Source organism: Serratia sp. Je.1.23.a, from assembly GCF_051129805.1.
In the GTDB taxonomy this organism is placed as follows: domain Bacteria; phylum Pseudomonadota; class Gammaproteobacteria; order Enterobacterales; family Enterobacteriaceae; genus Serratia; species Serratia liquefaciens.
In genome coordinates this window covers 1091536-1147769 of sequence record NZ_JBCPSR010000001.1, presented here as the reverse complement: position 1 = coordinate 1147769, position 56234 = coordinate 1091536, and the positions used below count along the sequence as shown (strand labels likewise).

At 55.0% G+C, this 56234-nt stretch carries 60 protein-coding genes and 2 tRNA genes (2 of these 62 only partly in view); 21 read left to right on the top strand and 41 right to left on the bottom strand.

The window, feature by feature from the left end:
• The 3 genes from copD to ftnA form a co-directional block, all read right to left on the bottom strand.
• Positions 1-206, bottom strand: partial view of a copper homeostasis membrane protein CopD gene (gene copD / locus AAZT04_RS05550; protein ID WP_129982538.1) — the beginning only. It extends 676 nt beyond the left edge of the window; 206 of the gene's 882 nt are visible here — the first part of the coding sequence; the start codon lies at positions 204-206; its stop codon lies off the left edge, out of view.
• Positions 207-209: 3 nt separating this feature from the next.
• Positions 210-593, bottom strand: coding sequence for a CopC domain-containing protein YobA (yobA, locus tag AAZT04_RS05545; RefSeq protein ID WP_116690738.1), 384 nt, complete (start codon positions 591-593; stop codon positions 210-212).
• Between the two features lie 315 nt (positions 594-908).
• Positions 909-1427 (bottom strand): non-heme ferritin, encoded by a 519-nt coding sequence (gene ftnA, locus AAZT04_RS05540; RefSeq protein WP_020826377.1) that lies wholly within the window; start codon positions 1425-1427, stop codon positions 909-911.
• A gap of 372 nt (positions 1428-1799) precedes the next feature.
• Here ftnA and AAZT04_RS05535 point away from each other — a divergent pair, with 372 nt between their 5' ends.
• Positions 1800-2030, top strand: a complete 231-nt coding sequence (locus AAZT04_RS05535) for a DNA polymerase III subunit theta (RefSeq protein ID WP_020826376.1) — start codon at positions 1800-1802, stop codon at positions 2028-2030.
• 30 nt (positions 2031-2060) lie between these two features.
• On the opposite strand, the gene pip is transcribed toward AAZT04_RS05535, so the two are convergent.
• Both pip and dksA read right to left on the bottom strand, forming a co-directional pair.
• The gene (gene pip / locus AAZT04_RS05530; protein ID WP_020826375.1) at positions 2061-3014 is read right to left on the bottom strand and encodes a prolyl aminopeptidase; all 954 of its coding nucleotides are present in this window, start codon (positions 3012-3014) and stop codon (positions 2061-2063) included.
• A gap of 172 nt (positions 3015-3186) precedes the next feature.
• Positions 3187-3612: an RNA polymerase-binding protein DksA gene (dksA, locus tag AAZT04_RS05525; protein WP_261107822.1), complete on the bottom strand. Its 426-nt coding sequence runs from the start codon at positions 3610-3612 to the stop codon at positions 3187-3189.
• A 438-nt stretch (positions 3613-4050) separates the two neighbouring features.
• Between dksA and exoX the strand changes: the two genes are divergently transcribed.
• On the top strand, positions 4051-4719 hold the full coding sequence (gene exoX, locus AAZT04_RS05520) for an exodeoxyribonuclease X (RefSeq protein WP_176983858.1): 669 nt from the start codon (positions 4051-4053) through the stop codon (positions 4717-4719).
• A 34-nt stretch (positions 4720-4753) separates the two neighbouring features.
• Here exoX and AAZT04_RS05515 read toward each other — a convergent pair whose 3' ends face one another.
• The 6 genes from AAZT04_RS05515 to AAZT04_RS05490 form a co-directional block, all read right to left on the bottom strand.
• Positions 4754-6787: a S9 family peptidase gene (locus AAZT04_RS05515; protein ID WP_115059095.1), complete on the bottom strand. Its 2034-nt coding sequence runs from the start codon at positions 6785-6787 to the stop codon at positions 4754-4756.
• Between the two features lie 68 nt (positions 6788-6855).
• Complete coding sequence (locus AAZT04_RS05510) at positions 6856-7509, bottom strand: tellurite resistance TerB family protein (protein ID WP_020826371.1); 654 nt, start codon at positions 7507-7509, stop codon at positions 6856-6858.
• Positions 7510-7692: 183 nt separating this feature from the next.
• Positions 7693-8280: a TorD/DmsD family molecular chaperone gene (locus tag AAZT04_RS05505; protein WP_020826370.1), complete on the bottom strand. Its 588-nt coding sequence runs from the start codon at positions 8278-8280 to the stop codon at positions 7693-7695.
• A gap of 42 nt (positions 8281-8322) precedes the next feature.
• The gene (locus AAZT04_RS05500) at positions 8323-9060 is read right to left on the bottom strand and encodes a phosphatase (protein ID WP_122078614.1); all 738 of its coding nucleotides are present in this window, start codon (positions 9058-9060) and stop codon (positions 8323-8325) included.
• Positions 9061-9147: 87 nt separating this feature from the next.
• Positions 9148-10089 carry a glyoxylate/hydroxypyruvate reductase GhrA gene (gene ghrA / locus AAZT04_RS05495; protein ID WP_334647759.1) on the bottom strand — a complete coding sequence of 314 codons (942 nt, stop codon included), beginning with the start codon at positions 10087-10089 and terminating at the stop codon, positions 9148-9150.
• Between the two features lie 127 nt (positions 10090-10216).
• Positions 10217-11701, bottom strand: a complete 1485-nt coding sequence (locus AAZT04_RS05490; protein ID WP_434679205.1) for a peptide MFS transporter — start codon at positions 11699-11701, stop codon at positions 10217-10219.
• 431 nt (positions 11702-12132) lie between these two features.
• Here AAZT04_RS05490 and AAZT04_RS05485 point away from each other — a divergent pair.
• Positions 12133-12222: transfer RNA gene (locus tag AAZT04_RS05485), tRNA-Ser, on the top strand.
• Positions 12223-12446: 224 nt separating this feature from the next.
• Positions 12447-12536: transfer RNA gene (locus tag AAZT04_RS05480), tRNA-Ser, on the top strand.
• Positions 12537-12695: 159 nt separating this feature from the next.
• Here the strand turns inward: AAZT04_RS05480 and AAZT04_RS05475 are convergent.
• Positions 12696-13052 (bottom strand): helix-turn-helix domain-containing protein, encoded by a 357-nt coding sequence (locus AAZT04_RS05475; protein ID WP_020826366.1) that lies wholly within the window; start codon positions 13050-13052, stop codon positions 12696-12698.
• Between the two features lie 296 nt (positions 13053-13348).
• On the opposite strand from AAZT04_RS05475, the gene AAZT04_RS05470 reads away from it, so the two are divergent.
• Together AAZT04_RS05470 and sdeB are read left to right on the top strand one after the other, a co-directional pair.
• Complete coding sequence (locus AAZT04_RS05470; protein ID WP_020826365.1) at positions 13349-14536, top strand: efflux RND transporter periplasmic adaptor subunit; 1188 nt, start codon at positions 13349-13351, stop codon at positions 14534-14536.
• Positions 14537-14558: 22 nt separating this feature from the next.
• Positions 14559-17702 (top strand): multidrug efflux RND transporter permease subunit SdeB, encoded by a 3144-nt coding sequence (sdeB, locus tag AAZT04_RS05465; RefSeq protein ID WP_116690743.1) that lies wholly within the window; start codon positions 14559-14561, stop codon positions 17700-17702.
• A gap of 76 nt (positions 17703-17778) precedes the next feature.
• On the opposite strand, the gene AAZT04_RS05460 is transcribed toward sdeB, so the two are convergent.
• From AAZT04_RS05460 to hinT, 9 genes are all read right to left on the bottom strand, one after another.
• Positions 17779-18264, bottom strand: coding sequence for an RrF2 family transcriptional regulator (locus AAZT04_RS05460; RefSeq protein ID WP_262032820.1), 486 nt, complete (start codon positions 18262-18264; stop codon positions 17779-17781).
• A 292-nt stretch (positions 18265-18556) separates the two neighbouring features.
• Positions 18557-19093: a glycine zipper 2TM domain-containing protein gene (locus AAZT04_RS05455; protein WP_169534192.1), complete on the bottom strand. Its 537-nt coding sequence runs from the start codon at positions 19091-19093 to the stop codon at positions 18557-18559.
• A 358-nt stretch (positions 19094-19451) separates the two neighbouring features.
• Positions 19452-20756: an NAD(P)/FAD-dependent oxidoreductase gene (locus AAZT04_RS05450; RefSeq protein ID WP_020826361.1), complete on the bottom strand. Its 1305-nt coding sequence runs from the start codon at positions 20754-20756 to the stop codon at positions 19452-19454.
• Between the two features lie 332 nt (positions 20757-21088).
• Positions 21089-21631, bottom strand: coding sequence for an alpha/beta hydrolase YcfP (ycfP, locus tag AAZT04_RS05445; protein WP_020826360.1), 543 nt, complete (start codon positions 21629-21631; stop codon positions 21089-21091).
• 72 nt (positions 21632-21703) lie between these two features.
• A complete protein-coding gene (gene nagZ, locus AAZT04_RS05440; protein ID WP_048762101.1) occupies positions 21704-22723 on the bottom strand; it encodes a beta-N-acetylhexosaminidase in 1020 nt (339 codons plus the stop codon).
• A 148-nt stretch (positions 22724-22871) separates the two neighbouring features.
• Complete coding sequence (thiK, locus tag AAZT04_RS05435) at positions 22872-23747, bottom strand: thiamine kinase (protein ID WP_261439710.1); 876 nt, start codon at positions 23745-23747, stop codon at positions 22872-22874.
• On the bottom strand, positions 23728-24312 hold the full coding sequence (gene lpoB / locus AAZT04_RS05430) for a penicillin-binding protein activator LpoB (RefSeq protein WP_020826357.1): 585 nt from the start codon (positions 24310-24312) through the stop codon (positions 23728-23730). Before lpoB ends, thiK begins: the two co-directional genes overlap by 20 nt.
• 27 nt (positions 24313-24339) lie before the next feature.
• On the bottom strand, positions 24340-24729 hold the full coding sequence (locus AAZT04_RS05425) for a YcfL family protein (RefSeq protein ID WP_434679200.1): 390 nt from the start codon (positions 24727-24729) through the stop codon (positions 24340-24342).
• Between the two features lie 12 nt (positions 24730-24741).
• Positions 24742-25092: a purine nucleoside phosphoramidase gene (hinT, locus tag AAZT04_RS05420; RefSeq protein WP_020826355.1), complete on the bottom strand. Its 351-nt coding sequence runs from the start codon at positions 25090-25092 to the stop codon at positions 24742-24744.
• Positions 25093-25334: 242 nt separating this feature from the next.
• Here hinT and AAZT04_RS05415 point away from each other — a divergent pair, with 242 nt between their 5' ends.
• A complete protein-coding gene (locus tag AAZT04_RS05415; RefSeq protein WP_020826354.1) occupies positions 25335-26240 on the top strand; it encodes an ABC transporter substrate-binding protein in 906 nt (301 codons plus the stop codon).
• Here the strand turns inward: AAZT04_RS05415 and AAZT04_RS05410 are convergent.
• On the bottom strand, positions 26237-26614 hold the full coding sequence (locus tag AAZT04_RS05410; protein WP_334647554.1) for a winged helix-turn-helix transcriptional regulator: 378 nt from the start codon (positions 26612-26614) through the stop codon (positions 26237-26239). The genes AAZT04_RS05415 and AAZT04_RS05410 overlap by 4 nt on opposite strands.
• Before the next feature lie 99 nt (positions 26615-26713).
• Between AAZT04_RS05410 and AAZT04_RS05405 the strand changes: the two genes are divergently transcribed.
• Positions 26714-27460 carry an SDR family oxidoreductase gene (locus AAZT04_RS05405; RefSeq protein WP_334647553.1) on the top strand — a complete coding sequence of 249 codons (747 nt, stop codon included), beginning with the start codon at positions 26714-26716 and terminating at the stop codon, positions 27458-27460.
• Between the two features lie 56 nt (positions 27461-27516).
• On the opposite strand, the gene AAZT04_RS05400 is transcribed toward AAZT04_RS05405, so the two are convergent.
• On the bottom strand, positions 27517-28035 hold the full coding sequence (locus tag AAZT04_RS05400; protein ID WP_020826351.1) for a YybH family protein: 519 nt from the start codon (positions 28033-28035) through the stop codon (positions 27517-27519).
• A 155-nt stretch (positions 28036-28190) separates the two neighbouring features.
• Here AAZT04_RS05400 and AAZT04_RS05395 point away from each other — a divergent pair, with 155 nt between their 5' ends.
• Together AAZT04_RS05395 and AAZT04_RS05390 are read left to right on the top strand one after the other, a co-directional pair.
• Positions 28191-29102, top strand: a complete 912-nt coding sequence (locus AAZT04_RS05395; protein ID WP_434679196.1) for a LysR family transcriptional regulator — start codon at positions 28191-28193, stop codon at positions 29100-29102.
• Positions 29103-29463: 361 nt separating this feature from the next.
• Positions 29464-29739 (top strand): hypothetical protein, encoded by a 276-nt coding sequence (locus AAZT04_RS05390; protein WP_116690748.1) that lies wholly within the window; start codon positions 29464-29466, stop codon positions 29737-29739.
• A gap of 49 nt (positions 29740-29788) precedes the next feature.
• Here the strand turns inward: AAZT04_RS05390 and AAZT04_RS05385 are convergent, their stop codons facing one another.
• The gene (locus AAZT04_RS05385; protein WP_020826348.1) at positions 29789-31093 is read right to left on the bottom strand and encodes an Nramp family divalent metal transporter; all 1305 of its coding nucleotides are present in this window, start codon (positions 31091-31093) and stop codon (positions 29789-29791) included.
• A gap of 229 nt (positions 31094-31322) precedes the next feature.
• On the opposite strand from AAZT04_RS05385, the gene mntR reads away from it, so the two are divergent.
• Positions 31323-31793: a manganese-binding transcriptional regulator MntR gene (mntR, locus tag AAZT04_RS05380; RefSeq protein ID WP_434679193.1), complete on the top strand. Its 471-nt coding sequence runs from the start codon at positions 31323-31325 to the stop codon at positions 31791-31793.
• Positions 31794-31940: 147 nt separating this feature from the next.
• Here mntR and AAZT04_RS05375 read toward each other — a convergent pair whose 3' ends face one another.
• The 15 genes from AAZT04_RS05375 to yceD all read right to left on the bottom strand — a co-directional run bounded on the left by AAZT04_RS05375 (position 31941) and on the right by yceD (position 44971).
• On the bottom strand, positions 31941-32450 hold the full coding sequence (locus AAZT04_RS05375; protein ID WP_020826346.1) for a hypothetical protein: 510 nt from the start codon (positions 32448-32450) through the stop codon (positions 31941-31943).
• Between the two features lie 199 nt (positions 32451-32649).
• A complete protein-coding gene (gene ptsG, locus AAZT04_RS05370) occupies positions 32650-34083 on the bottom strand; it encodes a PTS glucose transporter subunit IIBC (protein ID WP_020826345.1) in 1434 nt (477 codons plus the stop codon).
• Between the two features lie 338 nt (positions 34084-34421).
• Positions 34422-35198 (bottom strand): metal-dependent hydrolase, encoded by a 777-nt coding sequence (locus tag AAZT04_RS05365; RefSeq protein WP_128864214.1) that lies wholly within the window; start codon positions 35196-35198, stop codon positions 34422-34424.
• Positions 35199-35212: 14 nt separating this feature from the next.
• Positions 35213-36220: a DNA polymerase III subunit delta' gene (holB, locus tag AAZT04_RS05360; RefSeq protein ID WP_048762083.1), complete on the bottom strand. Its 1008-nt coding sequence runs from the start codon at positions 36218-36220 to the stop codon at positions 35213-35215.
• Complete coding sequence (tmk, locus tag AAZT04_RS05355; RefSeq protein WP_434679190.1) at positions 36220-36855, bottom strand: dTMP kinase; 636 nt, start codon at positions 36853-36855, stop codon at positions 36220-36222. The genes holB and tmk overlap by 1 nt, the downstream gene beginning before the upstream one ends.
• A complete protein-coding gene (gene mltG / locus AAZT04_RS05350) occupies positions 36845-37870 on the bottom strand; it encodes an endolytic transglycosylase MltG (RefSeq protein ID WP_258089876.1) in 1026 nt (341 codons plus the stop codon). Before mltG ends, tmk begins: the two co-directional genes overlap by 11 nt.
• A gap of 13 nt (positions 37871-37883) precedes the next feature.
• Positions 37884-38681, bottom strand: coding sequence for an aminodeoxychorismate lyase (gene pabC / locus AAZT04_RS05345; RefSeq protein WP_261286333.1), 798 nt, complete (start codon positions 38679-38681; stop codon positions 37884-37886).
• Positions 38682-38852: 171 nt separating this feature from the next.
• The gene (gene fabF / locus AAZT04_RS05340) at positions 38853-40094 is read right to left on the bottom strand and encodes a beta-ketoacyl-ACP synthase II (RefSeq protein ID WP_041414447.1); all 1242 of its coding nucleotides are present in this window, start codon (positions 40092-40094) and stop codon (positions 38853-38855) included.
• A gap of 82 nt (positions 40095-40176) precedes the next feature.
• Positions 40177-40413, bottom strand: a complete 237-nt coding sequence (gene acpP / locus AAZT04_RS05335) for an acyl carrier protein (RefSeq protein ID WP_004719003.1) — start codon at positions 40411-40413, stop codon at positions 40177-40179.
• A gap of 154 nt (positions 40414-40567) precedes the next feature.
• The gene (gene fabG / locus AAZT04_RS05330; protein WP_020826338.1) at positions 40568-41302 is read right to left on the bottom strand and encodes a 3-oxoacyl-ACP reductase FabG; all 735 of its coding nucleotides are present in this window, start codon (positions 41300-41302) and stop codon (positions 40568-40570) included.
• Positions 41303-41313: 11 nt separating this feature from the next.
• Positions 41314-42243, bottom strand: coding sequence for an ACP S-malonyltransferase (fabD, locus tag AAZT04_RS05325; protein WP_434679185.1), 930 nt, complete (start codon positions 42241-42243; stop codon positions 41314-41316).
• 16 nt (positions 42244-42259) lie between these two features.
• Positions 42260-43213 carry a beta-ketoacyl-ACP synthase III gene (locus tag AAZT04_RS05320; RefSeq protein WP_041414443.1) on the bottom strand — a complete coding sequence of 318 codons (954 nt, stop codon included), beginning with the start codon at positions 43211-43213 and terminating at the stop codon, positions 42260-42262.
• 6 nt (positions 43214-43219) lie between these two features.
• A complete protein-coding gene (gene plsX / locus AAZT04_RS05315) occupies positions 43220-44254 on the bottom strand; it encodes a phosphate acyltransferase PlsX (protein ID WP_071827011.1) in 1035 nt (344 codons plus the stop codon).
• An 11-nt stretch (positions 44255-44265) separates the two neighbouring features.
• On the bottom strand, positions 44266-44433 hold the full coding sequence (gene rpmF, locus AAZT04_RS05310; protein ID WP_004943042.1) for a 50S ribosomal protein L32: 168 nt from the start codon (positions 44431-44433) through the stop codon (positions 44266-44268).
• Positions 44434-44449: 16 nt separating this feature from the next.
• Positions 44450-44971 carry a 23S rRNA accumulation protein YceD gene (gene yceD, locus AAZT04_RS05305; protein ID WP_020826334.1) on the bottom strand — a complete coding sequence of 174 codons (522 nt, stop codon included), beginning with the start codon at positions 44969-44971 and terminating at the stop codon, positions 44450-44452.
• Positions 44972-45112: 141 nt separating this feature from the next.
• Here yceD and AAZT04_RS05300 point away from each other — a divergent pair, with 141 nt between their 5' ends.
• Complete coding sequence (locus AAZT04_RS05300; protein ID WP_234530585.1) at positions 45113-45694, top strand: Maf family protein; 582 nt, start codon at positions 45113-45115, stop codon at positions 45692-45694.
• An 11-nt stretch (positions 45695-45705) separates the two neighbouring features.
• Here AAZT04_RS05300 and rluC read toward each other — a convergent pair whose 3' ends face one another.
• Positions 45706-46668 carry a 23S rRNA pseudouridine(955/2504/2580) synthase RluC gene (rluC, locus tag AAZT04_RS05295; protein ID WP_020826332.1) on the bottom strand — a complete coding sequence of 321 codons (963 nt, stop codon included), beginning with the start codon at positions 46666-46668 and terminating at the stop codon, positions 45706-45708.
• Between the two features lie 552 nt (positions 46669-47220).
• Here rluC and rne point away from each other — a divergent pair.
• Positions 47221-50643 (top strand): ribonuclease E, encoded by a 3423-nt coding sequence (gene rne, locus AAZT04_RS05290; RefSeq protein WP_434679180.1) that lies wholly within the window; start codon positions 47221-47223, stop codon positions 50641-50643.
• Positions 50644-50703: 60 nt separating this feature from the next.
• On the opposite strand, the gene AAZT04_RS05285 is transcribed toward rne, so the two are convergent.
• The gene (locus AAZT04_RS05285) at positions 50704-50991 is read right to left on the bottom strand and encodes a putative quinol monooxygenase (protein ID WP_401659881.1); all 288 of its coding nucleotides are present in this window, start codon (positions 50989-50991) and stop codon (positions 50704-50706) included.
• 225 nt (positions 50992-51216) lie between these two features.
• Between AAZT04_RS05285 and pyrC the strand changes: the two genes are divergently transcribed.
• The 8 genes from pyrC to AAZT04_RS05245 form a co-directional block, all read left to right on the top strand.
• Positions 51217-52263, top strand: coding sequence for a dihydroorotase (pyrC, locus tag AAZT04_RS05280; protein ID WP_434679178.1), 1047 nt, complete (start codon positions 51217-51219; stop codon positions 52261-52263).
• An 80-nt stretch (positions 52264-52343) separates the two neighbouring features.
• On the top strand, positions 52344-52583 hold the full coding sequence (dinI, locus tag AAZT04_RS05275; RefSeq protein ID WP_020826328.1) for a DNA damage-inducible protein I: 240 nt from the start codon (positions 52344-52346) through the stop codon (positions 52581-52583).
• 137 nt (positions 52584-52720) lie between these two features.
• Entirely contained in the window at positions 52721-52999 is a 279-nt protein-coding gene (locus AAZT04_RS05270; RefSeq protein ID WP_020826327.1) for a hypothetical protein, read from the top strand.
• 199 nt (positions 53000-53198) lie between these two features.
• On the top strand, positions 53199-53453 hold the full coding sequence (gene bssS / locus AAZT04_RS05265) for a biofilm formation regulator BssS (RefSeq protein ID WP_020826326.1): 255 nt from the start codon (positions 53199-53201) through the stop codon (positions 53451-53453).
• A gap of 143 nt (positions 53454-53596) precedes the next feature.
• Positions 53597-54712, top strand: coding sequence for an N-methyl-L-tryptophan oxidase (gene solA, locus AAZT04_RS05260; protein WP_020826325.1), 1116 nt, complete (start codon positions 53597-53599; stop codon positions 54710-54712).
• A 225-nt stretch (positions 54713-54937) separates the two neighbouring features.
• Positions 54938-55564 carry a LuxR C-terminal-related transcriptional regulator gene (locus AAZT04_RS05255; RefSeq protein WP_020826324.1) on the top strand — a complete coding sequence of 209 codons (627 nt, stop codon included), beginning with the start codon at positions 54938-54940 and terminating at the stop codon, positions 55562-55564.
• A gap of 133 nt (positions 55565-55697) precedes the next feature.
• Entirely contained in the window at positions 55698-55814 is a 117-nt protein-coding gene (locus tag AAZT04_RS05250; RefSeq protein WP_012006315.1) for a DUF2770 family protein, read from the top strand.
• Positions 55815-56073: 259 nt separating this feature from the next.
• Positions 56074-56234, top strand: partial view of a zinc-binding dehydrogenase gene (locus AAZT04_RS05245; protein ID WP_261439719.1) — the 5' end (the start) only. 562 nt of this gene lie beyond the right edge of the window; 161 of the gene's 723 nt are visible here — the first part of the coding sequence; the start codon lies at positions 56074-56076; its stop codon lies off the right edge, out of view.

Sequence of the window (56234 nt, the reverse complement as noted above, 5' to 3'; positions counted from 1 at the left end):
AGCCCGGCCTGAATAGCCAGCAACGCAATAGCGGAAAGCCCGGCAAGCCAGGTGCAAGAGACCAACAAAGGACGCACATCACGGGTGAGATACGGAGAAAGGCGCTGCGGCGACAATAAGGCGGTGAATAAGCTGGAGCCAAATATCAGCATCACCGCCGCAAAGTGCACAAAGCGACACAGGACAAACAGGGTCGCCAGACTCATGGGTCAGTTTACGGTGAAGCTGTATTGGCCCTTGGTTTTATGACCGTCGACCGACACCACATGCCAGCTGACGTTATATTTGCCTGCCACCAGATCGCCTTCGATAGGCAGATTGACCTGGGTATTGTTGTTCGCATCGAGCTGCAGCTTGCCGGTTTTCACTTCGGCGTTGTCTGGGCCGGTGATTTTAATGCCGCTGAAGTTGGGCTCAATACCCTCGGAGAAATTGAGCGTCAGCACCTTGGGTGCCGGACTCACGCTGGCGTCTGCCGCCGGCGTTTCAACTTTTAAATGGGCATGCGCCAGTGCCTGCTGTGAGGACAGCCCGACAAACAGCACGAAAATGGTGGAAAGCAGGCGATAAGAAGTCCGAATTTTACCGATCACAGTGATATCCCTTAAAGCAATAATCGAGGGTGATAAGGAGCCAGGCTAACCGCCAGGGCGATGTATCAGCAGCCCAACCCACCGCAGATGATTGCGCCACGGGTAAACAGAATTACGGGAGTAACCCCCTGTTTTGACTCTCAACCTTCCCTGTAGCGTATCGCGTCAAATGATAACGAGTGTCATTATGCAAGTCGAGCAGAACGCTGGCATTTTGCGATCCAGTAGCACATATCGCTGTAAAACCGCGATAAATGCAGGGCATAAAAAAACCGCGCACCGGCCAACGCCGACACGCGGTTTTCTACAAAAGGATTAGGCCTGGCCGTTACCGTTTTCGCCGGCCGCACCCATTTTCTTCAGATCTTTATCAATGAAGAACAGGGCATTGCCGCTGTTGCCCACCAGCGCCAGTTTATCCAGTACGGACTTGAACAGCTTCTCTTCTTCGTGCTGCTCGGCAACATACCACTGCAGGAAGTTGAAGGTTGAATAGTCATGAGCGGTCATTGCCGCGTGCGCCAGTTCATTAATCTGGCGGGTGATCAGTTGCTCATGTTCGTACGTCTGTTGGAACACCTCTGCCAGGGAACCAAACTCAACCGGCGGCGCGGCGATGGTGCCCAGCAGCGGCAGTGCACCGGTATCACTGAGGTATTCGAACAGGCGCTGCATGTGCTGCATCTCTTCCTGAGAGTGTTCTTTAAGGAATGCCGCGGCACCTTCAAAGCCTTTATCGCTGCACCAGGCACTCATTTGCAGATACAGGTTGGCAGAGTAGAACTCCAGGTTCAGTTGCTCGTTCAGCTTTTTGGTCATTTCAGGCGTCAGCATAATCATTCCTTTATTTTGCAGGTATCAACTTAATTTTTCCGCATTATGCCCTGACGAAAACAAAATAAACACACCTGATTTACATCATCGATGATTTAATTTTAAATTAAAACAAAATCAAATGGTTATAAAAAACACCAATTATTCATTTAAATAATTATGATAACTATTTCCATCTGTAAATTTAATCAAAAAGCGAATCATTCTTATTTAAAATAATAAATGAATTGCATTGCTGAACGAATAATAAATAACCTTTTCCGTTACCGATTATTGGTGACCGTCCCCCCCTGCGCGCTTCAGGCTTGCCAAGCGCCGCCGGGTGGATTACCTTCTGCGCTGATCCAATGCGGTAACAGTAAGGAGAATACGGTGGGTTACAATTTGGCAGAGCTTTCCAAAGAAGAGATGGACAAAGTGAACGTTGATCTCGCAGCTTCCGGCGTGGCGTTCAAAGAGCGCTACAACATGCCGGTGATCCCCGAAATGGTTGAGCGTGAACAGCCCGAACACCTGCGTGATTATTTCCGCGAACGCGTGGCGCACTACCGTGCCGAATCGCACAAGTATTCGCGCCTGCCGTACGAACCGAAATCCAAATAATAAAAGCCCGCCGTAGTGGCGGGCTCGGTGTCATTTGCCGGCAAATTTGTCGGTCGCCAGCATTAACTGGTGCAGGATGCCGGGCTCATCGAATGAGTGTCCGGCCCCCTCAACAATATGCAGTTCCGCCTCCGGCCAAGCCTTCGCCAGATCCCAGGCGTTTTGTACCTGGCAAGCCATATCGTAACGGCCATGGATGATCACCGCCGGAATATGCCGGATCAGCGGAACGTTGCGCAGCAGTTGATCGTCGCTGTCCAGGAAGCCCAGATGAGTAAAGTAGTGGTTTTCGATACGGGCGAACGCCAGCGCGAAATCGTCCTCGCCAAAAGAAGCCGACTCGCTGCTGGGCAGCAAGGTCACCGTCTCCCCTTCCCACACGCTCCACAGTTTGGCCGCTTCCAGCTGCACCTGCGGATCCGTTGAGGTCAGGCGCTGGCGATAAGAAGCAATCACGTCCTTGCGTTCTTCCTCTGAAAGAATCGACAACACACGTTCCCACTTCTCCGGGAAGAAGCGCGAAGCGCCGTCCTGATAGTACCAATGCAGCTCCTGCTTGCGCAGGGTAAAGATGCCGCGCAGCACCATTTCACTGACGCGCTGCGGATGAGTCTGTGCGTAGGCCAACGCCAACGTTGAGCCCCAGGAGCCGCCAAACACCAGCCACTGATCGACACCGGCCATTTCGCGCAGCCGTTCGATGTCCTGCACCAGGTGCCAGGTGGTGTTGTTGTCCAGGCTGGCATGCGGCTTGGAACGGCCACAGCCACGCTGATCGAACAGCAATACCTTGTAGCGCTGCGGATCGAACAGTTGCCGGTGGTAAGGGGAAATGCCCCCCCCCGGCCCACCGTGAATAAAGACTGCCGGTTTACCGTTCGGGTTACCGCTCAGTTCCCAGTAGATCCGGTGGCCATCCCCGGTGTCCAGCCAACCGCTGTCATATGCTGCTAACGGCGGGTACAAACCTCGTAATTGTTCCATGGCGCTTCCGTCTCTCTGTGGGTCATACCCTCATCAAAGCCGAAGCCACTCATTTGGTCAACGGTAAATCCTGAAAACTCCTACGCTCCCCAACAAGTTAAGGTTCGTTTGCTTAAAATGAATACGACTTGCCGGCAAAATACCGGCTGGCCGTTGAGAGCCAGCCGTAGAATCAACCCCGCTTACGCAGATGCGGTTCGCGCATTTCCTGCGCGGTTTTGGCCTCAATGCTCAGTTCCGCCGTTGGCCGCAATAGCAAGCGCGCCAGGCCAATAGGCTCTCCGCTTTCACGGCAATAACCATAGTCGCCGTTATACAAACGCGTCAGCGCCGCGCTGATTTTCGGCAGCAAACGGCTTTCGCGATCCAACTGGCGAAACAGCAACCGCAAGTCTTCTTCGCGCGCGGCCTTGTCCGCTTCGTCACCTGAAACTTCACCGCTGTCGATATCCCGCTTCAACGCATCGATGTGCTGCAGCAGTTTTTGCTGCTCTTCCAGCAAGCGCTGGCGAAAAAAAGCCCGCTGCGTCGGGTTCATGTAGTCAGACTCCGGCATGGCCAGGAGCTGTTGCTGGTTTAACATGGAAACGACTGTCATGGCGCTCTCCGGTTAGGAATTAATTGTTATATTATAACATATCAAATATTTTCAGCAGCCTTTCCTGAAAAACAAAATTCAACCTATAAACAATCGATTAACTAAAACACCTGCTTTCATGCTTGCATCCGACAGGCGTAAGGGGGTTAATGGCTGAGCAACCCACCCAACCATAGGTAACTGAGAGGCCATCATGAGTAAGGGAATGGATAGCAAAAAAAATGCGAAGAAGAAGCCGTTGAAAACCCCTGCTGAAAAACGCGCAGGCAAACGCGCCAAAAAAGGGCAAACGTCCGGCGAGTAAGCGAACTTCTAACCGTAGAGTTAAACCCGCCAAGGCGGGTTTTTTGTTGCCTGAAATAACGTCCCCGCTTTCAACGGTTGGCATTGGCGTAACGGCCCGTTAAGCTAAACTTGTGCAGCCATCCTGAGGAAACCATGAATTTACGCGTAATAGATACTGAAACCTGCGGGCTGGAAGGCGGCGTAGTCGAAGTGGCCTCTGTCGATCTGATTGACGGGCAAATCACCAACCCCATGAGCGATTTGATCAGTCCTGACAGGCCAATTGGCATTGAAGCCATGGCCATTCACCACATTACAGAGCAGATGGTCGAAGGGAAACCGCGGATTGCGGTGGCGATCGGGCGTTATCTCGGCAGCCCCTACTATGTCGCTCACAATGCGGCTTTCGATCGCGGCGTACTGCCTGAAATGCACGGCGCCTGGATCTGCACCATGAAGCTGGCCCGTAACCTGTACCCGGACATCAAATACGGCAACCAATATCTGCGCTACGCGCTCAATCTGGATGTGCAATTGCCGCAGGACACGACGCTGTATCCGCACCGCGCATTGTATGACTGCTACGTGACCGCCGCGCTGCTGCAACGCATCATCAAGGATTCAGGCTGGACCCCGGAGCAAATGGCGCAAATCACCGAGCAGCCGGTGCTGTTGAAGAAGTTTAAGTTCGGAAAATACCGTGGGCAGGAAATTGATCGCATTGCGCAGGAAGATCCCGGCTATTTGCGCTGGATGCTGAAATCCATTGAAGATCTCAGCCCGGACATGAAACACACGCTGAAATACTATCTGATCGGCTGAAGAAAGCGGGCAGCGCCAGCCGCCCGCCAGAAGGTTACTCCGCCAGCGCCAAAATAAAGGCGTACTCCAGCGCGATATCCTCGTAGGCCTTGAAACGCCCGGACTTGCCGCCGTGGCCGGAATCCATATCGGTATACAGCAGCAGTTGGCGGTCGTCAGTTTTCAACTCACGCAATTTCGCTACCCACTTGGCCGGTTCCCAATACTGTACCTGCGAGTCGTGCAGGCCGGTGGTGACCAGCATATGCGGGTAATCCTGCGCCTTGACCTGATCGTACGGGCTGTACTGCAAAATGTAGTCGTAATAAGCTCGTTCGTTCGGGTTGCCCCACTCGTCATACTCACCGGTGGTCAGTGGAATAGACTCGTCAAGCATGGTGGTGACCACGTCGACAAACGGCACTTGCGCCACGATGCCGTTGAACAGCTGTGGTGCCTGGTTAATCACCGCGCCCATCAGCAAGCCGCCGGCGCTGCCACCCATGGCGAATACCCGTTTGGCATCGCCGTAGCCTTGAGCAATCAAGGTTTCCGTCACGTCGATAAAGTCGTTGAAGGTATTTTGCTTGTTGAACAGCTTGCCGTCTTCGTACCACAGCTGCCCCAATTCGCCGCCGCCGCGAATGTGCGCCAGCGCAAAGACAAAACCGCGATCCAGCAGGCTCAAGCGGCTGGCGCTAAAGGCCGGATCCATGCTGCTGCCGTAAGAGCCGTAGCCATACACCATCAGCGGGTTGCTGCCGTGCACGAAGCTATCCGGGCGATAAACCAGCGAAACCGGCACCTCGACACCGTCGCGCGCCTTCACCCAGACTCGCTCGCTGCGGTAATTTTCCGGGGTAAAGTTTTTCACTTCCTGCTGTTTGAGCATCACACGTTCGCCGCTGTCGAGATTCAACTCATACAGCGTAGTGGGCGTGGTCATCGAGGAGTAACCATAGCGCAGCAGCTCGGTTTCCGGCTCCGGATTGTATGCCAGCCAGGTGGTGTAGGTCGGATCGTCGAAGGCAATGCGCTTCACTTCACCGCTCTGCCAGTGAATTTGTCGCAGTTGGGTCAACCCCTCGCTGCGTTCCTCTACCACCAGCCAGTCGCGGAACAGGCTAAAGCCTTCCAGCATCACTTCCACGCGGGGAGCAATCAACGTCTGCCACTGCGCTTCGTCCGCCTGCTCGCTCTGGTACAGGCCGAAATTTTTGCCGTCCTTGTTGGAACGAATGTAGAAATGCTGATGATAGTGATCGATACCGTATTCATGATCCTTGCGGCGCGGCACAAACATCTGCGGCGTGCTGTCGGCGCGATCGGCGTCCAGCAGCAGAATTTCCGAGGTGGTGGTGCTGCTCAGGTGGATCAGAATGAAACGTTCGGAGGTGGTTTTTTCCAACCCGACATAGAAGGTGTCATCCAGCTCTTCGTAGATCAATTCATCAAGCTGCGGATCGGTACCTACCACATGGCGATAAACCTGATACGGCAACAGCGTTTTAGCGTGTTTACGCACGTAATACACGGTGGCTGAATCATTGGCCCACTCGAAGTTGCCGGAGGTGTTTTCCAGCACTTCGTCGGTCCAGCTGTCGTCGCTGAGGTTTTTGAAACGAATGTCGTATTGGCGACGGGAGAGGAAATCCTCCGCTACCGCCAGCCGCTGGTTGTCGGGGCTGACTTCCAGCCCGCCAAGGGTATAAAACTCTCGCTGCTCGGCGCGCTGGTTGCCGTCGATCAGGGTGTCCCAATGTTCGCTTTCCGCCTGCGGCTGACGCACATAAATCGCGTACTCATTGCCCGGTTCGAAGCGCGTCTGATAGCGGTAGCCGTTTCTGACATAGGGGACTGAATGTTCCTGCTGAGGAATGCGCGCCACCATTTCTTCATACAGCGTTTCGCGCAGGGCCTGCTGTGGTTTAAGCGCCGCATCGGTGAAGGCGTTTTCCGCCTGCAGGTAGTCCAATACCTGCGGGTCTGCGCGATCGTCGTCGCGCAGCCAATAGTAGTCGTCCACACGCGTGTCGCCGTGAACCGTAATGGGATAAGGACGTTTTTCTGCCTTAGGGGGGGTCATCATTGTTAAATCATCCGCTTACCTTGTTTAAGGCAAGAGTGACACGATTCCCCCCGGCTTGCCAAGCGGCGCTATGCCAGCTCGCGTTTTTTCTCGTTCACGTCGTTTTCTATGCCCTGCTTGACGTCCGCCGGGATCTTCAACGACTGCGCCAGAGCATCAAGATAGCCACGCTCCATAAAGTGATCCACGTCGATCACCATGCAGCTCAGGTAATATACCTCCAGCGCTTCGTCTTCATTCTTGACGCTCTGGGCGATCAAATCCGGGTTAAGCGGCTGGTCGATCGCCTCTTGCACCCATTTTTGCGCTTCTTCACCCACCTGCAGCTGTTCCAGGCTGTGGTCGATGGCGAGCTTTTCTTCCGCATCGATATGCCCGTCGCTTTTGGCGGCAAACACCAGCGCCTGCACCAGACGTTTGGCACGCAAATCCACCGGCGTGGTCTGCAGGCCAAACTGCGGTTCGTTCTGGTGGGTTTCTTTCACCCGTTGTTTGTACTTATTCCACAGCACTGCACCAACCGCTGCGCTGCCGCCGATAATCAACGCATTCTTACCGAATTTGCCGACCAGCTTGCGCGAAGACTTATTCGCCAGCAAAACGCCCACCAGGCCACCCAGCGCAGTCGGGGCCAGCAGCTTGCCGATACCTTCCGAACCGCCGATTGAACCGGCCTTTTGCCCAATCATCGATTGGATCTGCTGCATCCAGTTATTTTTCATGCTTTACCCTTTGCGTGAGGAAACAAGGCGTGCAGGCACAAAAAGGCCAAGCCGCCAGTAAAGCGTCAGATTAGGGGATTTTTTGTCAGTTTACGTATGGGGGATGAAAACCTGTGTAGCGGGGAACATTGATGGCGGGAAAAGGCCGACTTCGCCATCAGGCGCCAGCCGGCCACTCGCGGATTAAGGCTGTTCGCCCTCTTCGCCCGGCTGGTCTTCTTCCTGTTCGTATTCCGCCAGTTCGTCACGCATTGCCTGAATCGACTCGCGAGCCAACAGCGCCAAAGTGCGGTAAAAACCGGTGGTGGCGTGAGCTTCTACTTTGCCGAGGAAACGGCCGCACCATGGCAGCAGATAATCGTCAAACAGCGTGATTTGCGCCTGCGCTTCGTCTTCCTGAGACTGGTCTTCCAGCCAGGAGGCCGCCAGCAACAAAGAACCGAAATGATCGGCCGGCGCTTCTCCGAGCGGCATGCCGCGCTGCTGCAGGAAAGTACGCACTTCCGCTTCGGTTGCCCCTTCAACATAGGCCGAACGGAAAGGTGACACGCTGCATTCGCTGCCGACGAACATGGCGTTGAAGTCGCTGGACAGCAGGTTCACATCACAACCCTGCTGCAGGCGTACCAAGAGTTCGTCCTGTTCCAGCGGCCAGTGCTGTTGCAGTTTGCCTTCTTTGATCAGCGTAAACAGCGGCACCAGCAACGGATCCTGCGGCTGGCGATAAAACAGCGTACCCAGCACGCGGCAAACAACGGAAAACTCATTCATGATAATGCCTTATACAATACGGAAAAATTTGCCGGGACGATGTCACAAATCGGCCAATTCCGCAATCGCCGGCTTGCCGCGACGCTCGAGAAAATCGAGCAGGCGTCGTGGGCTCACGTTGAGAATACGCTCCTGCGGGAACTCCACCTCGGCAATGATGCGTTCGCAGTGTTCGAAACCGCCGAGCGAGAAAGCGATGTGTGAATCCGAGCCCAGCGCTAACCAGCCACCGGCATCACGCACCGCGGCGGCGATGGCCCGGCAGTTATCCTCGCTGCCCTTGCGCGAATGGGTGAACGACGAATTGTTCAGTTCCAATGCCACGTCGTATTTGGCCGCGGCGGCAGCAACCGCCGCAATATCGATCGGATATCTTGGGTTGCCAGGGTGGCTGATTATGTGCACGTCACCTTGCGCCATCGCGGCGATCATCGCTTCGGTATTGGCCGCTTTATCCTGCGGTGCAAATACCGGCTCGTGGAAACCGGCAATAATCACGTCAATTTTATCCAGCATCGGGCCGGTGCAGTCGATATCGCCCTGCAGGTTTTTGATGTTGGCCTCGATGCCGCGCAATATGCCCACGCCGTCCACCAGACGTGGCCACACGTGCATGTTCATAAAGTGCCAATAATGCGGCGCATCGGCCATATCCGGGCCATGGTCGGTGATGGCGAACAGTTTGATGCCCTTTTGCCGGGCTTCGACGATGTAGTCATGCAGCGTACTGTAGGCGTGGGTGCTGGCGACGGTGTGCATATGTAAATCAACGGGGTACATTACTTCTCCTTCTTGGCGGCCTGCCGTAAATACGGCGGCAGGCGCGGTTTATTATTCAATTAGCTTAGCAGGTGCATCACCGAAAGATCAGTAACCCAGTTGCACATCCACCACGCCGGCCGGTGTTTGGCCGGATTCAAGCGCACGGATGTTTGCCGCTATCTGATCCATCGCCGCTTCCGGCAAGGTGATGGCAGCAATATGCGGGGTAATGGTGACACGCGGATGACGCCAGAACGGATGCGCCTGTGGCAGCGGTTCCTCAACGAACACATCCAGCGTAGCGGCGGCGATTTGCCCCTGCTCCAGCGCCTGCAGTAAATCGTCCTCAACCAGATGCGCGCCACGCGCCAGATTGATCAGATAAACGCCAGGCGCCAGGTGCGCAAACAGTTGCTGATTGAGGATACCGGCGGTTTCCGGCGTATTGGGCAGCAGGTTGATCAGCAATTGCACGCCATCGAGAAACGCGGCGCGTTGCTCTGCACCGGCAAAACTCTGCACACCGGCAATCTGTTTAGGGCTGCGGCTCCAGCAACGCACGTTGAAACCAAACTCCGCCAGTTTCAGCGCCACGCTTTTCCCCAACACCCCCGCCCCCAAAATGCCAATGGTGAAATTCTCCTGCTGATGGGGATCGAGCGGTTGCCACTTCTGCTGCTGTTGCAGCAACTGATATTCATCAAAACGGCGGAAATAACGCAGCACATAGCTAAGCGCATATTCCTGCATCTGTTGCGCCATGCCGGTGTCCTCAAGGCGCACCAGCGGAACGCCTGCCGGCAGAGTGCCGGGATGCTGGCGCTCTTGTTCCAGGATGGCGTCAACGCCCGCGCCGAGGGCAAAAACCCCTTTTAACTTGCCGCGATTCGCCAGCATCTCATAGGGCGGCCGCCACACCAGCGCATAATCCGCCGGACGATCGTCGCCAGGTTGCCAGGCACGTACCGTCGCCTGTGGCAGACGCTGCGACAGGCCTGTCAGCCAGTCCTGGGCGTTAAAGAAAGGGTGATAAAAAATGATGTTCATCTGTGCGGCTCCCGTCTGTTTTTATGCATTTGCATCCAGACTTCCGCGATTCGCCAACAGATGCAAGCGCTAAAGCTCAAAATGAAAACAGCCCCGACCAGTGGGGCTGTTTTTAGACCTAGGGATCTCAGGCTGCGGCAGGAGCGTCATGCCGGATAAGCCTGCGCAACAGCGGGATCAAAATCAGCATCACCACGCCAACGCCCGCGGCGCCCCAGCCCAGTACGCTGAACACCTCGCTGTAGCCAGGGTTAGTTTGCAACGGGGTACTGCCGCTGTTTTCCGGCATCAGGCCGGAGACATAGCCCGCCAGCACCGAAGCAACGCCGGTGACCATCATCCAGCAGCCCATCATGACGCCCTGATAACGCGGCGGCGCCAGTTTGCCGATCATCGCGTAACCGATAGGGGAAATCATCAGTTCGCCGATGCTCTGCAACACGTAACTGATCGCGATCCATTTGAACGCCACCAGCCCGTCGCCGCCGGCCAGGCTAATGCCCAACGGCAACACCAGCATGCCCATCCCGATGCAAAACAGCGAACCGGAGAACTGCATCGGAATATCGATATTGCAGCCGCGAGCGCGCAGGCGATTGAACCACCAGGCCATCAACGGGCCACCCACCACGATCACCAGCGTATTGATGTTCTGGATCCACTGCGGCGCCACCTGAATGCCATAAACGTTCAGATTGATATTGTGTTCGGAGAACAGCATCAGCCCCATTGGGGCCAGCTGATACAGCGCCCAAAACACCAGAGAGCCTAATGCCAGGATCAGGTAAGCCGTCATCCGGCGACGCTCGTCACGCGGATGGTGGCGCAACGTCACCACGCATAACATCAGGAAAATCAGTACTCCGAGGCCAATCACGAAGTGGCCGCTGAATTCAGCATGGGTCAGCATCACGCGGATAATGGGCACCAGTGCCACCAATACCGCCAGCCCGACCAGCATGCGCCAGCGGTATTGCGAACGGCTGGCATCGTGCAGCGGGGTGTTGAGATCGGCCAGAATGCGCCAGCGGCTGACAGCGACGATGATCGCCGCGGCATTGCCCAACGTGGCGAACAGGAACAGAGCGCGGTAGTTTTCGGTCAGTTGGAAATAGCCGGCCACGGTGAATCCGACAAAGAACCCCAGGTTCATCCCGGCGTAGTTCCACAAAAAGGCCGATTCGCGCCGATCGTCATCCGGTTTAAAGCGCTGGGTCAGCATCATATTAATACAGGTGACGTTCAGCCCGCTGCCGGTCAGGAACATCGCCAGCCCCCAATAAAGCCCCCAAACGCCCGCCACGGCGATCAATGCACAACCGATCACCTGCAGCACCATGCCCAGCACGAACAGGTTGCGGTTGCTGAGGAAGCGCCCGCCCAGGTAACCGCCAAACATATGCAAACCGTAGTTGAACGCACCAAATACGCCCATCATGGCGTTGGCGCTGCCTTCGCTGAAGCCCAGGCGCTTGGTGGCGTACAGCACCAGCGTGGAATACAGCACGGCAAAACCCAGGGTGGCAAAGATTTGGATAAAGAACAGTGCCCCGGCGCCCGGGGGGATGGCATGGCGCTGCGGCGCTGCCGTTGTGGAGTCCGATGGAGTCAAAATGAACCTCTACTGCATTATTATTTAATAGGTCAGTCCCTGTCTGCGTTATCACCGGCGTCTTGCCCGGCAACCTGCGCGGCGGTGTGATATTCCTTGCCAAAACCGCCGTGCCTGCACCAATCTATTTAGCGACACATATGACTAATAATCCAGTATTAATGCATATAACTGCACCATGGATAATCCCACTGCTGATATATTGAGCTAACCAACACCAAAATGTACAAATATTAGCCTGCAAGGTAATTTAGCCCCATGAGGGTCCAGCGGATGTGTGTTCCGCGGTGGTCGATTGCTCGGGAAATCAGCAAATTGCTGCAAGTTTAGCTAAACAGTCATGGTTATGTCACAAGAGGGTTGACGCTGGGATCAGATTCTCCTACATTAGCGCCCGTCGACAGCGCAACGCGTTGGCGATGAAGTAAAACGGTGAGGTGTCTGAGTGGCTGAAGGAGCACGCCTGGAAAGTGTGTATACGCGAAAGTGTATCGAGGGTTCGAACCCCTCTCTCACCGCCATATTTTAATGAGAAAGCCTGGACGCAAGTTCAGGCTTTTTTGTTGCCTGCGGCGCAGGAAACGCCCTGGCGAAACTGCCTGTGCGTGCGGTTCGCCGTAGTTTTCGGCAAAGCGAACACAGGTTAACCGGACGCGTCGAAACCAAGAAATTCTGCTTGACCGGATCGCCCTCTCTCCCTATAGTAGCGCCCCGTTGCACCAGTGAGTACGCAACAACAAAATACGGTGAGGTGTCTGAGTGGCTGAAGGAGCACGCCTGGAAAGTGTGTATACGCGAAAGTGTATCGAGGGTTCGAACCCCTCCCTCACCGCCATATTTTAAAGAGAAAGTCTGGATTAACCTCCAGACTTTTTTTTTTGCATCTCATACCGACCGGGAGCGTGAGTGCAGCGAATCAAGCCCTCCCTCACAGCCCTATTTAACGAGAAAGCCTGAACGCGAGTTCAGGCTTTTTTGCTGTCTGCAACCCGGCTCAGTGCGGCCGGTTGGCCATCATGTGCGGCTGCATTCCACCTCGGCGCCAGTCACCCGGGGTTTGGCCGTAATGGCGTTTAAAACTGCGATTGAAGGACTGTTGCGAATCGAAACCGAGTGAGATCGCCACGCTGACGATCGGCTCGCCGCTGTTGGCCAGGCGCTCGGCTGAAAGCCTCAGCTTCTGCATACGGATATACTCCCCCAGCGCGTAGCCGGTCTGGCGCTTGAACATGCGCTGCAGGTGCCATTTGGAATACCCCGCGCGCCCCGCCACGGTGTTGATATCCAGCTTCTCTTCCAGATTGTTGTCAATCCACTCAATCAAATCAGTAATAAAGCCCGTGCTATTCATGCTGACGCTCCCATGACGTTGGCAGGTAAATCCGCTGCCCGATGTCATTACGTTGCAGCAGTTTCGCACTAAATGCAATTTTTATTATTGCATTTAACGGAGGGGCACTTCTATAATCCACCCAATTAATGTAACCGATATTGATACATTAATGTGACAACAATGTGTTTCAAAACCTAACCGTTGCGCCGATGACGGTGCAACCGCACTGCCGTCGGCCCCAGGCCAGAGTCGTTACCCGGATAACAGGGCCGGGTGTATGGCCTGATCGTGCTTACCCACTGGAAATAAAAAGAATGCCAAGCCAGCCAAACTCATTGTTCCCCTCTCCAGGCCGTCATAACGCCATCGGTTTCGGCGCACGCCTCTCGGCGATTGCGCTGCTGGTCACGTTGCTGGCCGGGTGTGATAACAGCGCCGCCAAGAATGCGGCCCCCCCGCCGCCTGCCGTCAGCGCCGCCGACGTGGTAATCAAACCCATCAGCCAATGGGATACCTTTAATGGCCGAATCGAAGCGGTGCAAAGCGTGCAGTTGCGTCCGCGGGTTTCCGGCTATATCGACAAGGTGAATTACACCGAAGGCGACGAAGTCAAGAAAGGTCAGGTGCTGTTTACCATAGACGATCGTACCTACCGCGCCGCGCGCGAACAGGCTCAGGCCGAACTGGTACGGGCACGCAACCAGGCCGCGCTGGCGCGCAGCGAATCCAGCCGTACCGAGAAACTGATTGGCAGCCAGGCGATTTCGACCGAGGTATGGGAACAACGCCGCTCCTCCGCCGCACAGGCACAGAGCAACGTTTTAGCGGCCCAGGCCCAGTTCGACATGGCACAGCTGAATCTCGACTTTACCCGAGTGATCGCCCCGATCGACGGTCGCGCCAGCCGCGCCATGATCACTGCCGGTAACCTGGTCACCGCCGGCGACAGCGCCAGCGTGCTCACCACGCTGGTCTCGCTCGATAAGGTGTATGTCTATTTCGACGTCGATGAAGCCACCTTCCTACGGTACCAAAACGATGGTCGACGCACGGCAAAACTGCCGGTGAAGGTCGGGCTGGTGGGGGAAGACGGCTATCCGCATCAGGGCGTGGTGGATTTCACCGATAACCAACTGAACGCCGGCACCGGCACCATTCGTATGCGCGCCCTGCTGGAAAACGCCGAGCGCCGCTTTACGCCAGGGCTGTTTGCACGGGTGCAGATGCCCGGCAGCGCCGTGTTCAACGCCATGCTGATTGACGACAAGTCGGTAATGACCGATCAGGACCGCAAGTTTGTTTATATCGTCGATAAAGACGGCAAGGCGCAGCGCCGAGACATCGAGGTAGGCCGCGTGGCTGACGGACTGCGCATTGTCCGCAAAGGCCTGTCTGCGGGCGATCGGGTGATCGTCGACGGTATGCAAAAAGTGTTTATGCCGGGCATGCCGGTTGCAGCAAAAACCGTGGCGATCAACGCCGATGCTTCCGCGCTTAACTAAGCCCCAGCAGGAATTCTGAGCCATGGACTTTTCCCGTTTTTTCATCGACCGACCGATTTTTGCCGCGGTGCTGTCGATCCTGATTTTTGTCGGCGGTGTGATTGCCATCCCGCTGTTGCCGATCAGCGAGTACCCTGACGTCGTGCCGCCCAGCGTGCAGGTGCGCGCAGAATACCCGGGCGCCAACCCGAAAGAGATTGCCGAAACGGTTGCAACGCCGCTGGAAGAAGCGATCAACGGCGTCGAAAATATGATGTACATGAAATCGGTAGCCGGTTCCGACGGTGTCCTGGTAACCACCGTCACCTTCCGCCCGGGTACGGATCCTGACCAGGCACAGGTGCAGGTGCAAAACCGCGTGGCGCAGGCCGAAGCGCGCCTGCCGGAGGATGTGCGTCGCCAGGGGGTAACCACCCAGAAGCAATCACCTGCCCTAACGCTGGTGGTGCATTTGGTCTCCCCTTCCGGCAAATACGATTCACTGTACCTGCGCAACTACGCCACCCTGAAGGTCAAGGATGAGCTGGCCCGTTTGCCGGGGATCGGTCAGGTACAGATCTTCGGTGCGGGCGAATATGCGATGCGCATCTGGTTGGATCCGAACAAGGTCGCTTCACGCGGGCTGACGGCCTCTGACGTGGTTACCGCCATGCAGGAGCAAAACGTGCAGGTTTCCGCCGGCCAGTTGGGGGCGGAACCTATGCCGACCCGCAGCGATTACCTGCTGTCGATCAACGCGCAGGGCCGCCTGCAGACCGAGGAAGAGTTCGGTAATATCATTCTCAAAAGCGGCGACAACGGCGAGATCGTCCGCCTGCGTGACGTAGCACGAATTGAAATGGGGTCCGGCAGCTATGCGTTACGTGCCCAGCTCAATAATAAAGACGCGGTCGGGATTGGTATATTCCAGGCACCGGGTGCCAATGCCATTGAGCTGTCCAATGCGGTGCGAGCCAAAATGGCCGAGCTGTCGACCCGCTTTCCGGACGGCATGAGCTGGGAATCGCCGTACGACCCTACGGTGTTCGTGCGCGATTCTATCCGCTCGGTAATAGATACCCTGCTTGAAGCGGTGCTGCTGGTGGTTCTGGTGGTCATCCTGTTCCTGCAGACCTGGCGCGCGTCGATCATCCCGCTGCTGGCGGTTCCGATCTCCATCGTCGGCACCTTTGCTGCGCTCTATCTGTTGGGTTTCTCGCTCAATACGTTGAGTTTGTTCGGGCTGGTGCTGGCCATCGGTATCGTGGTCGACGACGCCATCGTGGTGGTGGAAAACGTCGAGCGTAATATTGAAGAAGGTCTGTCGCCGCTGGCGGCAGCGCATCAGGCAATGCGCGAAGTCTCCGGCCCGATTATCGCCATCGCCGTGGTGCTGTGCGCCGTGTTCGTCCCAATGGCGTTTCTTTCGGGCGTTACCGGCCAGTTTTATAAGCAGTTTGCCGTCACTATCGCCATTTCGACCGTAATTTCCGCCATCAACTCGCTGACCCTGTCACCGGCATTGGCAGCGCTATTGCTCAAACCGCACGGTGCGCCGAAGGACATGCCGTCACGCCTGATTGATCGGTTATTCGGTTGGCTGTTCCGCCCGTTCAACCGCTTCTTTGCCAACAGTTCGCAACGTTATCAGCGTGGGGTTTCACGTGCGTTAGGCAAGCGTGGCGCGGTATTTGTGGTGTATGTGCTGTTGCTGTGTGCCGCTGGGGTGATGTTTAAAACCGTTCCGGGCGGATTTATCCCGACTCAGGACAAACTTTACCTGATTGGCGGGGTGAAAATGCCGGAAGGTTCGTCACTGGAGCGTACCGATGCGGTGATCCGCAAGATGAGCGCTATCGGCCTGAGCGTCGACGGCGTAACCGATGCAGTCTCCTTCCCCGGTTTGAATGCGTTGCAATTCACCAATACGCCCAACACCGGTACCGTGTTCTTTGCGCTTGAATCGTTAAGCACCCGCACCCGCAGTGCGGCGCAGATTAACGCCGAAATTAACGCCAAGATTTCGCAGATCCAGGAAGGCTTCGCCTTCTCGATCATGCCACCGCCCATTCTCGGCATCGGTCAGGGTTCCGGGTATTCGCTGTATATTCAGGATCGTGCCGGTCTGGGGTATGGCGCGCTGCAGACTGCGATCAATACGATGTCGGGTGCCATCATGCAAACGCCGGGCATGGGCTTCCCTATTTCGTCTTATCAGGCCAACGTGCCGCAGTTGGACGCAAAAATTGACCGTGACAAGGCCAAGGCGCAAGGCGTACCGCTTAACGCATTGTTTAGCACGCTGCAGACCTACCTTGGTTCGTCATACATCAATGACTTCAACCGCTACGGCCGCACCTGGAAAGTGATGGCCCAAGCTGATGGTCAGTTCCGCGACAGCGTGGAGGATATCGCCAACCTGCGCACCCGTAACGATAAGGGTGAAATGGTGCCGATTGGCAGCATGGTCAGCATCAGCACCACCTACGGCCCGGACCCGGTGATCCGCTACAACGGTTTCCCGGCGGCGGACCTGATTGGCGATGCCGATCCACGGGTGTTGTCATCGTCACAGGCAATGAGTGAACTGACCAGCATGGCCAATAAGCTGTTACCGAACGGTATGAACATCCAATGGACCGACCTGAGCTACCAACAGTCAACCCAGGGCAATGCGGCGATTATTGTGTTCCCGGTGGCGGTACTGCTGGCCTTCCTGGCATTGGCGGCGCTGTACGAAAGCTGGACGCTGCCGCTGGCGGTGATCCTGATCGTGCCGATGACCATGCTGTCGGCGCTGTTCGGCGTCTGGCTGACCGGCGGCGACAACAACGTGTTCGTCCAGGTAGGGTTAGTGGTATTGATGGGGCTGGCCTGTAAAAACGCCATTTTGATTGTCGAGTTCGCCCGCGAACTTGAGCTACAGGGCAGAAGCATCATGGAAGCGGCGCTGGAAGCCTGCCGTCTGCGACTGCGGCCGATCGTGATGACCTCTATCGCCTTTATCGCCGGAACCATTCCCCTGATCCTGGGGCACGGTGCCGGGGCCGAAGTGCGCGGCGTCACCGGTATTACGGTGTTTGCCGGCATGCTGGGCGTCACGCTGTTCGGGTTGTTCCTGACCCCGGTGTTCTACGTAACCCTGCGTCGTATGGTCACACGTAAGGCACGTCAGCAAACGGCCTAATCTTCCGTTTGTATCAGCCATAAAAAAGCCCGGTTTAAACACCGGGCTTTTTCTTTGTTTTAGCGTTTAGCGTGATTTATTTTTCCGCTGTCACTGCATCCTGACCGGCACGCGCCATATATTCCGCACAGGCACGCTTATCGCCCCGCTCCAGCTCGGCCAACGCGTCGGCTACCGTATGGCGCGCCAGTACTTCTAGCGACGCTTCTTCCGCTTCGTTTACCACCGACTTGAAATACCAACAGGCATTGGCGCTGACCAGGCAGCGGGCCGGCACTTCCGGGCGGGCGGCCCAGATGCGCTTATCGTCAATCACGGACAGGTAAATATCTCGCAGGGTGATCTGCTCCACCGGACGCCCCAGGTGAATCGAACCATTACGGCCGAGGGTAGAAACGATGATGCCATTTTTGGTCAAGGGCACCATCAGCTTGCGGATAAAACTGGGATTGGCTTCCAGACCGGCGGCAAGGACCGCGCTGGTCGAACGCACGCCCAGCTTTTCAGCCACGGCTACGCTAAGTACCATTTGCAACGCTGTCGGAAAGCGAAAATCTAACATGTTTTTATCTCTGTCTCCGGGAGACCCAATTCTCAGGTTTGGCCGGGGTGGCATCACGCCACAACACCCGCTCAATTGCACAATAATATAACAAACACTGTTGCACTATTGAAGTTATGCCCGGATAAATCGCACGGATACATTAGTGCGGGAAATAGCGTCAGTACTGGCCTGACGGCAAAACGGCGGGGAGTAAATAGACAGAAACCCGCGCCAATATTAATGCCGCTCGCTTAACTGAGTTAAACGATCAGAACTAACACTGTTCGCGGGTTTAATTCTTATCGGGCGATCAGGCTTTGTTCAGCACCAGCTGGCCGCTTTTATCCAGCGGGATCTGGGTGCCGGGATCGTGATCCATGCGGATCTTGCCCTGCTGATTGCCAATCTTGTAGGTCACGTCGTAACCCAGCATTTTCTGTGATTTGTCGTAGACCGTTTTACAACGCTGCTGCGTGCTGGTGGTGGTGTCGTTATTCTGCATCGCCCCCTGCACCTGGTTACCGGCATAGCCGCCGCCCAATGCGCCGACGACCGTCGCGACGTCACGTCCACGACCCCCACCGAACTGATGACCGATGACGCCGCCGGCGACCGCACCCAGCACGGAGCCGGCAAGACGATTCTCGTCCTGTACTGGCGCACGGTGAGTGACGGTCACATTACGACATTCCTGACGCGGGGTCTTGATGGTTTCTTTGATCGGCGTGGCAGCGAGTACCTGCGCGTATTGCGGACCGGAAGAGAAAACGTCAAGACTGGCAACCGCAGCAATACCCAGAGCGGCTGCAATACCAATACCCACACCGGCTAACATTGACTTGTTCACAGGAAATCCTCCTGAAAGTGTTACCACGCATTTGTACCGGGGACTTTACCGACATTGCACCGCGCTTATTATTTTGCGCATTGGCGGCACGTGGTATTCCGGTTTACGGCGTGCGCGACGCGCCGTCTGTAAACGAGAGAAAGTCTGCACAATGTTCCAGAACCTCGCAATAAGACAATGTGACCAAAAATGCCGGAAATCCCACTTACCCCCAGTGTTTAGGAGGATTCTTAAGACTTTTACCCATAACGACGGGACATTGTGCTGAATAATCAGCTGCTGCCTCCCCGATCTTGCGGCTGTAGGCATAAAAAAACCCACGCGGGCGAACCGGCGTGGGTGGTCGATAACGGGGCGGTTAGTGCATTTTCAAACGCGGGCGGATCACCCGGTTAATGCCGCCAACCAGCATCATCAGGCCGGTTTTGATGTAGCCGTGCAAAGCGACCTGGTGCATACGGTACAGCGAGATGTAAACAAAGCGCGCAATGCGGCCTTCCACCATCATCGAACCGCGCATCAGGTTGCCCATCAGGCTGCCCACGGTGCTGAAGCGGGACAGAGACACCAACGAACCGTGGTCTTTATACACGTACGGCTTCAGCGTCTGGCCGTTCATTAGCGCCAGAATGTTGGTAAAGCAGCGTGATGCCATCTGGTGCGCCGACTGGGCGCGCGGCGGTACAAAACCACCGCCCTCTTTCGGGCATGAAGCGCAGTCGCCGATGGCGAAAATGTTCGGATCGCGCGTGGTTTGCAACGTTGGCTCTACCACCAGCTGGTTGATGCGGTTGGTTTCCAGCCCGCCGATGTCCTTCATAAAGTCCGGCGCCTTGATACCGGCCGCCCACACCATCAGATCGGCATCGATAAATTCGCCGCCTTTGGTATTCAGACCGTTGGCATCCGCACTGGTGACCATGGTGTTGGTCAGCACGCGCACGCCCAATTTGTTCAGTTCCTGATGTGCAGCAGCCGAAATACGCGGCGGCAGCGCAGGCAGAATACGCTCGCCCGCTTCGACCAGCGTCACGTTCAGTGCACTGTTGTCCAGGCCTTCAAAACCATAGCTGTGCAGCTGTTTCACCGCATTATGCAGCTCGGCGGACAGCTCAACGCCAGTGGCACCGCCCCCAACGATAGCGATATTCACCCGCTCTTTTTGCCCCGGCTGCGCCGAGAACTTGAGGAACAGGTTCAGCATCTCGTTGTGAAAACGTCGCGCCTGGTGCGGGTTATCCAGGAAGATACAGTGATCTTTTACGCCAGGAGTGCCAAAGTCGTTCGAGGTACTGCCCAGCGCCATCACCAGAATGTCGTAAGACAACTCGCGCTCAGGCACCAATTCGCCACCCTGCTCGTCGCAGATTTGCGCCAGGTGCAGCGTTTTGGTTTCACGATTGATGTTGGTCAGCGAACCCAGTTGGAAGCTGAAAGAGTGATTGCGCGCATGCGCCAGGTAGCTCAGCGCGTCAACGCCATCATCAAGGGAACCGGTTGCGACTTCATGCAGCAAAGGTTTCCACAGATGGCTGTGGTTACGGTCCACCAGCGTGATTTCAGCTTTATGCTTACGACCGAGTTTATGGCCCAGGCTGGTCGCCAGTTCCAGACCACCGGCGCCACCACCCACGATGACGATTTTTTTCTTTGGCGTTGTCAAAATAACCCCCTAAATGTGAACCAATTGTTGCCCAAGGGTAAAGAAATAATATCCTTAGAATACATAGGGTTCGCGTAAATTAAACCTGCTATCTAAAGCCAGAATAGCATGGGGGGTTATTTGGTAATACCAAAATTGATGTACATCAAACTTTTTTGGTTAAAGGCTGGACGAAGGGAAATTTTGAGGATTGTGATTCAAATAGTTAGCGCTGGGTCACAGTTTCAAATTTTACCGTCCAACGGGCCAAACGGCGCTTTTTGACCGCAAAATACCGCAATGTTTGCCTGTAAAAAGCAATCATTGCGGCGACATCGCGCGTTATAAAACTGTTAAAGCAGGGTCTTGAACGCCTTGATACGTTGCAGGTGAGGCGAGATATTTTTGAACTTGTGCGTCTGCTGTTCATCCCAGACGATTTCATAGTATTTGTGCAGCAGTTCCGCACTGCGCTGGCTGTCCAACACCTCGTCGTGGCGGGAAAGCACCGCCAGGCAGCGATCGCGATTTTTCTCGCGGAAGTCTTCGACACACTTGGTGGCGATGTCACGGTACTCTTCCGGCCGGTCGATTTTGCCCTGCATATGCTCTTCAGGATACAGATTGGGGTTGAAGATCACCTGTCGGATGCCGCACAGAAAGCCGATACGTTCGGCCCAAAAGCCCCCCAAACCCACCCCACAGATCAGCGGATGTTTATCCCCTTCCTGCTGAACCGCCTTGTCCACCTCTTTCAACAAATGCTGCATGTCATGGCGTGGATGCAAGGTGCTGTAGCTGATAAAGCGCACGTCCGGATCAATAAACTGGAGCTGTAACACCTTTTCATGATTGCCGGGACTGGTTGAATCGAAGCCATGTAGATAGATAATCATGTGGATCCTCGCAACAAGCTGAGGGCCGCGCCGCAGCCCTCATCGTTTACGCCGTATTACGACGCCCTGGGTTCACCCCGCATTACGCTGTTTGTGCTCCTCCCAGCGTTCGCTGAGCGCATTCAGTTCCTTATGCGCCTGCTGCCAGCGCGCAGAATCACGCAGCGCCTGACGGGTGAACTGACCGCGATGATATAACTGCTTCACCCTGTCTGCTTTGACCGGGGACAGGTTATCCAGCACGCTGACCGCCCCTGCGCGGTTATTGCACACCAGGATCATGTCACAGCCGGCATCCAGCGCCGCCTGGCCACGTTCGGCATAACTGCCCATGATCGCCGCCCCTTCCATTGACAGGTCGTCCGAGAAAATGACGCCGTCAAAGCCCAACTCCTGACGCAGGATCTGCTTTAACCAATAAGGGGAACCGCTGGCCGGACGCGGGTCTGCTTCAGTATAGATGACGTGCGCCGGCATTACGGCGTCCAACAGTTGGCGGTTAATCAATTCGCGGAAGATCGCCATATCATGTTCGCGGATCTGCGCCAGTGGACGTGGATCGCGCGGCGTTTCTTTGTGCGAATCCGCGCTGACGGCACCGTGCCCCGGGAAATGCTTGCCGGTGGTTTTCATACCGGCGCTGTGCATGCCCAAAATGAACTGCTCAGCCATCACCAACGCCTGCCTTGGATCGCTGTGGAACGAGCGTTCACCAATCGCAGCGCTGACATGGCCAATATCCAGCACCGGCGCGAAGCTGATGTCGATATCCTGCGCGATCATTTCCGCTGCCATCAGCCAACCGGCCTCCTGCGCCAGACGCTTGCCCTCATGGGCAGAATTCAGGGCGGCAAATGATTGTGCCGCCGGCAGGCGGGTAAAACCTTCGCGGAAACGCTGAACGCGGCCGCCTTCCTGATCCACCGCCACCACCAGCCGATCGTGGGAAGCCTCGCGGATCTGCCGCACCAGCTCACGCAGCTGCTGTGCATCGTGGAAATTGCGGGTGAAGAGGATCAGGCCGCCCACCAGCGGGTGTTTTAAGATCTCACGTTCTTCTGCGTCCAGCTCATAGCTGGCGACATCTAACATTACTGGGCCCACGGCCACCTCACTTCATTTTTCATTTATACCTGTCTACTTGAAGCTGCCTCTTTGTTGGCTGCGCCTGCACGCCCCAGTCACATAGTTATCTATGCTCCTGGGGACTTACAGACTGGCCGCCTCAATGCAACTCCAATTATTTTAGGTATAGAACATGGGATGTTAAACAAAAACGCCGGTGCAACACTGCGCCCCAGCGCAAAAATTCAGGATCGCCGGTCTGTTGCCAGCGCACTTCAAACCAGAGCAGCATCAGGTAATCCACCCACGGCAGCCAGCGCTGAACCTGCTTGCGCAGCAAGGGTAAATCAAGGTAACCGATGCGAGCATAATGCTGCAAAAATTGCTGTCGGCGCGCGGGTGACCAGGCGTTACTGCAAAACAGCGCGGCAATGTCTAACGCAATATCGCCGTCTGCCGCATACTCCCAGTCAATCAGCCGCAGATTTTCGCCCTGAACGATCAGATTACCCGGATGAACATCCATATGCAGCGGCGCCAGTTTCAACGGCGTTGGTGTGCGGCGGTGCTGAAAGTGTTGATGCAACCGCAGCCAGGCTGGCGTCAAACGCCGACCATCCAATTGCTGCCAATAACGGGCAAATTGCCGAGGCAGGTTCAACGGGTAGCCGCTGGGAGGTTGCCGATGCAAACCGGCCAGCAACGCCGCCAAATCGCCCTGCTCATTGAGGCGAGAAAAATCCGCACCTGTGACAACGTCACCATCAAGCCACTGCAGGATAATCCACTGATTATTTTGCACTAAAACCTGTGGCCCGATGTCCTTCCCACGGCGATGCAGCACCCGCGCCTCGCGCCGGCGGCTGACGCCCAGCGCACTTTTCTCTGGGCTTTGCTGACGCGCCAACAGTTGCACACCTTCGCCTTCAATACGCCAACTTTCGCCGGTCAGGCCCTGCACCGGGCTGAAACGACAACCGGCGGTTTTCACCGCCGGCAGTTCGTTCTCAATCAGTGCTCGCAACGTGGCTTCAGTGTTTAACGGTGCCATTGCCTGACCAGACGATTTCACCGGTTTGCACCAGCATCAGTTGCATATCCAACGTTGGGGACTTCACGTCGCCACTGACGTCGCTGTACAACACGTACTGTGCACTGACGATCCGCGCCAGACCAATGGCTTTGCTGCGTGAACCCAGGCTGTCATCCGCCGACAGGCCCAGCGTCTGTTTGGCGCTGACCAACTGCGCTTCCGGCACGATGGAGAAGGTTTGATTGGATGCCAACGCCTTGTGCAGTGCCGAGGTCGCTTTCGCCGTCTGCAATGCGCCGTTGGTGTTGTTCTTCACGCTGTCGAGCAACAGCACGCTGCCTGGATTGACGCCATCGGCTTTCAGCATCTGGTTCACCAGCGGCTGTACGCTGCCAAGCCAATCGAGCTGCTGAATTTTCGGCGGTTGCGGTACCGGCTCGCTAACCGGCGGTTGTGGCTGCTCGATCGGCGGCGTTACCGGCTCAACCGTCACCGGCGGCTGCGGTTGCTCCGGTTCCGGCGGACGCGATAAACAGCCGGTTAACGTCAACGCGGCCAGCGCCACAAATAGATACTTTTTCATTAATCCCTCTCCCACTGAACCAAGAGTTTACAAGAATAGATACAGACGCACGCGTTTGGCATCGAGGTTGCCGTTAAGCGAGTAAATAGTGGCGTCTGAATTTGGCGCAATAGTGATGGTGCGCGGCGCCTCAAAAGGCCGGATATCCAGCCCCTGATCGTCATACCAGTAAAAACGATAGTGTACCGTTACCGGTGTGGATTGGCTGTTACTGAGTTCCGAGGTAGCCATCACGCGCCCGGAAGCGTCCGAAATCGACGGATTATCGGCCAGAATGCCCGCGGTCAGCACCGGCGAATCCATCACTACCGTCTGTCGGTCGTTGACCGCGATGCCTTTCGGGCTGCTGCAGCCCATTAAAATAACGGCGGGTAACACCAGCGCCATCAGACAACGCAGGGATTTGCTATAGCGCATGATTGACCTCGGTTAGCGTGACAGCAGCGGCCCCAATGAACGGCCACCGACCAGATGCATATGAATATGATAGACCTCTTGGCCGGCATGACGATTGCAATTGACTATCAGACGGTAGCCATCTTCGGCAATGCCTTCCTGCTCGGCAATTTTTGCCGCGGCGGTGATCATGCGGCCGAGAGCCGCTTCGTGCTCGACAGTCACGTCGTTAATCGTGGGGATCAGCACATTCGGGACGATCAAAATATGGGTCGGAGCCTGAGGTGAAATGTCGCGAAAAGCGGTGACCAGTTCATCCTGGTAGACCACATCAGCAGGGATTTCGCGGCGGATAATTTTACTGAAAATCGTTTCTTCGGCCATCTGGCGTTCCTTGTAGAGGGAAAAAAGCTGTACGCAGTATGAGTGACAAATTCTACTGCTTTCAACCTGATTGCGCACTTTCCGCGTTGAGTGATGCAGAATCAGGCAACCAGCCAGAATAATTACGCCGTTCCGGGCAGCGCATATCCGATTTTTTCACTTTGGTTATTCACTATTGTTGCTTTACTTGCCTGCGGCCGCCGCCAATAGTAACCCTATGATTAGCAACGGATAGAAATAACATGCAATTCAAAACACTGGCGCTGGGGGCGCTGTTGCTGTGCGGCCATGCCGTGGCTGAACCCCAAAGCATTATCGATCTGCAAGCCAACCAACAACATGTGCGAGCGGCGAAGAACCCGGCTGCCATCGCCTTGATCCCAGCCAATTACCCTTTTGCCGTGCCGGGCAAGTTAACCGTCGCGGTGGCGTCTGAAAATTCCCCGCCGCTGGCGCTGTTTGCCGAAGACAATAAAACGCTGATTGGCAGCGACCCGGATATTGCACAACTGGTGGCAGACAGCTTGGGGCTGGAATTAAATCTGGTGCCCACTTCCTGGGAGGATTGGCCACTCGGGATCAGTTCCGGCAAGTATGACGCCGCAATTTTCAATATTGCCGTGACCAAACTGCGCAAAACCAAGTTTGATTTCGCTACCTATCGGGTGGATACGCTGGGTTTTTACGTAAAATCCACCAGTAAAATCAATTCAATCAATCAACCCGCAGACGTTGCCGGGCTGCGAATCATTGTCGGCTCCGGCACCAATCAGGAAAACATCCTGCTCGGCTGGGACAAGCAGAACCGCGCCAACGGCCTGCCGCCGGTGCAACCGATTTATGTCACCGACGACGCTGCCGCCAACCTGAGCATTCAGTCCGGGCGCGTCGACGCCTACTTCGGCCCCCATTCCACCGGAGCCTACAAGGCGGCGCTGACCGGCAAAACCAAAATGGTTGGCATCGGCCCTAACGTGGCCTATGTGGCGGTCACCACTAAAAAAGACAATGGCCTGGTGGCGGCCATCAACGCCGCCATCAATGGGGTGATCGTCAGCGGCGAATACGCCCAGGTGCTGGATCGCTGGGGTGAGCACGATGAAAAGGTCCCGCGCTCAGCCATCAATCCGCCGGGTATCGGCGACTAATCCTCAATTAACTGGGGTGCGTGTGTCCGCATCCAGTTAGCCAAAGAGTCGAGCGTCGGGCGCAGCGTTTTGCCCAGCGACGTAATTTGATATTCAACACGCGGCGGGACCTCCGGAAACACCTGCCGCGTGACCAGACCGCGCTGCTCAAACTGTCGCAGTTGGCGCGTCAACTCTTTCTGAGCAATCGGCGCTACCGCACGTTGCAGTTCACTGAAACGCACCGGGCTGTCGATCAAGATCAATCGGTAAAGGATGGGAATCGCCCACTTCCCTGCAACCAGATTCACGAAGTCCACCATCGGACAAGGTTCGCCCGCGGTCGGCAACCCGACTAAATTTTTTTCCGTAGCAGAAAGCCCAGCTTTGCTCATTTCATCCCTCTTCGCCCGTTAGTATCCAAAAGGTGCCTACTATGCAAAGGATACTATAGCGCAAATAATGGCCTTATCGACCATAAACAGGAGTGGGCTATGTCACGACTACAAGGCAAATACGCGTTGATCACCGGCGGCACCAGCGGCATTGGTTTGGAAACGGCGCGTCAGTTTATCGCCGAGGGGGCCACCGTGGCGATCACCGGCCGCAGCCAAAGCGGCCTCGAGGCAGCGGGAAAAGAACTGGTTGACGTGTTGCTGTTACGCAGCGACGCCGGAGATATCGCTGAACAACGCACATTGGCGCAGCAGTTGGCCAACCACTGGCCGCGCCTCGACGTGCTGTATATCAACGCCGGTGACGTCACGCACCATCCTTTGCAGGAGTGGGATGAACAAAGTTATCAGCGACTGATGGACATCAACCTGAAGGGGCCATTCTTCCTGATCCAGGCGCTGCTGCCACAGCTGGCTAATCCGGCGTCGATTATTTTGTGCGGCTCGGTCAGTGCACATATCGGGCTGCCGTTAAGCAACGTTTACGCCGCCAGCAAGGCCGGACTGTTGTCGCTGGCCCGAACGCTTTCCGGCGAACTGCATCCGCGCGGCATCCGGGTTAACGGCCTCAGCCCCGGCCCGACAGAAACCCCGGCGCTGGGTAAGCTGGGGCTAAATGATGCCGATGAACAGGCCCTGCGCGACGAGATCCGCGCTCTGGTGCCTATCGGCCGCATGGGTACGGCATGGGAGCTGGCAAAGGCGGCAGTCTTCCTGGCATCGGATGAGTCCGCCTTTATGGTGGGCAGTGAGTTGCTGATCGACGGTGGCGTAGGGAATCTTTAGTCGTGTTGATAATCTGAAAATAAAGACCGCTCACGCGGTCTTTATTTAATAATTACTCAGCCCACTCCCTGAATAGGGTTGGTATTAAATGTATAAACTACAATTTTCCAATGCCCCTGCTGTTTTTCTAAAATAAAGACTTCCCGATTCAAATCAATTAGCGTTGCGCCATCGCTAATTCGACTAACCGTCGCCCCACGGTGATGGTGAGTACGCACATAAGCCATATTGCCGTTAACGCGAACGCTGTCATAGGCGAATTCTGTTTCAAACTTCTCTTTCTTAAATAAGTCGTCATATTGCTGGCGGCGTTTTTCGCTAGTGTCCGCGGTTGGCTTTTCATTCCATTGTGAGTAACTCTCACTCGCGAACAACGATAAAATAGTGTTGGTATCACCCGCATTAAGCGCAGTCTGGTAGCGATTTATCGTATCGTAAACGGCTTTTTGTTCCGCCGCTATACCAGCATCAGCAGAAACCTTATAACTTTGATGCGCCAGATTATTTTCAGCCGCGTAGGCTTGAGTGAACAAACCTGGCCCCACCAGCAATAAAGCAGCGATTATTTTTTTCATTGAATATCCTTAACATATTATATTTAACCATGCGCTAAATTACGTCATCATTAAACGACAGATGATGAAAATAATTTAATCAACTTCGACCCTGATTGACAGTGGGCAAATTTAAAAATATTCTTTTAAAAATTTAAATAATGGACGTAGCCAAAATGAATGAATTACACGCCCTGCGCGTTTTCTGTCAGGTAGTGGAAATGGAAGGGTTCAGCCAGGCTGCAACTAAACTGGGTTTATCACCCGCCAGCATCACTTACAGCATTAACCAGCTCGAGAAGCAGTTTCAACAGCCGCTTTTTAAACGCTCAACCCGCCGTTTTTCGCTGACTGCGGCCGGTGAGCGCTGCTATCGTTCGGCGCAAGAGATATTGCAGCAGTTTGATCGACTGAAGAACGATATGTCGGATGAATTTGAACAACCCCGCGGCCCCTTGCGCGTTGAGATTGCCTCGATGCTCAGCAGTATGCATATCGCCCCTGCACTGCCGTCATTTCTGGCACAGTATCCGGAAATACAGCTCAGCGTGTCGGTAAGCGATCGGCTGGTCAATCCGGTAGAGGATCGTGCAGACGTGTTTATTCGAATCGGCGCCAACGATGTCCCGGATATGGTCAGCCGCAAACTATTCCAACCGCACTACCTGTGTTGCGGTTCAAGTGTCTATTTTGACCGTTATGGCCGGCCGGAACACCCACAACAGTTGCAACAACATGTGCGGCTTGGTTTTATCCGCTCAGGTGAAACAATGGCTGATCCGTGGCAATTTATTCGTAACGAGCAAGTCTATCAACTGCCCCCCAGCCCACTGCTGAGTTTTAATCATTCGCAGTCTTTATGTGAAGTGGCCAAAAACCATCTCGGACTGGTCTATTTGCTGGATTGCACGTTAGAAAGTTACCTGCTGGCGGGGTCACTGGAGCCGGTATTACAGGAATGGGCCCCCGTTGGCGCCCCCGTCAATATCCTTTACCCACGGTTGCGCGACCGCAGCCATAAAATACGCGTATTCGTCGACTTTATCAGCACGCTTTTTTCCGGGAAGCAAGAAAAGGGATCGGCGTAATCTGAGGTGAAAAACTCAATGAGATGAGACGGATAACTACGCCAATCCTGCCTTTTCTACCTTAAATGAAAGGTTAGGCCATAAAACCGTTTGCTGGATCTTGAACATTATAAACATGCGAATTATTTCTCATGAAACAGTTTTACATGTCCGCTTAGAAATGAATGATTCCGTTTACATCAACGCCACCGCAGCCGCTGGAAGCCAGGCCTAAACTGTATGAACAGGGCGTATTGCGGATCCCAAACCGCCAGCCGTTAGTAGACTGACTTAAGGCTATCCCTCCCCCCTCAATTGTTTATCACTGATAACGGTATGGCCAAACCACCGTATGCCATACGCATTAAAGGACATTGAGATCATGAAAATGAAAGTCGTTACTCATGCCACACTGGTCATCCTGCCTCTGTTGTTAAGCGGGCTCGCGCGGGCCAACGATCAAACCATTCCCTGGGCGGAAAATACCGGCGGTGTGGAGTCTAATCATATTGCTGCCGTTGGCCAAAACCTGAATGCCGCTCACCAACAGGTCACCAAGACTCAGGAAGGCGTATGGGCGGCAAATACCGGCAGCATCTCCGACGATGAGAAGGCTCTGACCCAGGGACAAAACCCAACGCCAAAAACGACGCCTTAACGGGAACTCGCCGTTGCCAGGCCGTGACACTGGGTTGCACGGCTTGGTATCAGCCCAGACCGGGAATGGCGACACCGAAGGTTTGCAGCAGCAGCACCATATTGAGCAGAATAATAATCACCGTACCGATGATCGACACCAGGCTGGTCAGGCGGCTATTCACGAACTCGCCCATGATGTCGCGGCGACGCGTGAACATCACCAGGGCAATCATCGGCGCCGGCAGCGCCAGGCTCAATACGACCTGGCTGTAAACCAGTGCGTCGGTGGCATTAACCCCCAGCGCCACCACGATGAACGCCGGCACCATGGTGACCATGCGGCGTACCCATACCGGGATACGGAAACCGACAAAGCCCTGCATGATCATCTGGCCTGCCATCGTCCCCACTACCGAGCTGGAAATGCCGGAAGCAATCAGCGACATCAGGAAGATACCCGCCGCCGCAGCGCCAAACAGCGGCGTCAGCGTATGGTAGGCGGTGCCAATCTCCGCCACGTCGCTGTTACCGGCATGGAACGCGCTGGAGGCCATAATCACCATGGCGATATTCACCAGCCCGGCGACAGATAAGGCAATCACCACCTCAATATTGGAAAAGCGCAGCAGTTTACGCCTTTCACCACTGTCACTGGCCGGCGCACGGTGCTGAGTCAGCCCTGAGTGCAGGAAGATGGCGTGCGGCATCACCGTGGCGCCGATAATCCCCACCGCGATGGTCAACGCCTGTGCATCCGGCAACTGCGGTGTAACCATGCCCATGCCCGCCGCAGCCCAATCCACCGGTACAATGAACATCTCGACCAGGTAACACAGGGCAATAATCGCGACCAAGCCGCCGATCATCAGCTCTACCGGGCGGAACCCCTTTTTCTCCACCATCAGCAAGGCGTAGGTAATGACCGCGGTCACCCCCATTCCCGGCAACAGCGGCATATGGAACAGCAAGGCAAGCGCTATAGCCCCGCCGAGGAACTCCGCCAGATCGGTTGCCATCGCCGCCACTTCACTGAGCAGCCACATGCCGATCACCACCGGGCGCGAAAATTGATCGCGGCACATCTCTGCCAGATTGCGTTGAGTGACGATACCCAACTTGGCCGACAGCGCCTGGAACAGCATGGCGATCAGGTTGGCCATCACCACCACCCATAGCAGGCTATAGCCGTATTTCGAGCCTGCCTGAATATTGGTGGCGAAGTTACCGGGGTCCATATAAGCAATGGAGGCAATCACCGCAGGCCCGGCGAACAGTAGCGGCGTGAATGCGCCACGCTTGCGCCCGGCAAGCGCGTTACCTATTGCCGTATTGGTTCGTTCGGTTAACGATGTGGTGGTTGCCGCATCACGCATGGTTTACCCTCAATCTTTTTCTGGTTATTTTTCACCCAACACTCTCAGCAATGTAGCATCGGCTACACTTTATGCAAAATGGAAGATACTCTACCTTTGTGTACAAATATTTCTAATTTCCACCCAATGCGTCTGGCGAATTGATAATGCGTCGCCTTTGGACTAACGTATGGCGGAACTGCATTAATCTGCAACTCACTGGATTTACGTTTAAAGGACGCCTCAGAATATGGCAACAAGCGCACAAGATGACGCCGACCGCCCCGTCGTGGCCGAAATGCCGGACGAGGCTGAACATGCCCTGCGCTTCACCCGCGCTCGTGAGGCGCAGTCTAATGCGCTGATTGAAGATTATGTCGAGCTGATAGCCGACCTGCTGGTCACCACCCGCGAAGCAAGAACCACCGATATCGCCAAACGTTTCGGTGTGTCGCACCCGACCGCGATCAAGAACATCGCCCGGCTGAAGAGTGCAGGTCTGGTGGAGTCACGGCCTTATCGAGGGGTTTTCCTGACGGAGGAAGGTGAGCAACTGGCGCAGAAGGTGCGCCGTCGTCATCGGATAGTCGTCGACCTGCTGGTGTGCCTTGGGGTACCGAACGAAACGGCGGAGTTGGACAGCGAAGGGATCGAGCACCACATTTCCAGCGACACCCTGGCGGTGTTTGAACAGTTCCTGCAAAAACACGCGGAAAAATAGCGCCTCCCGGCTCTTGCTGCCTCTTCAGTCTTAAGGAACCCTGGCTGCGCCGGCGGCTTGAGATCCAATAGGTCTTTCACCCAGTGAGGAACCGCTGGGTGAAATACAGAGGCTGGAATACTCAACTTCTACATTTGAGCAGCAGTGCTAAGGGGAAGTCATTGCATACATGACTACCGAACCAAGGGCATTGTTTCTCTTCTCTACAAAGATCTCGTTATCGAACGCATAGTTACCCGCTGGATGACATATTCTTATGTTCGTCCCCAGGTCCGGATCGTCAACATCGGCGCCAGAACAACTTTTCCTGCTGCCTTCAGCATAAGAGTAAGCCGCCGTGTAGGTCACTACCGGCCCTGGCAGCAGGTAGGTCATGGTGATTAATGCCATAGCAAAGACAAAGAACAAAACAATGCAGGCCCCGCCATAAAACTTGAGATAATCAATGTGCTTATTGCTTTTTACGGCGCCACGGCCAATAGCGTAAATTGAAATAAACAAAGCCAGTATCATCGCTGCAACGATCATATAGCGCGTTGTCGAGACACTGAGAAAAGTAATGCGGTAAACCTCTCTATGCCACCACATCACTCCATACACCAACCCTAAAAAAGCGATGGTCGCAGAAAAGAGAAAAGGATAAGAATACTTTTTCACGCTCCAAAATCCTTCTGGCAGATCACCTACTCATTGAAGTAAAACCATTATCTTTGTTGGCACTGCCACATGCAATCATCCCGACGGGTTGCACCACGTTGGTAGAAAATGGCCTTCAGAGATTCATTTAAAAGCCGACAAAAAACCAATAAAAAAGGGAGGCTTTCGCCTCCCTTAAAACTCCCCTGCCTGACCTGAATTAATGGTTACGGATGTACTCGTCCATATCCGTTTTCAGGTTGTCAGATTTGGTGCCAAAGATAGCCTGAACACCCGAGCCTGCGACGACAACGCCAGCAGCACCCAGTTTTTTCAAGCCAGCCTGGTCAACCTTGCTCACGTCCGCCACGCTAACGCGCAGTCGAGTGATACAGGCATCCAGGTTGGTGATGTTCTCTTTACCACCGAAAGCCTGAACCAGTGCTGCAGACATTTCAGAACCGCCCTGGGCAACTTGCTCAGAAGCCGTGTCTTCGCGACCTGGTGTTTTCAGATCCAGTTTGGCAATCAGCACGCGGAAGATGGTGTAGTACACCAGACCGTAGATGATACCGACCACTGGGAACAGCCAGATTTTGCTGCTGTTACCGCTCAGTACGATAAAGTCGATCAGGCCGTGCGAGAAGCTGGTGCCGTCACGCATCCCCAACAGGATACAGATCGGGAACGCCAGGCCAGCCAGAATGGCGTGGATTGCGTACAGGATCGGCGCAACGAACATGAAGGAGAACTCGATCGGTTCGGTGATACCGGTCAGGAACGAGGTCAGCGCAGCGGAGATCATGATACCGCCGACTTTTGCGCGGTTTTCCGGCTTGGCCGAGTGCCAGATGGCAATCGCAGCAGCAGGCAGACCGTACATTTTGAACAGGAAGCCACCGGACAGTTTACCCGCAGTCGGGTCACCTGCCATATAACGTGGGATGTCGCCGTGGAATACCTGGCCCGCCGCGTTGGTGTATTCACCAATCTGCATCTGGAAAGGTACGTTCCAGATGTGGTGCAGGCCAAACGGCACCAGCGCACGTTCAACCACGCCGTAGATACCAAATGCCACTACCGGGTTCTGATATGCAGCCCACTGGGAGAAGGTCTGGATAGCCGTACCGATAGGAGGCCAGATGAAGGACAGCACTACGCCCAGAACGATTGCCGCCAGGCCGGAAATAATCGGCACAAAGCGCTTACCGGCAAAGAAGCCCAGGTATTCCGGCAATTGAATGCGGAAGAAGCGGTTAAACATATAGGCCGCGATGGAGCCGGAGATAATCCCCCCGAGCACACCGGTATCCGCCAGGTGTTTGGCCGCGATCTCTTCAGCCGGCAGGTGCAGCACCAAAGGCGCTACTACCGCCATGGTTTTCACCATGATGCCGTAAGCCACTACTGCGGCTAACGCAGAGACACCGTCGTTATTGGTGAAGCCCAGGGCAACACCGATGGCGAAGATCAGCGGCATGTTGGCGAAAACGGAACCGCCGGCTTCCGCCATCACGTGGGAGACTACCGCAGGTAGCCAGCTAAAGTTGGCGGAACCGACGCCCAGCAGGATACCTGCGATAGGCAATACGGACACCGGCAGCATTAGCGACTTACCTACTTTTTGCAGGTTTGCAAATGCGTTCTTGAACATAGTTGAGTGTGCTCCTGAGTAATAGTGCGTTGCTACTTTCCGCGATTCTTCGCGTTGCAAGGGGGGGAGAAAAAACCCCTGCAATTCAGGGTGTCTGAGCACCCCTTGAATTTTTACGCAGAGTAAAATAAATAGGCTGCGCAATGTTTGATGGCAGTCACGTTTCAATGAACAAAACCGGGTATTTTTCTTAAATCGCCTATTTTTTGTCAAAAAAGAGGAAGAAACGCCCGCACCTCGCCCTAAAACGGGTGGGAACATTACCCGTTTCGGCGATTAATTACGAGCTTAAAAAAAATTCCAGAATCGATGACTACAGCTATAGCCTAGGCCAAAGATCAGAGTTCGATGTGAAATAAGCGTGAAAAGTTGGCGGTGGTGGCTTCGGCCAGCGTTTCCAGGCTCACGCCCTTCAATACCGCCATGTATTCAGCCACATCGCGCACGTAGGCAGGTTGGTTTTCTTTGCCGCGGTGCGGCACCGGAGCCAGATACGGCGAGTCGGTTTCCACCAGAATGCGGTCCAGCGGCACATAACGCGCCACATCACGCAGCTGCTCGGCGTTGCGGAAGGTCAGGATGCCGGAAAAGGAAATGTAGAACCCCAAGTCCAACAGGGCTTCGGCCGTGGCGCGATCTTCGGTGAAGCAATGCAGTACGCCGCCACAGTCCTGGGCATTTTCTTCCCGCAGGATCGCCAGCGTGTCTTCACGCGCATCACGGGTATGCACGATCACCGGTTTGTTCAGATCGCGACCGATGCGGATATGTTCACGAAACGAGGCTTGCTGCAATTCAAGATTGTCTTTTTGATAGAAATAATCCAGCCCGGTTTCCCCCAGCGCCACCACCTGCTCTGCCGCCGCTAAACGGCGCAGTTCCGCATAGTCGTAGCCGCCTTCCAGATTGAGCGGATGCACACCGCAGGAGAAAGCCACGTCGTCGCGTTGGCCAATCAACTGCGTCATGGCCTGATAGCCCGGCAAGGTGGTAGCGACCGCCAGCACGTAACCGACATCGCACGCCTTGGCTTTGGCCAGTGCGTCATCCACGTTTTGGTGCAGGGTTTGGTAATCCAGGCCATCGAGGTGGCAATGAGAATCTACTAACAACATAATATTTAACTCTTTTACAGCGAATGAGGGTGAGAATAGCCGGTAGCGCCGAGCATCTGCTCCCAGCCAAGTAACTGTTCTGTCAGCAGCAGTTCACGGTTAACGCCGACCACGCTGAGCAACTGGTGGCGGCAATTAAGCCATTGTTGCACCACTTGCTGCAGCGAGTTGCTGCTCAAACGGCTGGCCAGTTGGTGCACCAAGGGTTGCTGATCCTGGTTGAGGGCAAAACTCGCCGCCCCCTGCTGCCATTTCATCGCGTCGACCAGCAATGCGCATAACCAGTGTAGCCGCTCGGCGACGTCTTCGTGATTCAACACCGGCAGCAAGGACAGCATGTCATGCTGCGGCAAAGCAGCGCTCAGGGCGGCACACAGCGCGCTACGCTGCTGCCAACGTTCCGGCTGCAACAACTGCTCGGCGGCCAGAGGAGCGCCATCATGCAGACGCAATGCGGTCAGCAGATCGACCTGATTACCCGACGTCTGTCGGTTTAACCACTGCAGGCTGAGCTGTTCGTCCGGGCTGGCGAGGTGCCAGTACAAACAGCGGCTGCGCAACGTCGCCAACAGGCGGGAAGGCTCACGGCAGCTCAGCAGGAAATAGGTTTTTTCCGGCGGCTCTTCCAATGTTTTCAATAACGCATTGGCGGCCGCCTCGGTCAGCAGCTCCGCCTGCGGCAACCAGATCACCTTGGCTCCGCCCTGCTGGGCATGGGAGTAAAGGATCTCAATCACCTGACGAATGGGCTCCACGCCCAGACTGCTTTTGCCCTTTTCCGGCGTCAGCACATGATAATCCGGGTGATTGCCCGCCAGCATTAACCGGCAGCTATGGCATTCACCGCAGCTTTTCTCTCCGTTACGGCGCTGGCAAATCAGCCAACGGCTCAGCCCGTAGGCCAGCGCTTCTTCGCCATTGCCAGCCGCCGCGTGCAGCAGCAAGGCATGATGACCGCGATCGGCAGCATATTGCCCGACCAACTGCCGGTAAGGGGTATTCAGCCACGGGTACCAGTTCATTACGCGCCTTCCTGCTGCAGCCATTGGCTGACGCTGTGACGAATCGCTGCCGTCACCTGCTCCAGCGATTGGGCCGCGTCAACGGTGACAATGGACTGGTCCTGCGCCGCCAGTTCCAGATAGCGCGCGCGGGTGCGTTCAAAGAACGGCAGCGCCTCTTGTTCGATGCGATCCAATTCGCCGCGTGCGCGGGCACGTTGCAACCCCACTAACGGCGGCAAATCCAGATACAGCGTCAGGTCCGGGTGAAAATCGCCCAGCACGGTGTCACGCAGCGAGGCCATCAGTTGCTGATCGACACCGCGACCGCCGCCCTGATAGGCCTGCGAAGACAAATCGTGACGATCGCCAACCACCCAGGCACCACGCGCCAACGCCGGTTTGATCACCGTTTCCACCAATTGCACGCGGGCTGCGTACAGCATCAGCACCTCGGCTTTGATGGTCGGCAGCTCACCGTCCACGCCGCGCTTGAACAGGTCGCGCAGCTTTTCTGCCAACGGCGTACCACCAGGTTCACGGGTAAAGACAATATCGTTGATGCCGTGCTGGCGCAGTACGTCGACCACGGTATCGCGAGCGGTAGTTTTACCCGCGCCCTCGAGCCCTTCGATAACCACAAATTTACTTTTCATTCTTTTCCTTCAGCGCCTGGCGATAGGCGCGCACCGCCTGATTATGGCTAGCCAGGTTAGTGGTAAATTGGTGCCCGCCTTTGCCGTCGGCAACAAAGTACAGATAAGGGGTTTTCGCCGGATTAGCGGCGGCGGCCAGCGAAGCCTTGCCAGGCATGGCAATCGGCGTTGGCGGCAGGCCGTTGATCACATAGGTGTTGTACGCCGTCGGCGTTTCCAAATCTTTGCGAGTGATATCGCCATTATAGCTATCGCCCATGCCGTAAATCACCGTTGGGTCGGTCTGCAAACGCATGCCAATGCGCAGGCGGTTAATAAAGACGGAAGCCACCTTGGTGCGTTCTTCCGGCACCGCGGTCTCTTTCTCAATGATCGAGGCCATGGTCAGCAACTCTTCGGGCGTTTTGTACGGCAGGCTGGTGTCGCGACCTTGCCAGGCATCTTCCAGCGCCTTGGTCATTCGCAAATGAGCACGCTTTAACAACGCAATGTCGCTCATGCCCGCCGTGTACAGGTAGGTATCGGGGTACAGGCGTCCTTCAGGATTAGTCCCCTCCGGCAAGCCCAACGCCACGGCAATTTCCGTTTCGCTTTTGCCCGCCAGCGTATGTTTGAGGTATTTGGACTGTTGCAGCACCGTCAGCCAGTCACGCAGGCGAGAGCCTTCGATAAAGCGCGCGCTGAACTGGGCTTCTTTGCCGCTGGCCAGCAGTTTGAGCATCTCGCGCACCGTCATGCCAGGCGTAAAGCGATAGGTACCGGCCTTAAACTCCGCCAGCTGCGGCTCCACACGCAGCAGCCACGGGAACCACATGCCGTTGCGGATCAGCTTGTCACGAACCAGCAGCCCTTCCAGCGCTACCCGCCCGGTACCCGCCGGCAGTTTAAAAATGGCTTCCTGCTGGATCGCCAGAGGCGTATCCGCGAAGCGTTCAACCTTCTGATATCCCCACAACAGCAGGCCCAATACCAGAACAACAATAATAGAAACGAACTTCAGCTTTCTTTTCTTCATCAATCAGCCATCGTTAACAGTGTGGGCGCAAAAAATCATAGAGTTGGCGCGAAGAGTAATGCCAGGATTGCGCGATGTTCACCGGCAGCAATGGCATTAGCGCATTGCTCACCAGCACTTCTTCGGCGTCGGCCAGCGTCTCCAGTGGCTCACTGACGCAATGTAATGAGTACCGGCTGCCCGCGAGCAGCTCAATCACCCGGCGACGCATCAGTCCTGCCACGCCCGCCTGGCTCAGATCCGGCGTGAAGACCGCTTTTCCCTTTCGCCAGAACAAATTAGCCGCACAGCATTCCACCAGCATACCGGCAGTGTCAAGCACCAGCGCCTCGTCGGCGGCCGTCTGGTCAAGATGCGCGCGGATCAACACCTGCTCCAAACGATTCAGGTGTTTCAACCCCGCCAGCAGCGGATGACGAGCCAGCGTTACCGGGCTAAGCGCCAGGCTGATGCCCTGCTCGCGCCATTGCAAATAGTGCATCGGATAGGCGCTGCGAGAAACAATCCGCGTGGGATGCTCACATCCTTTTGGACTGTAACCTCGCCCACCGCTGCCGCGCGTCAGTATCGCTTTGACCACGCCCTGCGGGATAGATTCTGCCGCGCGCACCATTTCATATTCCAACGCATCCCAGTCACAGGCAGGCAGCATCAGCCGCTGTGCCGACTGCTGCAGACGTTCGATATGCCAGGGCAGCAGATCAATCTTGCCCTCAACCACTCGTGCGGTAGTGAAACAGCCGTCGCCAAACTGCAAGCCGCGATCGCTTGGCGCCAGCGCATCGTGTTGCTGCCCGTTTATCCAGTACATAGACTTCCCCTGACCGCTTTGGTTTCCACTACAGAATAACAGGCGCCGACGCCATTAGCAGCAGTTGGCCGTTCGACAAAAGCATCGCCTAGCCGGGCCCCGGCGGGTCAGCGCCATAAAAAAAGCCCGGTTTAAAAAACCGGGCTTTTTACCGTCCGCCAGCAGAGGTTATTACACCTTGCGGAAGATCAGAGAACCGTTGGTGCCGCCGAAACCGAAGGAGTTACACAGCGTGTACTGCATATCGCTTACCTGGCGTGCTTCGTGCGGAACGAAGTCCAGATCGCAACCTTCATCCGGGTTATCCAGGTTGATGGTTGGCGGAACGGCCTGGTCACGCAATGCCAGTACGGTGAAGATCGACTCAATTGCACCCGCCGCACCCAACAGGTGGCCGGTCATCGATTTGGTCGAGCTGACCATCACGCGCTGCGCATCGCTGCCAAATACCGACTTCACCGCCTGCGTTTCGGCTTTGTCGCCGGCCGGCGTTGAGGTGCCGTGCGCATTGATATAGCCGATTTGTGACGTGGTCACACCGGCATCTAGCAACGCATTTTCCATCGCCAGCGCAGCGCCCGCACCGTTTTCCGGTGGAGACGTCATGTGATAAGCATCGCTGCTCATCCCAAAGCCGACAACTTCAGCATAAATCTTGGCGCCGCGTTTTTTGGCGTGCTCGTACTCTTCCAGCACCATCATGCCGGCACCGTCACCCAGAACAAAACCATCACGGTCCTTGTCCCAAGGGCGGCTGGCTGCCTGCGGATCTTCGTTGCGGGTCGACAACGCGCGTGCTGCGCCAAAGCCGCCGACGCCCAACGGGGTACTGGCTTTTTCTGCCCCACCGGCCAGCATGACGTCAGCATCATTATAAGCAATGATACGCGCGGCGTGGCCGATGTTGTGCACACCTGAGGTACAGGCGGTGGCGATCGAAATGCTCGGGCCACGCATGCCGTACATGATAGTCAGGTGGCCTGCAATCATGTTTACAATGGTTGACGGCACAAAGAACGGACTGATTTTCCGTGGGCCACCGTTAACCAGTGAACTGTGGTTCTCTTCAATCAAACCCAGGCCGCCAATACCGGAGCCGATAGCGGCACCAATGCGGCTGGCGTTAGCCTCGGTGATATCCAGTTGTGCGTCCTGCATGGCTTGCATGCCGGCTGCGATACCGTACTGGATGAAGGCGTCCATCTTGCGCGCATCTTTGCGGGAGATGAAATCTTCTGAATTAAAATTCTTTACCAGGCCTGCAAACTTGGTCGCATAGGCAGAGGTATCGAAATGGTCGATCAGGCTGATGCCACTCTGACCGGCAAGAAGAGCGTTCCATGTGGACTCTACCGTATTGCCGACAGGAGACAACATGCCCAGTCCGGTCACAACTACTCGACGCTTAGACACGTTTGTCCTCCAAGGAGGGAAAAATATGACACTAGGGATAGAAAAAACTTAGGCGGTCGAGTGACCGCCTAGATATGTTCTCTTACTGCTGGCTGGCGTTGATGAAATCAATAGCTGCCTGAACAGTAGTGATTTTCTCAGCTTCTTCGTCTGGAATCTCGGTGTCGAACTCTTCTTCCAGAGCCATTACCAGCTCAACGGTGTCAAGAGAATCAGCACCCAGATCTTCAACGAAAGAAGCGTTATTTAAAACTTCTTCCTGTTTAACACCCAACTGCTCAACAATGATTTTCTTAACGCGTTCTTCGATAGTGCTCATACTCTTAAATTTCCTATCAAAACTCGCTTTCGCGATGGTTTTCGTAGTGTATAAAATGTTGAAAAAGATGCAACTAAATCCCGGCTGGTCAAACCACGATTTTACGCTATTTTGCGGTTTTTACCCCAAATAACGCAAATAGTTTTCGCATTTTTTAAATCATGTACATGCCGCCATTGACATGTAACGTTTCACCGGTGATGTAGCCAGCCTCATCAGAGGCTAAAAATGCAACAGCGCTGGCGATTTCTTTAGCATCCCCCAGCCGATTGGCTGGAACTGATGACAAAATGCCTGCGCGTTGATCATCTGTCAACGCCCGTGTCATGTCCGTCTCAATAAAGCCAGGTGCCACGACGTTGACCGTAATGCCACGCGAAGCAACTTCACGTGCCAAAGACTTACTAAAGCCAATCAGACCGGCTTTAGCCGCCGCGTAATTAGCCTGCCCTGCGTTCCCCATGGTACCGACAACGGAACCGATGGTGATGATCCGGCCAAACCGCTTTTTCATCATAGCTCGCATTACCGCTTTTGACAGACGGAATACGGAAGTCAGATTGGTGTTCAGGATATCCTGCCACTCGTCGTCCTTCATACGCATCAGGAGGTTATCACGCGTAATGCCGGCATTATTCACTAAAATGTCGATTTCGCCAAATTCAGCACGAATAGATGCCAGAACGCTGTCGATAGATTGAGCATCGACCACATTCAATGCAAACCCTTTGCCGTTCGCGCCCAGGTAGCTGCTGATAGCCTCAGCGCCGCTTTCACTGGTGGCGGTGCCGATCACTTTAGCGCCGCGTGCCACAAACGTTTCTGCAATAGCCCGGCCAATACCCCGGCTCGCGCCGGTGACCAGAACAACTTTACCTTCGAAGCTCATTGTTTTCCTCTTTATTGTTCAAGCGCCGCTGTCAGGCTGGCAGCGTCATTCACCGCTGCCGCCGTCAGGGTATCAACAATACGTTTAGTCAGACCGGTCAGAACCTTGCCCGGACCAACCTCTAGCAGCGACGTAACGCCCTGTGCTGCCATAAACTCAACGCTCTCGGTCCAACGTACCGGGCTGTACAACTGACGCACCAGCGCGCTGCGGATCGCTTCTGGATCGCTTTCAGCACGCACGTCGACGTTATTTACCACCGGCACCTGCGGTGCGCTGAAGGTGATGTCCTGCAACGCCACGGCCAGTTTGTCTGCAGCCGGCTTCATCAGTGCACAGTGCGAAGGCACGCTCACCGGCAACGGCAGCGCACGCTTGGCGCCAGCCGCTTTACAGGCTGCACCTGCACGTTCAACCGCTTCTTTATTGCCGGCGATCACCACCTGGCCCGGGGAATTGAAGTTCACCGGGGAAACAACCTGCCCTTGGGCAGACTCTTCACAAGCCTTGGCGATAGCCGCGTTGTCCAAACCAATGATGGCGGACATCGCGCCAGTGCCTTCCGGCACCGCTTCCTGCATCAGTTTGCCGCGCAGCTCAACCAGGCGGATTGCCGCCTGGAAATCCAGCACGTCCGCACAAACCAGCGCCGAGTACTCGCCCAGGCTGTGGCCAGCCATGATGGCTGGCATTTTGCCGCCCTGCTGCTGCCAAACGCGGAAAATCGCCACTGAGGCGGCCAGCAATGCCGGCTGCGTCTGCCAGGTTTTGTTCAGTTCTTCCGCCGGCCCTTGCTGCACCAGTTGCCACAGGTCGTAATCCAGAACGGACGAGGCTTCGCTGAAAGTCGCTTCAACGATCGGATATTGAGCGGCCAAATCGGCCAGCATGCCCAGGGACTGTGAGCCCTGGCCTGGGAAAACAAAAGCAAATTGCGTCATTTTTTCTTCCTGTTAATCAGAAACGAACCAGCGCCGAGCCCCAGGTAAAGCCGCCGCCGAAGGCTTCCAGCAGCACCAGTTGGCCGCGCTGGATCCGCCCATCGCGCACCGCTTCATCGAGCGCTGCGGGGACCGAGGCGGCAGAGGTGTTACCGTGACGATCAAGCGTCACCACCACTTTATCCATCCCCATACCCAGTTTTTTTGCCGTTGCGCTGATAATGCGCAGGTTGGCCTGGTGCGGCACCAGCCAATCCAGCTGGCTGCGGTCCAAATCATTGGCCTGCAGCGTTTCGTCAACGATGTGAGCCAGTTCGGTAACCGCAACCTTAAAGACTTCATTGCCTGCCATGGTGACATAGGCCGGCTTTTCCTGATCCTGACGATCCTTGAATGGCAACGTCAGCAGGCCACCGTAGGTGCCGTCCGCATGCAGGTGAGTCGACAGAATGCCCGGCTCTTCAGAAGCGCCCAGCACCACCGCGCCAGCGCCATCACCAAACAGGATGATGGTACCGCGATCGTCAGGATCCAGCGTGCGAGAAAGCACGTCTGCACCAATCACCAGTGCACGCTTCACCGCACCGTTCTTGACGTACTGATCGGCAACGCTCAACGCGTAGGTGAAACCGGCGCAGGCTGCAGCCAGATCGAAAGCCGCACAATCTTTAATCCCGAGCATCTGCTGCACCTGGCAGGCAGAACTTGGGAATGCGTGGCTCGAAGTGGTGGTCGCCACAACGATCAGCCCGATATCTTCTTTAGCCACACCTGCCATTTCCAGCGCTTTTTCAGCAGCATGGAAGCCCATCGTCGCCACGGTTTCATCAGCGGCGGCAATGCGGCGTTCACGGATACCGGTGCGAGTGACGATCCACTCGTCAGAGGTATCCACCATTTTTTCAAGGTCAGCGTTGGTGCGCACTTGTACGGGTAAATAACTCCCCGTACCGAGAATCTTTGTATACATGTACGATCAGTCACTCTTAGGTAATACAGCTTCAAGGCGCGCAGCAATCCTGTCAGGGACTTGCCGCTGCACCGCCTGCACAGCCTGTTCGATTGCAACTGCAAACGCGTGCGGGTTCGCAGCGCCGTGGCTCTTGATTACGGTGCTGCGCAATCCTAACAGACATGCGCCATTATACTGGTCGGGGTTCAGGTGGCCGAACCGCTTTACCACCCGTTTTTGCAACCAACGGCCCAACAATTTTAACCACCACGCCTGCTTGCCACCGTCTCCGGATGATTTCAGCAGCGATAAAAATACTCTTACCACCCCTTCCATGGTTTTCAGGGTGACGTTACCCACAAAGCCGTCGCAGACCATCACATCGGTTTTCCCGGTGAGAAGATCGTTGCCTTCCAGGTAACCAATATAGTTGATTGCCGGAGTATTTTTTAGCACGGCGGCCGCTTCGCGGATATTATCCAGGCCTTTGGTTTCTTCTTCACCAATATTCAGCAGCGCCACGCGTGGTTGCGCAATCCCCACCACCTCTTCGGCCATCACCGCGCCCATCACCGCAAACTGCACCAGCATGGTGCTGTCGCATTCGACGTTGGCGCCCAGATCCAGCACCACGGTTTTACCGCCCAGCTGATTCGGGATCACCGTCATCAGCGCCGGACGTTCAATACCGTCCAACGGCTTAATCAGCATCTTCGCCAACCCCATCAGCGCACCGGTATTACCCGCGCTGACACAGCCCTGTGCATCACCGTTTTTGGTCAGTTCCAGCGCAATGCGCATGGAAGTGCCACGGCTGGCACGAATCGCTTGTGAGGGTTTGGCGTCGCCGGCAATCACAGATTCAGCGGGCACGACTTGCAAACGTTCCAGAAGAACCGGATCGGCTTTGGCAAGTAAAGGAGAGAGGGTGTCGGGATTGCCGACCAGCAGAAGATGAAGCTGTAAATTAGAGGCCAGTGCCTGCAATGAAGCAGGCACTGTGACGCAGGGACCGAAGTCCCCGCCCATTGCATCTAACGCCAGGGTTAGACGAGTCAAGGTACCGCTACTTAGCCGATAACCTTGCGACCGCGGTAGAAACCGTCGGCAGTGATGTGGTGACGACGATGAGTTTCACCAGAAGTCGCATCAACAGACAAAGTGGTGGTGGTCAGAGCATCGTGTGAACGACGCATGCCACGTTTGGAACGGGTTGGTTTATTTTGTTGTACGGCCATGGACCTTACTCCTTAATTACTTACGCTTTAAACTGGCTAATACGGCAAATGGGTTTGGTTTCTCCGCCTCTGGAGGCAGTTTGCCAAAGACCATGTCCGCTTCGGACACTTCACAGTGTTCAGATTCATGTACCGGGACGACAGGCAGTGAAAGAATAATTTCGTCTTCAATCATTGCCAGCAGATCAACTTCGCCAAACTCATCGACTTCGATCGGCTCGTACGCCCCCGGTAATGCCTCAGCCTGCTCATCATTGACGACCGGGCTAAAACAATATGTTGTGTGAACATGGTGTTCGAACGGGACTCCGCAGCGTTGGCACATCAGCATTACCTGGACGTCCGCATGCCCTGTTATCACCGCGAGGCGCTGGTTATCAATATCGAAAGATAACGAGACCTCAACATCACTGTCCACACTGACCACAGAGGCAGCAACACGTGTAACCTGCTCAGGCGCATAGGAACCAACATAGTCCAGGCGTTTCTGAGCAGTACGTACCGCATCAATGGTCAAGGGTAATTTTACCTTTTGCATAGGGCGCGCATATTAACTTTGTAACGACTTAGAGTCAAAGAAAAAGGCCGTAAAACGGCACCTTTCACCAATATTCGCTTCCTCAGCGGCGGACAGTTTAAAATGACCTCTCCATTTACGCTATGGTTTACGAAAAAAATTATGCAGAGACTACTCCTCGCCTCCACCTCGACCTACCGCAAGATGCTGTTGGAAAAACTGCATCTGCCTTTTACCTGTGACGCGCCGCAGGTCGATGAAACCCCGCTGGCCGGGGAAACTGCCGAAGCGCTGGTCTTACGGCTGGCGACGGCGAAAGCCCAGGCATTGACCATCGCCTATCCTGACCATTTGATTATCGGTTCCGACCAGGTCTGCGTGATCGACGGTAAAATAACCGGGAAACCGCATACCGAAGAGAACGCCTGCGCCCAATTGCGCCAGGCCAGCGGCCAAAGGGTGACGTTTTATACCGGTCTGGCGCTGTACAACAGCCGCAGCCATCACCTGCAGGCGCTTTGCGAGCCCTTCCATGTGCATTTCCGTGCGCTGAGCGACGCAGAAATCAGCGCTTATGTGCGCCTTGAACAGCCGCTCAACTGTGCGGGTAGTTTTAAAAGTGAAGGTCTGGGTATTGCGTTGTTCGATAAACTGGAGGGGCGAGATCCGAATGGGTTGATCGGTCTGCCGCTGATAGCCCTGCTGGAGATGCTGCGGGCTGAAGGCATCAACCCGCTGGTATAAAATACTTTTACTTACTGGCCTTTGGCCTGCTTGCGCAATACCTGCAGGCAGTGGCGCAACTCCTGGTCCATCGGCGCTTCGATACGCATGGTTTCGCCAGTGCCCGGGTGTTCGAACCGCAGTGCCGCGGCATGCAAGAACAGGCGTTTGAGCCCGGTACCGGCCAACTGGCGATCGAATTCGCGATCGCCATAGCGGTCATCGAAGGCTATCGGGTGCCCTGCGTGCAAGGTGTGAACGCGGATCTGGTGGGTGCGCCCGGTAATCGGGCTCGCCTTGACCAGTGTGGCATGCTCAAAACGTTCCTCTACCTTGAAGCGGGTTTCCGACGGTTTGCCTTCGCTATTGACGCGCACGATACGTTCGCCGCTTTGCAGAATGTTTTTCAGCAACGGTGCCTGCACGGCTTTACAATGCGACTGCCATTGGCCGCGCACCAGCGCCAGATAATCCTTCTGCATGCCTTTCAGCCGCAATTGCTCATGCAGCGAACGCAGTGCAGAACGTTTTTTCGCCACCAGCAACACGCCGGAAGTATCGCGATCCAGCCGGTGCACCAGTTCCAGGAAACGGGCTTCCGGGCGCAACGCGCGCAGGCCCTCAATCACGCCAAAGCTCAGGCCGCTGCCACCGTGCACCGCGGTGCCTGAAGGCTTGTTCAGCAGCAGCAAATGATCGTCTTCATACAAAATGCAATCGGCCAGTGCCGCCACTTTGTCCAGCTTGGCGGAAACCGGCGCGTCTTCACGTTCGGCAACGCGGACCGGCGGTACTCGCACCACGTCACCAGCCGCCAGCTTGTATTCAGCCTTGATGCGTCCTTTATTAACCCGTACCTCGCCTTTGCGTACGATGCGGTAAATCATGCTCTTCGGCACGCCTTTCAGGCGAGCAAGCAGAAAGTTGTCGATTCGTTGACCGGCTTCGTCGTCAGAAATCGTGATTAATTGTACTGCAGGAATGTTCGTTTTCATGGAGCGGGATTCTAAATAGAGCGCGTAAATAGCGCCACTTCTTTTTCTGTGCTTAACTGTCTCTCTGACTGCAGGAGAAACCCTGACGGACAATAAGGCAGCAAGCCGGTTTGAACGTTTGCGATTTCTTCCGCAGTTAAGGAAAAGTCACCTTGCTATAACAGTATCAGCAGTGGAATAATGCGTTTACTTTCCACGTTGATTCTCGTTAAACAGGGAAAACGGTGGAATTATAAAATTTGTCTGATAGCACAAAAACGCAGCAATGGCGTAAGACGTAATGTGAAATCAAACAATTAGCGGGCTGCGGGTTGCAGCTTGGCCGGCAAATGGAATCAGATCTGTCGACGTAAATCAGAGGCTATTCCCCTAGTAAAAGTGCTGTTTTTCACAAAGAAATACAGGCTTACCGAGATAATGCGCCCCTATGCAGGCGACAACCGTGAGGTTGACGGCTTTGCGAGAAGACACGGGGTTTTCGGTTTTAATCCGGCCATGAGGTTATTTTGCCCGCAGCTTTGTCGATAATGTAAAAATAACGAGTAAGTTAAGATGAAAAGAATGTTGATTAACGCAACTCAGCAGGAAGAGTTGCGTGTTGCCCTCGTAGATGGACAGCGGCTGTATGATTTGGATATTGAAAGTCCGGGTCATGAACAGAAAAAAGCGAATATTTACAAAGGCAAAATCACTCGTATAGAACCAAGTCTTGAAGCAGCGTTCGTAGATTACGGCGCCGAACGACATGGTTTCCTCCCTCTTAAAGAAATCGCTCGCGAATACTTCCCAAGTAACTACTCCTCCCATGGTCGCCCGAACATCAAAGATGTGCTGCGCGAAGGCCAGGAAGTGATCGTTCAGGTTGATAAAGAAGAACGTGGCAACAAAGGCGCCGCCTTGACCACCTTCATCAGCCTGGCCGGCAGTTATTTGGTTCTGATGCCGAACAACCCACGTGCCGGTGGTATTTCACGCCGCATCGAAGGTGACGACCGCACTGAATTGAAAGAAGCGCTTTCTTCTCTGCAACTCCCGGATGGCATGGGCCTGATTGTTCGTACCGCAGGCGTTGGCAAATCGGCCGATGCATTGCAGTGGGATCTCTCTTTCCGCCTGAAGCACTGGGAAGCGATTAAAAAAGCCGCTGAAGGCCGCGCTGCGCCCTTCCTGATCCATCAGGAAAGCAACGTCATCGTACGTGCATTCCGCGACTATCTGCGCCCGGACATCGGCGAAATCCTGATCGACAATCCAAAAGTTCTCGATCTGGCCAAAGAGCACATCGCTGCCCTGGGCCGTCCGGATTTCAGCAGCAAAATCAAACTGTACAGCGGTGAAATCCCTCTGTTCAGCCACTACCAAATCGAATCTCAAATCGAATCCGCCTTCCAGCGTGAAGTTCGCCTGCCTTCCGGCGGTTCGATCGTTATCGACTCTACCGAAGCGCTGACCGCTATCGACATCAACTCCGCGCGCGCAACCCGCGGCGGCGATATCGAAGAAACTGCGTTCAACACCAACCTGGAAGCGGCAGACGAGATAGCTCGCCAGCTGCGCCTGCGTGACCTCGGCGGTCTGATCGTTATCGACTTTATCGATATGACCCCGGTTCGCCACCAGCGTGAAGTTGAAAACCGCCTGCGCGATGCCGTGCGTCAAGACCGTGCGCGTATCCAGATCGGCCGCATTTCCCGTTTCGGTCTGCTTGAGATGTCGCGTCAGCGCCTCAGCCCGTCACTGGGTGAATCCAGCCATCACGTTTGCCCGCGCTGTAACGGCACCGGCACCATCCGTGATAACGAATCTCTGGCGCTTTCCATTCTTCGTTTGATCGAAGAAGAAGCGCTGAAAGAAAACACCAAGGAAGTTCACGCTATCGTGCCAGTTCAGGTGGCTTCTTACCTGTTGAACGAAAAACGTGAATCGGTGAGCGCGATCGAAAAACGTCAGGGTGGCGTGAAAGCGATCATCGTGCCGAACGATCAGATGCAAACCCCACACTACTCTGTGCTGCGCGTACGTAAGGGTGAAGAAACACCAACCCTGAGCTACCTGTTGCCGAAACTGCACGAAGAAGAGATGGCTCAGCCGTTGGAAGATGCGCCGATGGAGCGCAAACGCCCGGAACAACCGGCTCTGGCCTCGTTCTCGCTGGCCGCCGATGCACCACCACCGGCTGAAGAAGCCGTTGCTACTCAGCCCGCCGTTGCGGCAACAGCAACGAAACAAGCTGCACCAGCCGCTGCCAAACCTGGTCTGTTGGGCCGTCTGTTTGGTGGTCTGAAAGCGCTGTTTACCGGTGAAGAACAGCCGGTTGTCGAAGCCAAACCTGTGGTTGAAGCGCCTAAGACCGAAAGCAACGGTGAAAACCGTCGCCAGGATCGTCGTGGTCAACGTCGTCAGGGTACCGGTCGTAAAGACCGTGGTGAGCGCGGTGAACGTAGCGATCGTCCAGAACGTGGTGAACGCAAAGAGCGCGGTGAAGGCCGTGATAACCGCGATCGTGATAATCGTGAGCCGCGTGAAAATCGCGAACCGCGCGATAACCGCGAAGGCCGTGAAACACGTGAAGTGCGTGACGAGCAGCGCCGCAACCGTCGCAATGCGCAGCAAACCACTGCCACGGTTACCGATGAGCCGCAGTCTGAAGAAGCCGCCAAGGCACAGCGCGAAGAGCAGCAACAGCGCCGTGAGCAGCGTGCCGAGCGTCAACGCCGTCGTCAGGAAGAAAAGCGTCAGGCTCAGCAAGAAGTGGCCGCACTGGAAAGTACAGAAGCTGCCACTGCCACCACCGCCAGCGATGAAGATCACGAAGAACGTCAGATGCAGAACATGCAGCGTCGTCAACGTCGTCCTCTGTCGCAGAAGGTTCGTGTGCTGTCCGCGGAAGAAGAGCTGCATCGCGCAGCGGAAGAGCTGCTGGCACCTAAAACGCCGGTAGCGAAAGCTCAGGACGCAAAACCTGCTCAGGCCGAAGACAGCGTTAAACTGCTGCCGGAAACCGTTGAAGCGCAGGCCGAAGACGATGCACAGGGTGACAACCGCGCTAATGGCGAAAACGGCATGCCACGCCGCTCACGTCGTTCACCGCGCCACCTGCGCGTTAGCGGTCAGCGTCGTCGTCGTTACCGTGACGAGCGTTACCCAACTCAGTCGCCAATGCCACTGGCGGGGGCTTTTGCCTCACCAGAAATGGCGTCAGGCAAGGTCTGGGTGAGTTACCCTGTCACACAAGCTGCGCAAGTGGTTGAAGAGGCTGAAGTTCAGGCTGAAGCTAGCCAAATCGCTGCCGACAACGTCATGGCGCCAGAAGCCGTCAGCGTGGCCGCTCCGGTGGTTGCCGTGGTCGCAGAGCAGGAAATCGCCCCGGTTAACCAGCAGGAAGCTGTGGCAGATGCGGTTGAAGCAGTTGTTGAAGAAGCCCAACCGGTTGTTGAAACCGCCGAGCCAATCATCGCTGCTCAGGCTGAAGACACTCCGGTAGCAGCTGAAACACCAGCAGTTGAAGAAACTGCAGTGGTTGAAGCAGCCGTTGTGGCCGAAGAAACCCCAGCCGTTGAAGCGGCACCAGCGGTTGAAACTGCTCCTGAGGTTGAAGAAACCCCAGTGGCAGAATCAACACCGGTATTGGTGGTGGAAGAAACGGCAACCGTGGCAGAAGCCGTCACCGAGCCTGCTGCATCTGTCGTTGAAACTGCCCCGGTTCAGGAAACTGTAGCTCCGGCCGTTGTTGAAAAACCAGCGCCGGCAGTGCAACAGCAACCCGCACCGGTACAGGCTGGTACGCTGTACAAGCATATCGCTACGGCGCCAATGACCAAGGCCCCTGCTCCGGACTATGTGCCTGAGCAGCAGCAACACAGCGATTGGCAGCGTCCTTCCTTCGCCTTCGAGGGTAAAGGCTCAGCCGGTGGCCATGCGGCGGTAAATCAAGCTACCGCACCGGCAACCAAACCGCAGCCGGTTAACGAATAAGTTAATCTGCTTCGATAAAAAAACCCGCCTGATGGCGGGTTTTTTATTGCCGAAATAAACTCAGGCAATTTTTTTCAATTGTTTGATATCCAGCAAATCCAGCTTGCCGTCAATACTGGCGACAAACTGCTTAAAATGCTCGGTGGCGTTGTGTTTTTCCAGCGCCTCTGCACTTGCCCAGCGTTCAAAGAACACGAAAGTTCCTGGCTTATCGAGATCGCGGTGCAGGTCATATTGCAGATTGCCCAATTCCTGGCGGCTTGGATCGATAATCTCATGCACTGCATCGCTGACGGCCGAAACAAACTCGGGTTTAGCCTGCAGGGTGGCAATAACTCGCACTTCCATTTTATTCTCCCATTCCAATGTGATTAATGTTGATAACCCGAAAGTTTTGGCTCGGGGATCATTAGAATCCTTGTCACTATGCACCCGATAACCAATTGATTTCAACTTGCCGTGAACAAACAGATGCATCGCAGGCACTTTCCGCTTATCCTTATGCCCCGGCGTGAATAAGCCCCATTATTCGCTTTTACTTAGACCCGAATCTAACCGCCGGAGCCTTGTAACATGACCGCACAGCCTCAAGCCCTGAAAATCCGCCGCCCTGACGACTGGCATATCCATTTGCGTGACGACGATATGCTGAAAACGGTTTTGCCCTATACCAGTCAGGTATTTGGCCGGGCGATTGTGATGCCCAACCTGGCTCCGCCAATTACTACCGTAGAAGCCGCCCGAGCGTATCGCGATCGCATTCTGGCAGCCGTCCCTCAGGGGCACAACTTTACCCCGCTGATGACCTGCTACCTGACCAATTCACTGGCCGCGGCAGAACTGGTTAATGGGTTTGAGGAAGGCGTTTTCACTGCGGCTAAGCTCTACCCTGCCAATGCCACGACCAACTCCAGCCATGGCGTCAGCGATGTGAAGGCCATCTACCCGCTGTTTGAGCAAATGCAAAAAATCGGCATGCCGCTGCTGATTCACGGTGAAGTGACCGATGCCACCGTCGACATTTTCGATCGCGAGGCTCGCTTTATTGACCAGGTTATGGAGCCGATTCGCCGCCAGTTCCCAGAGTTGAAAATAGTCTTCGAGCACATCACTACTAAAGAAGCGGCGCAGTACGTGCAAGAAGGCAATCGATTCCTTGGCGCGACTATCACCCCGCAGCATCTGATGTTTAACCGTAACCACATGCTGGTGGGTGGCATTCGTCCGCACCTGTTCTGCCTGCCGATCCTCAAGCGTAATATTCACCAGGATGCGCTGCGCAAAGCCGTTGCCAGCGGTTCGGATCGTTTCTTCCTCGGTACCGACTCCGCCCCTCATGCCAAACACCGTAAGGAATCGAGCTGCGGTTGTGCAGGCGTATTCAACGCGCCTAACGCTATTCCGGCCTATGCCAGCGTGTTCGAAGAACTGGGCGCATTAGAGCACCTGGAAGCTTTCTGTTCCCTGAACGGGCCAGGCTTCTATGGTCTGCCGGTCAATGCCGACTTCATCGAACTGCAGCGCGTGCCAACCACTCAAGCAGAAGAGATCGCCATGGGCAGCGAAACGGTGGTGCCCTTCCTGGCCGGAGAGACGCTGAAGTGGTCAGTGAAAGCATAATCTTCTTTTTTTAACGTAGCCTATTGCCCCCACGCGCGGTTAACTGTATAAATATCCAGTAAATCGCTTCGGGGGCAATTATGCGTGTTGAAGTCACTATAGATAAAACCAAACCGCTACCGGCAGGCGCCATTGAAGCGCTGACCGGCGAGCTGGGCAAACGGGTAAACCGCCAATTTCCAGATGCTGTGGTTCAGGTGCGTTATGCCGGTTCCAACGGGCTCTCAGTACTGGGCGGCCTGAAAACAGATAAAGACCTGATCGAGGAAATTCTCCAGGAAACCTGGGAAAGTGCCGACGATTGGTTTAGCGCAGAATAATACTGCAAGGTAGTTTTTTGCCGGGGGTCGCTCTCCGGCTTTTTTGTATTTGAAGCCCGGCAACGCGCGGTTAAATTTCTGCTGGAAGAAAAGCCTTATCTGGTCTGTACTGAATGCTTTAACAGGAGATCTTTGACATGGCCCCGGACAAGGTTAAAACCGAAGAAACGATGACCTTTGGCGAACTGCTGGCGCTGATTGCCGATCAAAAACGCCGGCTGAGCGTACTTGAAGTGGCATTTTCCTACCTGGCCTTTGGTTTGGATGACAAAGCCAATCAACTATTGATTCACAGCCTGAAGCTGGAGTCGCAGAATCAAAATCGTGATGCGGAAACGCAGAATCACTTTGCCCATCTGGCCGCAGAACTGGAAAAACGGTTACATGCCGCCCCGCCCCCTCCTGCTGTTGAATGACGGCGACGTCCCCATGCTGTATGTATTCTCATGGCGTGCTGCAGAATAATCACTCAAATAAATATTTATTTTACAAAATAAGCAGGGAAAAGCTCCACCCGCGAAACCAGATGCGTATACTGTAATGGCTCACATGATGATGGGCCGCATTGATCCTCGTTAGTCACTCACGGTAGTTACTACTCAATAAGGGGTCTTTATGGACAGAAATGATGAAGTAATTCAGACGCACCCGCTTGTTGGTTGGGATATCAGTACTGTCGACGTTTATGACGCCATGATGATACGCCTTCATTACCTGTCTTCACTAGACCAGACGCCCGAAGACGCCCAAGTAGACAGAACGCTTTGGCTCACCACAGATGTCGCACGTCAATTAATCAATATCTTAGAAGCCGGCATCGCCAAGATTGAAGCAACGGATTACCAGGACCTTGATCGTAGAAAACACTAATTCACCGCACCAAAAAACCTAAGGCGCCAGCGATTTTCTCTGGCGCCTTTTTCTTTGCCGACAGGCAGCGCAACGGGTGCATTGCGGCGCTCAACCTTTTATCATAACGAAATAAGAAACATATAACAGAGAGGTTACGGCACGTGGAATATGACTTAATTGTTGTGGGCAGCGGTTCGGTAGGTGCGGCGGCAGGCTACTATGCGACTCGAGCCGGCTTGAAAGTGTTAATGATAGACAGCGCCATGCCTCCACACCGTAACGGCAGCCACCACGGTGACACCCGCATCATCCGCCATGCCTATGGCGAAGGCGAAAAATATGTCCCGCTCATTCTCCGCGCCCAGGCCTTATGGAATGCGTTGATAAAACAAACCGGCGAAGAACTGTTTCAGGACTGCGGCGTGCTGAATATGGGTCCAGAGCCGTCTGAATTCATCCACAATGCGCAAAACAGCGCGAAGAAATTCCGCCTTAACACACAATTTCTGAGCGCAGAACAGATTAACCAACGCTGGCCGGAATTCAATGCACCGGAAGGTTACGTCGGCGTGTTTGAACCTGATGCCGGGTTCCTGCGTTCTGAAAAGGCGGTTGCCAGCCTGATCAAGCTTGCCAAAGAAGCCGGTTGCAGCCAGCTGTTCAATTGTCCGGTCACGGGGGTGCAACCTGTCGAGGGCGGTGTCGAAGTGGTCACCTCCGAAGGTCGCTTTCAGGGCCGTAAGGCCGTGGTCACCACCGGTACCTGGGTCAAGGCTTTGCTGCCGCAATTGCCGATTTCGCCGCTGCGCAAAGTATTTTCCTGGCATCAGGCCGACGGCCGCTACAGCATAAACAACCGTTTCCCGGCGTTCACCGTCGAAGCGCAAGACGGCAGCCATTATTACGGCTTCCCTGCCGATAACGACGGGCTGAAAATCGGCAAGCACGATGGCGGGCAACCGATGGAAACGCCGGATCAGCGCAAGCCCTTTGGCAGTTTCACCAGTGACGGAACCGAGGTTTTCCACTTCCTTCGTCAATTCTTGCCGGGTGTAGGGGTATGTTTACACGGTGAAGCATGCAGCTATGATATGAGTCCGGATGAAGATTTCATTATTGATACCCTGCCGGACTGCGATCGCTTGATGGTTATCAGCGGCCTGAGCGGCCACGGCTTCAAATTTGCCAGCGTGCTAGGCGAGATTGCCGCCCTGTTTGCTGAGGACAAAACCTTACCGATAGATATCTCTGCCTTTACGCTCAAACGCTTTAAATAACCCTCCTCTTTTGACATAACCGCCCCCATCAACACGTTCGGAGGCGGTTATGCCCCGCAGTTACACACTGAATTTAGCGTATCAATTTGAAATATATTGGGAATAATATTTCAACGGAAATTTCTGGCGCAAGTATCCGGATTTCCGAATTGATCCCCCGTGGTGTAAGTTCTATTTTACAGCTGATATGCCCCTGGTAATTTCTCGCTCAACAAGGACGTCACCATGAAACTGCTTGTCGTGGACGAATGCTGCTTCACCCGGGTCGGTATCGATAACTATTTTACGGACAATGTTTTCAGCCAGGTAAAATGTTGCCACAGCCTGGAACAAGCAACTCCGCTGCTGGATCACTACCGCCCAAGCCATATCCTGGTCAACCTTACCAAACACTGTCGTTACAGTGAGGATGATGCTCAATTGCAGGCTTTTATCGAGGCCACCCCATCCGCGCTGTTGTTTATTTATCTGGACACGCCGTACCCATACAGCGAAACACCGATGCGCATCGCTGACCACGCTTTTCTGTTCAACAAAGCCACATTACCCGTCACCCTGCGTATGATGCGTGAAAAACCGGTCTCACTGATGGATTGCAGCGTGGAACACTCTCTGTTCAGCCCGCAGGAGCTGACGGTGATGAAACACTGGATGGCGGAAATGCCCAATTACCGCATCGCAAAAAAGCTGCAAATCAGCTCGCACACCGTTTATGTGCACAAACGCCACATCACAGAGAAAATCAACGCCCGTAATCGGCTCGAATTCTATTCGCTGTATAACGTGCTGCGTTATTTTTATCCGCCGAGCGTTCCCGTCAGCGCTATGTCACCTTCCTTGATGGCGGTATAACCGAAGCCTGCTGCAAAGCAGGCTGTTTTCACACGAAGATTCCCCCCGATACCCGACTTTGCCTTCTCGGCAGTATTAACGCTGGCTGCAAAAATACTATAATCAGCCCGTCCTTATCTTTTGGCTGCTGAGAATGCTAAACAAAATACTGTCGGCGATCGTCAACAACGTCCGCGAACATCTGGTGCTGTATATCTGCCTGTGGCTGGTGCTGTTGGCGCTGGACGTCTATTTCTTCTTTATGCCTTAACCCCATGCCGCAGACTTTTCCCCGTTTGCGCTTTTGCCAATTCGGTTCACCGGACCAGGTGATTGCCCTTGAAGATGCCGTCATTCCGGCACTGCAGCCCAATCAACTACTACTGCAGATGCGCTACGCACCGATAAATCCATCCGATTTGATTCCCATCTATGGACAGTATGCACACCGTACCCTCCTGCCTCAGGTTCCTGGCTACGAAGGGGTTGGGGTCGCGGTTGATCCTCGCGGTCAATCTACCAACAGGCGCGTGCTGACAGTCATGGGCGATGGCAGTTGGCAAAGCTTTGTCACTATCGATAGCGCCAAAGCCATTTGGGTACCGGACGACATCGACGACGCCACTGCGGCACAAATCTACATTAATCCACTGACCTGCTGGGTATTGCTGACACAATGGTTGCAGCTAAA

Bases quoted from the DNA above. Each gene is read 5' to 3' on its own strand.
- AAZT04_RS05300 (WP_234530585.1), top strand. From the start codon at position 45,113: ATGCAGAGACTACTCCTCGCCTCCACCTCGACCTACCGCAAGATGCTG.
- ycfP (WP_020826360.1), bottom strand. From the start codon at position 21,631: ATGATTATCTATCTACATGGCTTCGATTCAACCAGTCCCGGCAATCAT.
- holB (WP_048762083.1), bottom strand. From the start codon at position 36,220: ATGAACTGGTACCCGTGGCTGAATACCCCTTACCGGCAGTTGGTCGGG.
- hinT (WP_020826355.1), bottom strand. From the start codon at position 25,092: ATGGCCGAAGAAACGATTTTCAGTAAAATTATCCGCCGCGAAATCCCT.
- AAZT04_RS05505 (WP_020826370.1), bottom strand. From the start codon at position 8,280: ATGAATGAGTTTTCCGTTGTTTGCCGCGTGCTGGGTACGCTGTTTTAT.
- pip (WP_020826375.1), bottom strand. From the start codon at position 3,014: ATGGAACAATTACGAGGTTTGTACCCGCCGTTAGCAGCATATGACAGC.
- bssS (WP_020826326.1), top strand. From the start codon at position 53,199: ATGGACAGAAATGATGAAGTAATTCAGACGCACCCGCTTGTTGGTTGG.
- ftnA (WP_020826377.1), bottom strand. From the start codon at position 1,427: ATGCTGACGCCTGAAATGACCAAAAAGCTGAACGAGCAACTGAACCTG.
- sdeB (WP_116690743.1), top strand. From the start codon at position 14,559: ATGGACTTTTCCCGTTTTTTCATCGACCGACCGATTTTTGCCGCGGTG.
- AAZT04_RS05285 (WP_401659881.1), bottom strand. From the start codon at position 50,991: ATGGAAGTGCGAGTTATTGCCACCCTGCAGGCTAAACCCGAGTTTGTT.
- AAZT04_RS05405 (WP_334647553.1), top strand. From the start codon at position 26,714: ATGTCACGACTACAAGGCAAATACGCGTTGATCACCGGCGGCACCAGC.
- AAZT04_RS05515 (WP_115059095.1), bottom strand. From the start codon at position 6,787: ATGATGACCCCCCCTAAGGCAGAAAAACGTCCTTATCCCATTACGGTT.
- AAZT04_RS05460 (WP_262032820.1), bottom strand. From the start codon at position 18,264: ATGTTAGATTTTCGCTTTCCGACAGCGTTGCAAATGGTACTTAGCGTA.
- AAZT04_RS05400 (WP_020826351.1), bottom strand. From the start codon at position 28,035: ATGAAAAAAATAATCGCTGCTTTATTGCTGGTGGGGCCAGGTTTGTTC.
- AAZT04_RS05250 (WP_012006315.1), top strand. From the start codon at position 55,698: ATGCTAAACAAAATACTGTCGGCGATCGTCAACAACGTCCGCGAACAT.
- yceD (WP_020826334.1), bottom strand. From the start codon at position 44,971: ATGCAAAAGGTAAAATTACCCTTGACCATTGATGCGGTACGTACTGCT.
- thiK (WP_261439710.1), bottom strand. From the start codon at position 23,747: ATGGCACCGTTAAACACTGAAGCCACGTTGCGAGCACTGATTGAGAAC.
- AAZT04_RS05395 (WP_434679196.1), top strand. From the start codon at position 28,191: ATGAATGAATTACACGCCCTGCGCGTTTTCTGTCAGGTAGTGGAAATG.
- fabG (WP_020826338.1), bottom strand. From the start codon at position 41,302: ATGAGCTTCGAAGGTAAAGTTGTTCTGGTCACCGGCGCGAGCCGGGGT.
- acpP (WP_004719003.1), bottom strand. From the start codon at position 40,413: ATGAGCACTATCGAAGAACGCGTTAAGAAAATCATTGTTGAGCAGTTG.
- lpoB (WP_020826357.1), bottom strand. From the start codon at position 24,312: ATGAAAAAGTATCTATTTGTGGCGCTGGCCGCGTTGACGTTAACCGGC.
- AAZT04_RS05500 (WP_122078614.1), bottom strand. From the start codon at position 9,060: ATGTACCCCGTTGATTTACATATGCACACCGTCGCCAGCACCCACGCC.
- mntR (WP_434679193.1), top strand. From the start codon at position 31,323: ATGGCAACAAGCGCACAAGATGACGCCGACCGCCCCGTCGTGGCCGAA.
- AAZT04_RS05270 (WP_020826327.1), top strand. From the start codon at position 52,721: ATGGCCCCGGACAAGGTTAAAACCGAAGAAACGATGACCTTTGGCGAA.
- AAZT04_RS05390 (WP_116690748.1), top strand. From the start codon at position 29,464: ATGAAAATGAAAGTCGTTACTCATGCCACACTGGTCATCCTGCCTCTG.
- AAZT04_RS05410 (WP_334647554.1), bottom strand. From the start codon at position 26,614: ATGAGCAAAGCTGGGCTTTCTGCTACGGAAAAAAATTTAGTCGGGTTG.
- ghrA (WP_334647759.1), bottom strand. From the start codon at position 10,089: ATGAACATCATTTTTTATCACCCTTTCTTTAACGCCCAGGACTGGCTG.
- mltG (WP_258089876.1), bottom strand. From the start codon at position 37,870: ATGAAGAAAAGAAAGCTGAAGTTCGTTTCTATTATTGTTGTTCTGGTA.
- AAZT04_RS05320 (WP_041414443.1), bottom strand. From the start codon at position 43,213: ATGTATACAAAGATTCTCGGTACGGGGAGTTATTTACCCGTACAAGTG.
- ptsG (WP_020826345.1), bottom strand. From the start codon at position 34,083: ATGTTCAAGAACGCATTTGCAAACCTGCAAAAAGTAGGTAAGTCGCTA.
- pyrC (WP_434679178.1), top strand. From the start codon at position 51,217: ATGACCGCACAGCCTCAAGCCCTGAAAATCCGCCGCCCTGACGACTGG.
- dinI (WP_020826328.1), top strand. From the start codon at position 52,344: ATGCGTGTTGAAGTCACTATAGATAAAACCAAACCGCTACCGGCAGGC.
- AAZT04_RS05510 (WP_020826371.1), bottom strand. From the start codon at position 7,509: ATGAAAAATAACTGGATGCAGCAGATCCAATCGATGATTGGGCAAAAG.
- exoX (WP_176983858.1), top strand. From the start codon at position 4,051: ATGAATTTACGCGTAATAGATACTGAAACCTGCGGGCTGGAAGGCGGC.
- AAZT04_RS05425 (WP_434679200.1), bottom strand. From the start codon at position 24,729: ATGCGCTATAGCAAATCCCTGCGTTGTCTGATGGCGCTGGTGTTACCC.
- rne (WP_434679180.1), top strand. From the start codon at position 47,221: ATGAAAAGAATGTTGATTAACGCAACTCAGCAGGAAGAGTTGCGTGTT.
- nagZ (WP_048762101.1), bottom strand. From the start codon at position 22,723: ATGTTAGATGTCGCCAGCTATGAGCTGGACGCAGAAGAACGTGAGATC.
- pabC (WP_261286333.1), bottom strand. From the start codon at position 38,681: ATGTACTGGATAAACGGGCAGCAACACGATGCGCTGGCGCCAAGCGAT.
- fabD (WP_434679185.1), bottom strand. From the start codon at position 42,243: ATGACGCAATTTGCTTTTGTTTTCCCAGGCCAGGGCTCACAGTCCCTG.
- AAZT04_RS05475 (WP_020826366.1), bottom strand. From the start codon at position 13,052: ATGAATAGCACGGGCTTTATTACTGATTTGATTGAGTGGATTGACAAC.
- AAZT04_RS05470 (WP_020826365.1), top strand. From the start codon at position 13,349: ATGCCAAGCCAGCCAAACTCATTGTTCCCCTCTCCAGGCCGTCATAAC.
- dksA (WP_261107822.1), bottom strand. From the start codon at position 3,612: ATGACAGTCGTTTCCATGTTAAACCAGCAACAGCTCCTGGCCATGCCG.
- rluC (WP_020826332.1), bottom strand. From the start codon at position 46,668: ATGAAAACGAACATTCCTGCAGTACAATTAATCACGATTTCTGACGAC.
- AAZT04_RS05415 (WP_020826354.1), top strand. From the start codon at position 25,335: ATGCAATTCAAAACACTGGCGCTGGGGGCGCTGTTGCTGTGCGGCCAT.
- AAZT04_RS05365 (WP_128864214.1), bottom strand. From the start codon at position 35,198: ATGTTGTTAGTAGATTCTCATTGCCACCTCGATGGCCTGGATTACCAA.
- tmk (WP_434679190.1), bottom strand. From the start codon at position 36,855: ATGAAAAGTAAATTTGTGGTTATCGAAGGGCTCGAGGGCGCGGGTAAA.
- AAZT04_RS05255 (WP_020826324.1), top strand. From the start codon at position 54,938: ATGAAACTGCTTGTCGTGGACGAATGCTGCTTCACCCGGGTCGGTATC.
- AAZT04_RS05385 (WP_020826348.1), bottom strand. From the start codon at position 31,093: ATGCGTGATGCGGCAACCACCACATCGTTAACCGAACGAACCAATACG.
- rpmF (WP_004943042.1), bottom strand. From the start codon at position 44,433: ATGGCCGTACAACAAAATAAACCAACCCGTTCCAAACGTGGCATGCGT.